This is a genomic window from Agrobacterium sp. a22-2 (assembly GCF_012276985.1).
GTDB lineage: Bacteria > Pseudomonadota > Alphaproteobacteria > Rhizobiales > Rhizobiaceae > Allorhizobium.
In genome coordinates this window covers 1-54,322 of the sequence record NZ_JAAXMM010000020.1, presented here as the reverse complement: position 1 = coordinate 54,322, position 54,322 = coordinate 1, and the positions used below count along the sequence as shown (strand labels likewise).

At 62.1% G+C, this 54,322-nt stretch carries 59 protein-coding genes (1 of these 59 cut by a window edge); 28 read left to right on the top strand and 31 right to left on the bottom strand.

Going from position 1 to position 54,322, the window contains the following annotated elements:
- The 5 genes from HFC70_RS24185 to HFC70_RS24165 form a co-directional block, all read right to left on the bottom strand.
- A protein-coding gene (locus HFC70_RS24185; protein ID WP_168475869.1) for a flagellin crosses the window boundary here: on the bottom strand, positions 1–97 show its start. Its footprint begins 860 nt before the window's first position; 97 of the gene's 957 nt are visible here — the first part of the coding sequence; its start codon is at positions 95–97; the stop codon falls past the left edge of the window.
- A gap of 164 nt (positions 98–261) precedes the next feature.
- Positions 262–768, bottom strand: a complete 507-nt coding sequence (locus HFC70_RS24180) for a DUF1993 family protein (protein ID WP_168475868.1) — start codon at positions 766–768, stop codon at positions 262–264.
- A gap of 129 nt (positions 769–897) precedes the next feature.
- A complete protein-coding gene (ribB, locus tag HFC70_RS24175) occupies positions 898–1,998 on the bottom strand; it encodes a 3,4-dihydroxy-2-butanone-4-phosphate synthase (protein ID WP_168475867.1) in 1,101 nt (366 codons plus the stop codon).
- Positions 1,999–2,010: 12 nt separating this feature from the next.
- Positions 2,011–3,105, bottom strand: a complete 1,095-nt coding sequence (aroC, locus tag HFC70_RS24170) for a chorismate synthase (RefSeq protein WP_168475866.1) — start codon at positions 3,103–3,105, stop codon at positions 2,011–2,013.
- Positions 3,106–3,277: 172 nt separating this feature from the next.
- Positions 3,278–6,376: an EAL domain-containing protein gene (locus HFC70_RS24165; RefSeq protein WP_246735935.1), complete on the bottom strand. Its 3,099-nt coding sequence runs from the start codon at positions 6,374–6,376 to the stop codon at positions 3,278–3,280.
- A gap of 335 nt (positions 6,377–6,711) precedes the next feature.
- Here HFC70_RS24165 and HFC70_RS24160 point away from each other — a divergent pair, with 335 nt between their 5' ends.
- Complete coding sequence (locus tag HFC70_RS24160; RefSeq protein WP_168475864.1) at positions 6,712–6,972, top strand: DUF1344 domain-containing protein; 261 nt, start codon at positions 6,712–6,714, stop codon at positions 6,970–6,972.
- Positions 6,973–6,990: 18 nt separating this feature from the next.
- Here the strand turns inward: HFC70_RS24160 and HFC70_RS24155 are convergent, their stop codons facing one another.
- From HFC70_RS24155 to HFC70_RS24140, 4 genes are all read right to left on the bottom strand, one after another.
- Positions 6,991–7,581, bottom strand: a complete 591-nt coding sequence (locus tag HFC70_RS24155; protein WP_368669806.1) for a histidine phosphatase family protein — start codon at positions 7,579–7,581, stop codon at positions 6,991–6,993.
- Between the two features lie 16 nt (positions 7,582–7,597).
- Entirely contained in the window at positions 7,598–8,416 is an 819-nt protein-coding gene (gene fabI, locus HFC70_RS24150) for an enoyl-ACP reductase FabI (RefSeq protein ID WP_168475863.1), read from the bottom strand.
- A 122-nt stretch (positions 8,417–8,538) separates the two neighbouring features.
- Positions 8,539–9,795: a DnaJ domain-containing protein gene (locus HFC70_RS24145; protein WP_168475862.1), complete on the bottom strand. Its 1,257-nt coding sequence runs from the start codon at positions 9,793–9,795 to the stop codon at positions 8,539–8,541.
- A 272-nt stretch (positions 9,796–10,067) separates the two neighbouring features.
- Positions 10,068–10,523: an RT0821/Lpp0805 family surface protein gene (locus HFC70_RS24140; protein ID WP_246735934.1), complete on the bottom strand. Its 456-nt coding sequence runs from the start codon at positions 10,521–10,523 to the stop codon at positions 10,068–10,070.
- A 65-nt stretch (positions 10,524–10,588) separates the two neighbouring features.
- On the opposite strand from HFC70_RS24140, the gene pdxH reads away from it, so the two are divergent.
- Positions 10,589–11,209: a pyridoxamine 5'-phosphate oxidase gene (gene pdxH / locus HFC70_RS24135; protein ID WP_168475861.1), complete on the top strand. Its 621-nt coding sequence runs from the start codon at positions 10,589–10,591 to the stop codon at positions 11,207–11,209.
- Positions 11,210–11,215: 6 nt separating this feature from the next.
- Here the strand turns inward: pdxH and HFC70_RS24130 are convergent, their stop codons facing one another.
- The 3 genes from HFC70_RS24130 to HFC70_RS24120 form a co-directional block, all read right to left on the bottom strand.
- Positions 11,216–12,253 (bottom strand): polysaccharide deacetylase family protein, encoded by a 1,038-nt coding sequence (locus HFC70_RS24130; protein WP_168475860.1) that lies wholly within the window; start codon positions 12,251–12,253, stop codon positions 11,216–11,218.
- 105 nt (positions 12,254–12,358) lie between these two features.
- Entirely contained in the window at positions 12,359–13,150 is a 792-nt protein-coding gene (locus HFC70_RS24125; protein ID WP_168475859.1) for a sulfite exporter TauE/SafE family protein, read from the bottom strand.
- 85 nt (positions 13,151–13,235) lie between these two features.
- The gene (locus HFC70_RS24120) at positions 13,236–14,702 is read right to left on the bottom strand and encodes an MFS transporter (RefSeq protein WP_168475882.1); all 1,467 of its coding nucleotides are present in this window, start codon (positions 14,700–14,702) and stop codon (positions 13,236–13,238) included.
- Positions 14,703–15,038: 336 nt separating this feature from the next.
- Between HFC70_RS24120 and HFC70_RS24115 the strand changes: the two genes are divergently transcribed.
- Positions 15,039–16,361, top strand: coding sequence for a D-alanyl-D-alanine carboxypeptidase (locus HFC70_RS24115; RefSeq protein ID WP_168475858.1), 1,323 nt, complete (start codon positions 15,039–15,041; stop codon positions 16,359–16,361).
- Positions 16,362–16,424: 63 nt separating this feature from the next.
- Positions 16,425–16,727: a MazG nucleotide pyrophosphohydrolase domain-containing protein gene (locus HFC70_RS24110; RefSeq protein WP_168475857.1), complete on the top strand. Its 303-nt coding sequence runs from the start codon at positions 16,425–16,427 to the stop codon at positions 16,725–16,727.
- A gap of 385 nt (positions 16,728–17,112) precedes the next feature.
- Here the strand turns inward: HFC70_RS24110 and HFC70_RS24105 are convergent, their stop codons facing one another.
- Positions 17,113–17,721, bottom strand: a complete 609-nt coding sequence (locus HFC70_RS24105; RefSeq protein WP_168475856.1) for a TetR/AcrR family transcriptional regulator — start codon at positions 17,719–17,721, stop codon at positions 17,113–17,115.
- 152 nt (positions 17,722–17,873) lie between these two features.
- Here HFC70_RS24105 and HFC70_RS24100 point away from each other — a divergent pair, with 152 nt between their 5' ends.
- The gene (locus HFC70_RS24100; RefSeq protein ID WP_168475855.1) at positions 17,874–18,635 is read left to right on the top strand and encodes an SDR family NAD(P)-dependent oxidoreductase; all 762 of its coding nucleotides are present in this window, start codon (positions 17,874–17,876) and stop codon (positions 18,633–18,635) included.
- Positions 18,636–18,770: 135 nt separating this feature from the next.
- Here HFC70_RS24100 and HFC70_RS24095 read toward each other — a convergent pair whose 3' ends face one another.
- The 3 genes from HFC70_RS24095 to HFC70_RS24085 form a co-directional block, all read right to left on the bottom strand.
- Positions 18,771–19,112 carry a YciI family protein gene (locus tag HFC70_RS24095; protein WP_168475854.1) on the bottom strand — a complete coding sequence of 114 codons (342 nt, stop codon included), beginning with the start codon at positions 19,110–19,112 and terminating at the stop codon, positions 18,771–18,773.
- A gap of 1,177 nt (positions 19,113–20,289) precedes the next feature.
- On the bottom strand, positions 20,290–21,705 hold the full coding sequence (gene tldD, locus HFC70_RS24090) for a metalloprotease TldD (protein ID WP_168475853.1): 1,416 nt from the start codon (positions 21,703–21,705) through the stop codon (positions 20,290–20,292).
- 108 nt (positions 21,706–21,813) lie between these two features.
- Positions 21,814–22,338: an invasion associated locus B family protein gene (locus tag HFC70_RS24085; RefSeq protein ID WP_168475852.1), complete on the bottom strand. Its 525-nt coding sequence runs from the start codon at positions 22,336–22,338 to the stop codon at positions 21,814–21,816.
- 326 nt (positions 22,339–22,664) lie between these two features.
- Here HFC70_RS24085 and coxB point away from each other — a divergent pair, with 326 nt between their 5' ends.
- The 6 genes from coxB (at position 22,665) to HFC70_RS24055 (ending at position 27,986) form a co-directional block, all read left to right on the top strand.
- Entirely contained in the window at positions 22,665–23,552 is an 888-nt protein-coding gene (gene coxB / locus HFC70_RS24080) for a cytochrome c oxidase subunit II (RefSeq protein ID WP_168475851.1), read from the top strand.
- Positions 23,553–23,569: 17 nt separating this feature from the next.
- The gene (gene ctaD, locus HFC70_RS24075; protein ID WP_168475850.1) at positions 23,570–25,258 is read left to right on the top strand and encodes a cytochrome c oxidase subunit I; all 1,689 of its coding nucleotides are present in this window, start codon (positions 23,570–23,572) and stop codon (positions 25,256–25,258) included.
- A gap of 87 nt (positions 25,259–25,345) precedes the next feature.
- Entirely contained in the window at positions 25,346–26,302 is a 957-nt protein-coding gene (locus tag HFC70_RS24070; protein WP_168475849.1) for a heme o synthase, read from the top strand.
- Positions 26,302–26,439 (top strand): hypothetical protein, encoded by a 138-nt coding sequence (locus HFC70_RS24065; RefSeq protein WP_168475848.1) that lies wholly within the window; start codon positions 26,302–26,304, stop codon positions 26,437–26,439. The genes HFC70_RS24070 and HFC70_RS24065 overlap by 1 nt, the downstream gene beginning before the upstream one ends.
- Positions 26,440–26,449: 10 nt before the next feature.
- The gene (locus HFC70_RS24060) at positions 26,450–27,052 is read left to right on the top strand and encodes a cytochrome c oxidase assembly protein (RefSeq protein ID WP_168475847.1); all 603 of its coding nucleotides are present in this window, start codon (positions 26,450–26,452) and stop codon (positions 27,050–27,052) included.
- Positions 27,053–27,110: 58 nt separating this feature from the next.
- Positions 27,111–27,986, top strand: coding sequence for a cytochrome c oxidase subunit 3 (locus HFC70_RS24055; protein ID WP_168475846.1), 876 nt, complete (start codon positions 27,111–27,113; stop codon positions 27,984–27,986).
- A gap of 92 nt (positions 27,987–28,078) precedes the next feature.
- Here HFC70_RS24055 and HFC70_RS24050 read toward each other — a convergent pair whose 3' ends face one another.
- Entirely contained in the window at positions 28,079–28,684 is a 606-nt protein-coding gene (locus tag HFC70_RS24050) for a chloramphenicol phosphotransferase (RefSeq protein ID WP_168475845.1), read from the bottom strand.
- A gap of 104 nt (positions 28,685–28,788) precedes the next feature.
- On the opposite strand from HFC70_RS24050, the gene HFC70_RS24045 reads away from it, so the two are divergent.
- From HFC70_RS24045 to HFC70_RS24020, 6 genes are all read left to right on the top strand, one after another.
- Positions 28,789–29,172 (top strand): DUF983 domain-containing protein, encoded by a 384-nt coding sequence (locus tag HFC70_RS24045; protein WP_168475844.1) that lies wholly within the window; start codon positions 28,789–28,791, stop codon positions 29,170–29,172.
- A 22-nt stretch (positions 29,173–29,194) separates the two neighbouring features.
- The gene (locus HFC70_RS24040; RefSeq protein ID WP_246735937.1) at positions 29,195–29,911 is read left to right on the top strand and encodes an SURF1 family protein; all 717 of its coding nucleotides are present in this window, start codon (positions 29,195–29,197) and stop codon (positions 29,909–29,911) included.
- A 57-nt stretch (positions 29,912–29,968) separates the two neighbouring features.
- Positions 29,969–30,334 (top strand): DUF1304 domain-containing protein, encoded by a 366-nt coding sequence (locus tag HFC70_RS24035; protein ID WP_168475842.1) that lies wholly within the window; start codon positions 29,969–29,971, stop codon positions 30,332–30,334.
- A 5-nt stretch (positions 30,335–30,339) separates the two neighbouring features.
- Positions 30,340–31,344, top strand: coding sequence for a 4-hydroxy-3-methylbut-2-enyl diphosphate reductase (gene ispH, locus HFC70_RS24030; protein WP_168475841.1), 1,005 nt, complete (start codon positions 30,340–30,342; stop codon positions 31,342–31,344).
- 27 nt (positions 31,345–31,371) lie between these two features.
- Positions 31,372–31,704: a hypothetical protein gene (locus HFC70_RS24025; protein ID WP_168475840.1), complete on the top strand. Its 333-nt coding sequence runs from the start codon at positions 31,372–31,374 to the stop codon at positions 31,702–31,704.
- A gap of 193 nt (positions 31,705–31,897) precedes the next feature.
- Positions 31,898–32,596 carry a L,D-transpeptidase gene (locus HFC70_RS24020; protein WP_168475839.1) on the top strand — a complete coding sequence of 233 codons (699 nt, stop codon included), beginning with the start codon at positions 31,898–31,900 and terminating at the stop codon, positions 32,594–32,596.
- Between the two features lie 125 nt (positions 32,597–32,721).
- Here HFC70_RS24020 and HFC70_RS24015 read toward each other — a convergent pair whose 3' ends face one another.
- Positions 32,722–33,153: an OsmC family protein gene (locus tag HFC70_RS24015; protein WP_168475838.1), complete on the bottom strand. Its 432-nt coding sequence runs from the start codon at positions 33,151–33,153 to the stop codon at positions 32,722–32,724.
- Between the two features lie 219 nt (positions 33,154–33,372).
- On the opposite strand from HFC70_RS24015, the gene HFC70_RS24010 reads away from it, so the two are divergent.
- The 4 genes from HFC70_RS24010 to HFC70_RS23995 all read left to right on the top strand — a co-directional run bounded on the left by HFC70_RS24010 (position 33,373) and on the right by HFC70_RS23995 (position 36,419).
- A complete protein-coding gene (locus HFC70_RS24010) occupies positions 33,373–34,341 on the top strand; it encodes a homoserine kinase (RefSeq protein WP_168475837.1) in 969 nt (322 codons plus the stop codon).
- The gene (gene rnhA / locus HFC70_RS24005) at positions 34,338–34,805 is read left to right on the top strand and encodes a ribonuclease HI (RefSeq protein ID WP_168475836.1); all 468 of its coding nucleotides are present in this window, start codon (positions 34,338–34,340) and stop codon (positions 34,803–34,805) included. Before HFC70_RS24010 ends, rnhA begins: the two co-directional genes overlap by 4 nt.
- A 225-nt stretch (positions 34,806–35,030) precedes the next feature.
- On the top strand, positions 35,031–35,339 hold the full coding sequence (locus HFC70_RS24000; RefSeq protein ID WP_168475835.1) for a Dabb family protein: 309 nt from the start codon (positions 35,031–35,033) through the stop codon (positions 35,337–35,339).
- Positions 35,340–35,486: 147 nt separating this feature from the next.
- Complete coding sequence (locus HFC70_RS23995; RefSeq protein ID WP_210259421.1) at positions 35,487–36,419, top strand: alpha/beta hydrolase; 933 nt, start codon at positions 35,487–35,489, stop codon at positions 36,417–36,419.
- Positions 36,420–36,589: 170 nt separating this feature from the next.
- On the opposite strand, the gene HFC70_RS23990 is transcribed toward HFC70_RS23995, so the two are convergent.
- The 3 genes from HFC70_RS23990 to HFC70_RS23980 all read right to left on the bottom strand — a co-directional run bounded on the left by HFC70_RS23990 (position 36,590) and on the right by HFC70_RS23980 (position 38,678).
- A complete protein-coding gene (locus tag HFC70_RS23990; protein WP_168475834.1) occupies positions 36,590–37,159 on the bottom strand; it encodes an AAA family ATPase in 570 nt (189 codons plus the stop codon).
- Positions 37,160–37,267: 108 nt separating this feature from the next.
- Complete coding sequence (locus HFC70_RS23985; RefSeq protein WP_168475833.1) at positions 37,268–37,753, bottom strand: peroxiredoxin; 486 nt, start codon at positions 37,751–37,753, stop codon at positions 37,268–37,270.
- Positions 37,754–37,832: 79 nt separating this feature from the next.
- On the bottom strand, positions 37,833–38,678 hold the full coding sequence (locus HFC70_RS23980) for a protein-disulfide reductase DsbD domain-containing protein (RefSeq protein ID WP_168475832.1): 846 nt from the start codon (positions 38,676–38,678) through the stop codon (positions 37,833–37,835).
- Between the two features lie 166 nt (positions 38,679–38,844).
- Between HFC70_RS23980 and HFC70_RS23975 the strand changes: the two genes are divergently transcribed.
- Both HFC70_RS23975 and HFC70_RS23970 read left to right on the top strand, forming a co-directional pair.
- Positions 38,845–39,450 (top strand): YqgE/AlgH family protein, encoded by a 606-nt coding sequence (locus tag HFC70_RS23975; RefSeq protein WP_168475831.1) that lies wholly within the window; start codon positions 38,845–38,847, stop codon positions 39,448–39,450.
- 154 nt (positions 39,451–39,604) lie between these two features.
- On the top strand, positions 39,605–40,240 hold the full coding sequence (locus HFC70_RS23970) for a LysE family translocator (protein WP_168475830.1): 636 nt from the start codon (positions 39,605–39,607) through the stop codon (positions 40,238–40,240).
- Positions 40,241–40,579: 339 nt separating this feature from the next.
- Here HFC70_RS23970 and HFC70_RS23965 read toward each other — a convergent pair whose 3' ends face one another.
- From HFC70_RS23965 to thrC, 5 genes are all read right to left on the bottom strand, one after another.
- Positions 40,580–41,005 (bottom strand): hypothetical protein, encoded by a 426-nt coding sequence (locus HFC70_RS23965; protein WP_168475815.1) that lies wholly within the window; start codon positions 41,003–41,005, stop codon positions 40,580–40,582.
- Between the two features lie 64 nt (positions 41,006–41,069).
- Positions 41,070–43,982, bottom strand: a complete 2,913-nt coding sequence (locus tag HFC70_RS23960) for an EAL domain-containing protein (RefSeq protein WP_168475829.1) — start codon at positions 43,980–43,982, stop codon at positions 41,070–41,072.
- Positions 43,979–44,593, bottom strand: a complete 615-nt coding sequence (locus tag HFC70_RS23955) for a GNAT family N-acetyltransferase (protein WP_168475828.1) — start codon at positions 44,591–44,593, stop codon at positions 43,979–43,981. The genes HFC70_RS23960 and HFC70_RS23955 overlap by 4 nt, the downstream gene beginning before the upstream one ends.
- Positions 44,594–44,764: 171 nt before the next feature.
- Positions 44,765–46,063 (bottom strand): pitrilysin family protein, encoded by a 1,299-nt coding sequence (locus tag HFC70_RS23950; protein WP_168475827.1) that lies wholly within the window; start codon positions 46,061–46,063, stop codon positions 44,765–44,767.
- 20 nt (positions 46,064–46,083) lie between these two features.
- Complete coding sequence (gene thrC, locus HFC70_RS23945; protein ID WP_210259420.1) at positions 46,084–47,490, bottom strand: threonine synthase; 1,407 nt, start codon at positions 47,488–47,490, stop codon at positions 46,084–46,086.
- A 303-nt stretch (positions 47,491–47,793) separates the two neighbouring features.
- Here thrC and HFC70_RS23940 point away from each other — a divergent pair, with 303 nt between their 5' ends.
- Positions 47,794–48,369, top strand: coding sequence for a hypothetical protein (locus HFC70_RS23940; protein WP_168475825.1), 576 nt, complete (start codon positions 47,794–47,796; stop codon positions 48,367–48,369).
- Between the two features lie 76 nt (positions 48,370–48,445).
- Entirely contained in the window at positions 48,446–49,399 is a 954-nt protein-coding gene (locus HFC70_RS23935; RefSeq protein WP_168475824.1) for a diacylglycerol kinase family protein, read from the top strand.
- A gap of 39 nt (positions 49,400–49,438) precedes the next feature.
- Here the strand turns inward: HFC70_RS23935 and HFC70_RS23930 are convergent, their stop codons facing one another.
- From HFC70_RS23930 to HFC70_RS23915, 4 genes are all read right to left on the bottom strand, one after another.
- The gene (locus HFC70_RS23930; RefSeq protein WP_168475823.1) at positions 49,439–50,128 is read right to left on the bottom strand and encodes an HAD family hydrolase; all 690 of its coding nucleotides are present in this window, start codon (positions 50,126–50,128) and stop codon (positions 49,439–49,441) included.
- A gap of 114 nt (positions 50,129–50,242) precedes the next feature.
- Entirely contained in the window at positions 50,243–50,677 is a 435-nt protein-coding gene (locus HFC70_RS23925; protein ID WP_168475822.1) for a type II toxin-antitoxin system HicB family antitoxin, read from the bottom strand.
- A 115-nt stretch (positions 50,678–50,792) separates the two neighbouring features.
- Complete coding sequence (locus HFC70_RS23920) at positions 50,793–51,374, bottom strand: TetR/AcrR family transcriptional regulator (protein WP_168475821.1); 582 nt, start codon at positions 51,372–51,374, stop codon at positions 50,793–50,795.
- Position 51,375: 1 nt separating this feature from the next.
- Positions 51,376–51,720, bottom strand: coding sequence for a multidrug efflux SMR transporter (locus HFC70_RS23915; protein WP_168475820.1), 345 nt, complete (start codon positions 51,718–51,720; stop codon positions 51,376–51,378).
- Between the two features lie 231 nt (positions 51,721–51,951).
- Here HFC70_RS23915 and HFC70_RS23910 point away from each other — a divergent pair, with 231 nt between their 5' ends.
- Positions 51,952–52,695: a carbonic anhydrase gene (locus HFC70_RS23910; RefSeq protein WP_168475819.1), complete on the top strand. Its 744-nt coding sequence runs from the start codon at positions 51,952–51,954 to the stop codon at positions 52,693–52,695.
- A gap of 63 nt (positions 52,696–52,758) precedes the next feature.
- Here the strand turns inward: HFC70_RS23910 and HFC70_RS23905 are convergent, their stop codons facing one another.
- Positions 52,759–53,445, bottom strand: a complete 687-nt coding sequence (locus tag HFC70_RS23905; RefSeq protein WP_168475818.1) for a helix-turn-helix transcriptional regulator — start codon at positions 53,443–53,445, stop codon at positions 52,759–52,761.
- 75 nt (positions 53,446–53,520) lie between these two features.
- On the opposite strand from HFC70_RS23905, the gene HFC70_RS23900 reads away from it, so the two are divergent.
- Together HFC70_RS23900 and HFC70_RS23895 are read left to right on the top strand one after the other, a co-directional pair.
- The gene (locus tag HFC70_RS23900; RefSeq protein WP_168475817.1) at positions 53,521–53,865 is read left to right on the top strand and encodes an NIPSNAP family protein; all 345 of its coding nucleotides are present in this window, start codon (positions 53,521–53,523) and stop codon (positions 53,863–53,865) included.
- On the top strand, positions 53,862–54,212 hold the full coding sequence (locus HFC70_RS23895) for an antibiotic biosynthesis monooxygenase (RefSeq protein WP_168475816.1): 351 nt from the start codon (positions 53,862–53,864) through the stop codon (positions 54,210–54,212). Before HFC70_RS23900 ends, HFC70_RS23895 begins: the two co-directional genes overlap by 4 nt.
- Positions 54,213–54,322 lie beyond the last annotated feature (110 nt).

The window sequence follows — 54,322 nt, the reverse complement described above, 5'->3', positions numbered from 1 at the left end:
ACGAGACCTGATCCTGTGCGTCGCCGAGATTGCTGGCAATCGATCGCATCACGTCGAGCGAAGCAATCGCGCCGTGATTGGTATTGAGGCTGATCATGGGAGCAATATTACCTGTAATGAAAATCGAAGCGTTTCTAATTTGCCTGTGAAAATAACACTTTATTTGGTTAACGAGACGTAAATGGCAAACCGTAAATGTCGTACTCTGCCTTTCGCGACCCAAAAAATGACAGCGAAAGGCAGACCGAAAATGAAGAGGAATTACGCCCGCCCGAGATAATCGAGCTTGCCGATCGGCACGCCCTTGTGGCGCAGCAGGGCGTAGGCGGTGGTGATGTGGAAGTAGAAGTTCGGGATGGCAAAGCCCAGCACATAGTCGCGGGCGGTGAAGCTGCGCACGCTTTTGCCGGTCTTCAGCTCGACGGTGGCCTGGTCGCGGCCGTCCATGGTGTCAGGCGAAACCGACTTCAGGAAAGCAACGGTGTCGGCGATGCGCTTCAGAAGATCATCGAAGGAGGTTTCTTCGTCCTTCATCGACACGTTTGCGACGTCGCCGACCCGCACCGGCACGAATTTCGCGGTGTCGCTGGCCCGCTGGATCTGGGCGATCAGGTTGCCCATGTCGGGATAAAGCCGCGCTTCCAGCAGTTCCTGCTCGCTGATGCCCTGTTCGGCGGCAAAGCTGCGGCCTTTTTCGAGGATCTCGGTGAGATTGGCAAAGGCCCGCAGGAAAAGCGGGACGCTGACGTCGTAGAGGGACAAGGACATGGAAAACCCCGGATAAAAGCACTGGCCGGATCGCGCCGGCCTCGCGTCCCGCCCGGTCATGCCAGGCTTGAATGGAACGCGATGCAGGTAGGTCCGCGCCACCGGGCGATCAAGGGCTGGCCGTTGCGATCAGCCGATTTCCGTCGAGGCGATCTTGATGCCGAAACCTTCGAGACCGACATAGTGGCGCTCGCGGGTGGTCAGCAGCCGGATCGAGGTGATGCCGAGATCCTTGATGATCTGTGCGCCGAGGCCGATTTCCAGCCATTCGCTGTCGCGGGCCTGCGCTTCCTGATGGGTCTCGCGGTCATGTTTGCCGCTGCGGGCCGTGGTCGAGGCGCCGACGCCGACCGAGCCTTCGCGCAGATAGACGATGACGCCGCGGCCGTGCTCGGCGATCTTGCTCATGTAATGGCTGACCGGCTGGCGCTTGGAAAACACATCGTCGCCGACATTTTCCGGATGCAGGCGCACCGGAATGTCGACGCCGTCGCGGATATCGCCGAACACCACGGCCAGATGCTGCATCGGATCCCAGGGCAGCGAATAGCTATGCGCCTTGGCCGGGCCGTACGGCGTGTCGATATCGAAGCTCGAATGCAGCTGGATCAGCGTTTCCTTGCGCTGGCGATAGGCGATCAGGTCGGCGACGGAAACGCGCTTCAGCCCGTGTTCCTCGGCAAAGGAAAATACTTCCGGGCCGTGCTTGACGGTGCCGTTGTCGTTCACCAGTTCGCCGATCACGCCGATCGGCGGCAGGCCGGCCAGCTTGCAGAGGTCTACGGCGGCTTCCGTATGGCCCGAGCGCATCAGCACGCCGCCTTCGCGGGCGATCAGCGGGAAGATATGGCCGGGACGCACGAAATCGGACGCGCCGACATTGGGATTGGCCAGATTGCGCACCGTCAGGGTGCGGTCCTCGGCCGAAATGCCGGTGGTGGTACCATGCTTGAAATCGACGGTCACGGTGAAGGCCGTGGTATGGGCGCTGTCATTGTCGGCGACCATGGCATTGAGGTTCAGGCGCTTGGCCTCTTCCTTCGGCATGGGCGCGCAGACGATGCCGGAGGTGTGGCGTACGATAAAGGCCATCTTCTCAGGCGTACAGTGCACGGCCGCGACGATCAGGTCGCCTTCGTTCTCGCGGTCGTCGTCATCGGTGACGACGACGATTTCGCCGGCCTCGAAGGCGCGGATGGCGTCGACGACGCGGCTCTGGTCATAGCTCATGGAAAATCCTCGTCACTTCAGCCGGCCGGTCTGGCCGCGGTCTCGCAAATAATGATCGGCAATCGTGCAGGCCAGCATCGCCTCGCCGACAGGAACTGCCCGGATTCCGACGCAAGGGTCGTGGCGGCCCTTGGTGCGCACATCCACCTCGTTGCCGTCGGCATCGATCGAGCGGCGCTCGGTAAGGATCGACGAGGTCGGCTTGATGGCAAAGCGCGCCACAACGGGCTCGCCGGTCGAGATGCCGCCCAGCACGCCGCCGGCATGGTTGGACAGGAAGACCGGCTTGCCGTCCGGGCCGATGCGCATCTCGTCGGCATTTTCCTCGCCGGTGATGGAAGCCGCCTCGAAACCATTGCCGATCTCGACGCCCTTGACGGCATTGATCGACATCAGGTTGGCGGCGATGTCCTGGTCGAGCTTGCCATAGACCGGCGCGCCGATGCCGGCGGGAACGCCGTCTGCCACCACTTCCACGACCGCGCCGACGGACGAGCCGGATTTGCGGATCTCGTCGAGATAGGCTTCCCAGACCGGAACGATTTCCGGATCGGGGGCGAAGAACGGGTTTTCGCCGACCTGTGCCCAGTCCCAGTTGGCCCGATTGATCTTGTGTTTGCCGATCTGCACCAGTGCACCGCGCACGGTGACGCCGGGCACGACGAGGCGGGCAATGCCGCCGGCGGCGACCCTGGCTGCTGTCTCGCGCGCCGAGGATCGTCCGCCGCCGCGATAGTCGCGAATGCCGTATTTGACGTCATAGGTGAAATCGGCATGGCCGGGACGGTAGCGCTTGGCGATATCGCCATAGTCCTTGGAGCGCTGGTCGGTGTTTTCGATCAAAAGCGAGATCGGTGTGCCGGTGGTGATCATCGAACCGTCGTCCTGCGGCATCACGCCGGACAGCACCTTGACGAGATCGTCCTCGCGGCGCTGCGTCACGAAGCGCGACTGGCCGGGTTTGCGCTTGTCGAGCCAGGTCTGCAGATCTTCCAGCGTGAAGCGCAGGCCGGGCGGGCAGCCGTCGACCACGCAGCCAAGGGCCGGACCATGGCTTTCGCCCCAGGTGGTAACGCGGAACAGGTGACCGAAGGTATTGTGCGACATGTCTCTGCAAACCGGTTTTTCGCGCGGCACTTTGTTCCGCTGAGCGTTTTTCTTGGGCCAGAGCTATAGGCGAAAACGCCGGAAAGGGAAAAGCCTTTCTTTTGGTCAAAACCGCGACGCAGTGTTCGTAAACGCTGCGCCGCTCGGCTCTCGATCACGGAAAAACCTCTCGTCAGGAGGCCTTCTGCCAGACGGCGCGCGAAGCCAGCCGCGAGAATTCGTCAAACGGCAGGGGCTTGGCAAAGGCATAGCCCTGCAGCAGGTCGCAGCCGAGTTGCCGCAGCAGGTCGGCATGTTCTGCGGTTTCCACGCCCTCGGCCACGGTCTCGACGCCGAGCGAGCGGGCGATGTCGATGATCGAGCGCACCAGCGACCGCTCCTGCGGCGAGGTGACGATCGGCATGACCAGCTGGCGGTCGATCTTAAGACGCTTGGGCTTCAGCTTCAGCAGGCTGACGATCGAGGTGTGGCCGGTGCCGAAATCGTCGATCTCGATATCGATGCCGAGGTCCTTGATCCGGTCGATATTATGGGCGGCAATGTCGTCGCTCTCGTCGAGGAAGATCGATTCCACCAGTTCGAAGGAGATCTCTCCGGGGGTGATATTCAGCCCTTTCAGGCTTTCGATCAGTGCCGCATCATGCAACCGCTTGGACGACACGTTGACCGAAACCTTGGGAACCCTGATGCCCATGGCCGCCCAGCGCATCTTGTCGCTGAGGGATTTTTCCAGCACCAGCTGGTCGATGCGCGCCATCACGTTCAGCTCCTCGGCGATCTTCAGGAAGACATTGGAGGCGAGAATGCCGCGTTCGGGATGCTGCCAGCGCACCAGCGCTTCGGCGCCCGTCAGCTGCATGGTGTTGGCGCAGAATTGCGGCTGGTACCAGACGGTGAATTCGTCGTGGTCGAGCCCGGCCAGGATCTCGTCGGCCATGCGCTTGGTCTTGACGATATTGGCCTGCAGGTTCTGGGTGAAGAATTCATAACAGTTCCGCCCGGTCGCCTTGGCCTGGTAGAGGGCGATATCGGCATTGATCAGCACCTTGCGGGCGTCGATGCCGATCCCTTGCGCCTGGGCAATGCCGATCGAAACGCCGCAGCGGCAGGAAAAGCCCTCGAAATCGATCGGCACGCTCATCTCCTCGATGATGCGGGCCGACAGCGTCGAGAGATGCTCGGCATTGGTATTGTTGCGCGACAGGATGACGAATTCGTCGCCGCCGATGCGTGCCACGATGTCATCGGAGCGCACGTTGCGGGTCAGGATCTTCGAGGCATTGACCAGCATGGCGTCGCCGGCCGCGTGGCCGAGCGTGTCGTTGATCTCCTTGAAGCGATCGAGATCGAGATGCAGGATCGAGAACTTGTGGCGCAGGCCCTGGCCGTTGCGGGTCAATGCGTCGAGTTCCATGTCCAGCTTGCGGCGGTTGGCAAGGCCGGTCAGCGGATCGTGCAGCGAGTTGAACTCGATGCGGTTCTTGACGATCTCCAGCTCGACATTGCGGGCGTCGGCCTCTTCCTTGGCAACCTTCAGTTCCTCGGTCAGCAGCATGTCGGTCGTCACGTCGAAGGCGATGCCGATGATTTTCTGCTTGCCTTCGCGAGTCGTGTGCAATTGGCCGACCGAGCGCACGAAACGGAAGCTGCCGTCCGGCAGCACGACATGCTGCACGCTCTGCAAGGTTGTGCCCCTGGCAATCGCCTTATGGGTGTCGTCCAGCACCTGCTGGCGATTTTCAGGCTCCAGGCAATCGAGCCATTGCGCTTCGGTAACAAAACCGGACGCATAGGGCATGCCATAGAGCTGGTTCATCCGCTCGTCCCACATGGCACCGCCATCGACCGGATCGGCTTCCCATATCCCGCAATTGTAAGAGGCAAGGGCGAGGTCGAAGCGGCGCGACAGCTCTTCCAGCTGTTGCTCGCGGCTCGAAAGCTCGTCAAGCGCCAGTTCCAGCTCGGCATTCTTGATGTCGCTGGTTTCCTTGGCATTCTGCAGGGTATGTGTCACCAGTATGTCGGCGGTCACGTCCCAGACGATACCGGTAATGCGGCTTTCGCCGGTCGATTCCGATTGCGCACCGACCGAGCGAAGATAGCGAATCGAGCCATCCTTCATCTGGATCCGGTAGACCTCCTCGCAGGTCTTGCCGCTCTGGGCACAGGAACATTGGAAGAAATGGGCCTCGGCGATCACCCTGTCCTCGGGGTGGACGGCATCCATCCAGTCGGACAGCCGGTCGTCGTTCTCGGTTTCGCTCGCCGGCAGTCCGTGCAGGGCGGCGGCGCGGTCGTCCCAGTAGAGCCGATGGCCGTCTTCCTTGACCTCCCAGATGCCGATATTGGAGGATTCCATCGCCAGGTTGAAGCGCTCGGACAGTTCGAGCAGCTTCTGTTCGCGCAGTTTCAACTTGGCAATGTTGCGGTTGCGCTCGCCGATCAGCAGCGTGGCGATGAAGATCGGGATGATGATCGCACAGCCGGCGACGATGATGACGAGGCGGAACGGGATCTGGTTTTCCGGCGGCTGGTCCCAGCCGTCATGGGGAACGGCCCTGATTTCCCAGATGCCGCCCGGATGCTGGATACGGCCGATCGTCGGCTGGCGGTCGCTGACCGCCGATACGCCGAAGATCGGCTCGGCCCCGGCCGAGGCGCCGATATCATGGATGGCGATGTCGAGATGGTCGAGGCCCAGATATCGTTTCTGGTTGCCCTCGGCGTTCGACCGTAGCAGGCCAGTACGCTCGAAGAAGGCCGTTTCGTCCAGAACGATCTCGATCACGCCCCAATAGGAATTGACGCCCTTTTTGCTCAGCGTGACCGGCAGGTGCAGGAGGAAATTGCCATCTTCGGTCTGTTGGAAGGTCGGCGTCCGGCGGTCCGTGTCGATCACGGCGCCGATGCGCTTGCGCCCGGCGGTCGCCGGCCACACGGTCCGGATCACCTGGTCGGGCGCCAGGCCGACGCTGACGAAATGCGGATTGCGCTGCAAAATGCCGGTCGACAGATCCCGCAGTTCTTCGATCGTCAGGTTCTCGTGCGAATCCATGACGACGGCGAGGTGTTCGACCACCGAGAAATCGGCCAGCAGCCGCGAGGTCAGGCTGGCCTGGATGAGTTGGACATCCTGCTGGGTTCGTTCCTGCAGGGCAATACGCTTGGTGGCCCGATTCTGGCTGTCCAGCGCGAAGCCGGCGACGACGATGCCCAGGGCCACGGCGACAGCCCCGATGAACGTGAGGCGGGCACTTCCGGAAAGACCCATGTCACGTCGATTGAATAAGGCCCCGATCGCCAATACCCGCATTCCCCACTGATTACTTCGCAGAGTATAGGCAGCCCAAGTTAATTTAAAATTGCGCAGGTACAGTTGGTTCATCCGACAGGGACCATTTTTGGGTCACCAGGGCGCATTCGGCCGTTATCGTCCCTCTGTAAGGCGACGGCGTGGGGATAACTGTAACAGATCTTGATTAGTGGTCGGTTTCCGTTCAACAATCGTACGGAAAATGACATTGTTCCGGGCAATTTTTGCCACATTCGGGAGGCTTATCTTTGATCCGTATCGTTCGTATGTTTCATCCGGCAAAGGTAACTGCCATGCGCTTCCTGATCGCTGCATTGCTCATGACGGCCGGTATGCTGTCGCCGCTGAAATCCTTTGCGGCCAGCGATGACGTCGAGGCAACCATCAAGGCGGTGAACCTCGAATCGATGAGCCTGACGCTCGACGATGGAAAGACCTATTCGGTTCCGGAGGAGTTCAATTTCGAAGGTCTGCAAGCCGGCGTCCGGGTGATTGTCTATTTCACCCTGGTCGACGGCAAGCGGGTGGTCGACGATCTGGAGGTCATCCAGTAACGACCGAACTCGGCGGCATCAGAGCCAGCCGATGGCGCCGGTCGCGGTGTCCATCTTCAAGATGCGGTCCTGCGGAATGTTGATGTCGCAGGCTTCTTCCTTGCCCATGTCGCCTACGAGGCGGAAGCAAGTGCGGATGACGCCGCCATGGCTGACGCAGACGGTCGGGCGCTCGACCGAGGCCAGCCAGGCGCCGATCCGCCAGGAGAGGATTTCGTAGCTTTCGGCGTCCGGGCCAGGCGGGATGAAATCCCACTTGTGCCGTGCCCGTTCTTCGACTCGCTCGGGCACGACCCTGGCGATTTCCGGCAGGGTAAATCCCTCCCAATCCCCGAAGGACACTTCCTTGAGCCGCTCATCGATCCGGTAGGCGAGGGGATCGAGATGCATTTCCGCGCGGATGCGTTCCATGGTTTCGCGCGTGCGCCGGAGCGGCGAGGCGACGTAGTCGAACGCACCGGCCGTGTCGCCCAGGACATGCGCCAGCGTCTCGCCATTGCGCATCGCCTGGCCGCGGCCGGTTGCATTGAGGTCGATATCTTTCTGCCCCTGCATCCGGCCTTCGACGTTCCAGTCGGTCTGGCCGTGGCGGATCATATAGATGAGCACGGCTGAAAACCTCTGATCAGTCCTTGACGACGGAGATGTCCGGCGCGTCGACGGCCTTCATGCCGATCGTATGATAGCCCGAATCGACGTGGTGCACCTCGCCGGTAACCCCGGTCGAAAGATCCGACAGCAGATACATGCCCGACTTGCCGACTTCGTCGGTCGAGACATTGCGCTTCAGCGGCGCATTGTATTCGTTCCACTTGAGAATATAGCGGAAGTCGCCGATGCCGGAGGCGGCCAGCGTCTTGATCGGGCCAGCCGAAATCGCATTGACGCGGATGCCGCGGCCACCGAGATCGACGGCCAGATAACGCACGCTGGCTTCCAGCGCCGCCTTGGCCACGCCCATGACATTATAGTTCGGCATGACCTTTTCGGCACCGTAATAGGTCAGCGTCAGGATCGAGCCGCCGTCGTTCATGATCCGATCGGCGCGCTTGGCGACGGCTGCCAGCGAATAGACCGAGATATCCATGGTCTTGGCGAAATTCTCGCGGCTGGTGTCGACATAGCGGCCGGTCAATTCGTCCTTGTCGGAAAAGGCGATGGCATGCACGACGAAGTCTATTCTGCCCCACTTTTCCTCGAGGTTCTTGAACACGGTGTCGATCGTTGCCATGTCAGTGACGTCGCAATGGCCTGCCATGAAGGCATCCAGTTCCTGCGCCAGCGGTTCGACCCGCTTTTTCAGGGCATCGCCCTGCCACGTCAGCGCGATTTCCGCGCCGGCGTCGTGACATGCCTTGGCAATGCCCCACGCAATGGAACGGTTGTTGGCGACGCCCATAATCACGCCGCGCTTGCCTGCCATGAGGCCTGATGCTTGAGCCATACGCTGCTCCCTAGGTCTTTCGATTGGACCTGCCTATGACATAGCCGGAACCGGGGTTCAAGCTTGCGGCAGATCATCAACTGTTAGGCAGCGTAATAAAGGGTGTGTGTGTCATTGAAATTTCATAAAAAAAGACCCTCGCGCATGACACGCATCAAGTCCGTGACCTTGTCGTCGGGCTTCTCCCACAGCACCACGCGCAGCTCGATCACCAGATCGCCCTGGGTGCCTTCGCTGCCCGGCAAACCAAGGCCCTCGAGCCGGATCACCTGATCGGAACCGGACCATGCTGGCACCTTGACATCGACCGTGCCCCTTGGCCCGTCGATCGTCGTGTCGCAGCCGAGCACGGCGTTCTCCAGCGTGATCGGCAATACGGTGTGGATATCCAGTCCGTCGACGCTGAACTTGTCCGTCTTCAGCACCCGCAGCGTCACGGCCACATCGCCGCGCTGCATGCCCTGAAGGCGCAGGCCCTGACCCTTCAGCCGCACGACATGGCCGTCGGTATGGCCGCCTTCCAGTGCAAAGCGCACATCGCGACCGTCCGGCAGGTGTGCGGTGATCGAATTCTGGTTCAGCAGGTCGTCGATGGCAATGACGGATTCAACGACGATATCCGGTGCCTTTTCCAGCACAGGCTGGGTGCCGCGGATGCGCCGCACCAGCGAACTGATGATTTCAATCGGCGCGAAGATACGCGGTGCCGCGGGCTTTAACGGAGCGCCCGTCTCGTCCGTGGCGGTGTCGCCGGTTGTCCCCGCCTTCTCGGCTTTGGCCTCTGCCTCGCGGCGCAGGCTTTCCGCCGCAGCGCTTGCCTGGGCGGACGAGCCGAAAATGCGGGAGATCAGGTCTTCGGGATTTTCCGGGGCAGATCCCGGCGGCGGGGTCTGGCTCTGTTGCGACTGCTGCTGTTGTTCGCCGGCCGGCGTGGGTCCCGGTTGGGCCTGCTGCTGCTGTGGCTGCGGCTTGGGCTGACCCGATTGCGCCTTGGCATAGGCTTGGGCGGCCTGGGCCGTCTTGTCGGCTCTTGCCTTCTGGGCTTCGGCCAGCGCCAGTTCGGCCAGAATGCGCTCGGCATTGGCCTTGGCCACCTTGGCGCGTTCGGCGGCTTCGCGGGCCGCCTCGCGCTGCTGCATGATGGTCTGCTCGCGCTGCTTGGCCTCGGCCTTGAAGCGCTGCTCGTCGTAGCGGGTCCGCTTCTGCGGGTCCTTCAGGACCTCATAGGCCTGGCCCACCTCGGCGAAACGCTGGGTGGCGTTGGGGTCGTCGTGATTATGGTCGGGGTGAGACGATTTCGCCTTGTTCCGCCACGCCGCTTTGATTTCGTCGGCGCCTGCATCCCGCTTTACACCAAGTACTGAATAGGGATCGCGCATATGATGCCACCGGTTAACAATTGATCGACATGTTTGTCCTGTTGAGGACCTACCGCCCTCTCAATAACCTTACGCCTCCGCAGAAATTATCGCGGACGCGGTCTACCTTTGCTCGACTATGGCAAAAAGAAGCTAATCAGTGGTTACGCGGCTGTCGGGATGATTTCGGGCCGCCAAGAACATCCGAAGTATTTGCAGCGATGCGGCCGAAATCCGTCTTGAAACGGCACGACGACACCGCTGTGCGCATCGCGCCGCGCTCTGAAAAATGGTCAGGATTGTTTGTCGAAGCTGAGCAATTGCCACTGGCTCTGGCCGATCAGGCAGGTGCGGCCCGAGAAATTGGCGATACCGTCATAGGCGTGGCGGGTCGTTGAGAAATACCGGCAGACCAGGCCGTCCTGCCGTTCCTCGCGGATCGCCGAGACGACGCCGGCGCTGCCCGTCGAGCTATTGGCCCAGGGCAGGGGATTGGCGCCGAGCTTTTCGAGATCGGCCGAGGACACGGCGTTGCGCACGGTCGCCTCGTCGGAGCGGCCGTCGAGCGACTTGGTTTGGGAGATGGTGGCCGTGGAAATCGATTTGTCGACCGAAGCGCTGCCGGCAAAGTCGAAAGCCGAGCCGACACAGCCGCAAAGGGGCAGGCACAGCACGAGCATTGCAACAAAACTGCCGCGTCGGGTGGCTATGCCCTTTTGGCGGTGATGTGGCTTTGCTATGTCTTCCAAGTTACGTCCTGTCCGGCAGTGAGGGCATGGGCGATCATCAAGCATTTCGGAGCATTTGAACCAATATGTCAGAAAACGGGTTAACAAGCGGTGACTTCACCGAGGAACAGGAGCCTTTCTCGCTGTTTGCGTCCTGGTTGAAGGATGCCGAAGCCTCCGAAATCAACGATCCCAACGCCGTAGCGCTGGCGACCGTCGATGAGAACGGCCTGCCCAATGTGCGCATGGTTCTGCTAAAGGGCTTCGATACGGGTGGTTTCGTCTTCTACACCAATTTCGAGAGCCAGAAGGGTAGCGAAATTCTCGGCCAGAAGAAGGCGGCCATGTGTTTTCACTGGAAGTCCCTGCGTCGCCAGGTGCGTCTGCGCGGCGAGGTGGAGGTGGTCACCGACGAGGAGGCCGATGCCTATTACCGCACCCGGCCGATCGGCAGCCGCATCGGCGCTTGGGCGTCGAAACAGTCGCGTCCGCTGGAAGGCCGCTTCGCGCTCGAAAAGGCCGTGGCCGAATATACCGCCCGCTACGCGATCGGCGACATTCCCCGTCCGCCGTACTGGTCTGGCTTCCGCATCAAGCCGCTGACCATCGAGTTCTGGCACGACCGCAAGTTCCGCCTGCATGACCGCATCGAGTTTCGCCGCGACCATGCCGAGGGCGATTGGTCCAAGGTGCGCATGTATCCCTGATCGGCTCTAGCGACCCATCAGCCGGAACGGAATGCCGGAGGCCAGCGCCGAGACATAGCGGGTCTTCTGGTAAAAACCGTTCAGCGATATGCGCGGCAGGCTCGACAAAGCCTGCCGATGCTGCGGCATCAATGTTCCGGCCGTGGTTGTCACCGCGATCGGCAGGCCGGCGGCTTCTGCCAGGGCGATGGTCTTGGCCGTGACGCTGCGGCCGTCGCCATAGGGATAGGCGAAAGTCGACGGACGCTTGCCGGCAATCGCCCCGACATAATCGGCAGAGTCCTTCAATTCGGTGAGGACATCGTCGTCGCCCAGCAGGCCCAGCGCCCGATGGCTCACCGTATGCGCCCCGAGGCTCGCCAGCGGATGGGCAGCCAGCACGCGCAACTCGTCCGCCGTCATGACAAGTTGATCGACGATCGCCAAGTCATCGATGCCATGCCGGGCCGCTACGGCGTTCAACCGGGCGATGGCGCAGGCTTCGTCCGTTGTGTTGATGGATGCGGCAACGGTTGCGAAAACAGCGGATTTTTCAGCGATCGTCCGCGTCTCGAAGGTCTGCGTTTCGCCATCGATCCCATACTCGAAACCGTCGGCCCGCCGCACCAGCTCGGCCAGCACCTCCCACCACATGCCATGGCTGCGTTCCGAAAATCCCTTGCAGACGAAAACGGTAAAGGGCGCCCCATGCCGCTCGAACACCGGCAGCGCCAGCGCCGCATTGTTGCGGTAACCGTCGTCGAGCGTGAAGGCGGCAAAGGGTTTTCCGCCGGCGGGTTCCTCCAGCAGCGCCGGTATGTCGTCCAGCGCCACGAAGCGATAGCCGTCGGCCTTCAACTGACCAAGTGCCGCATCGAGGAAGTCAGGCGAGATTTCCAGATGCCGGTTCGGGTCGGGCAAACGCGGCGTATAAGGCCGCACGTGATGCAGGGTGAAGATCGCGCCGCGGCCCCGCGATGCCGCCATCAGGCCGGCACGGGAAAGCGCAGCCGAGGCCTCGAGCCCCGCTGAAATCACCGCCTTCTTGATCAGCGCCTTGTCCATGCTGCGTGCCTCTTCTGCGGTTCGTCCCGTCGTTGACATAGCAACCGGACGTTATCGGCTCGCGGTTAAACCTTGTTGAACACGGTTGAACCGAATGGAACGGCGTTAGCGCAGTAGCGGATCGAGAACCGGCAGGCCGATCACCGCCGCAACGGCAATCAGCCCGAAGCAGATGCGCCGAAAGGTGACGTCGTTGGCGAGCCCAAACAGCCGCGAGCCGCTGACAAGTCCGATGCCGAAGGCCGGAGCGACCAGCAGCGCCAGGAAGAAGGCTTCCCTCACCAGAATGCCGGCCAACAGGTAATTGATCGCGGTGATGGCGGTCGTCGCGCCGAAATAAAGCACGATATTGGCCCGCACCACCACGGCCGGGATCACGCCGCCCAGCCAATAGGCCACCACCGGCGGCCCGCCGATCTGCGCCGCGCCGCCGAACAGGCCCGACACGGCGCCGACGCCGATGGTGAGCGGTGCCGAGGGCGTGCCGCGGAAGCGCCAGCCGGAGATCAGCAGCGCCAGCATGGCCACCACAACGCTGACGATGAACCAGCGCAGAACCAGGGGGTCGGTGCGGGTCAGCAGGAGCGTGCCGATCGGAATGCCGATCAGCGCGCCGGCGGTCATCAGGGCGACCGCCTTTTTGTCGGCCCTTCGGAAGGCGTGAGGAATCATTGGCGCTGTCATGGCCGCATCGATGATGAACAGCACGGCGGCGGCAAGCGTCGGGTCGATGACGGAACTGGCCGCCGGCATGAAGATCAGCGCGCCGCCGAATCCGGAAAAGCCGCGCGCCAGCCCGGCCACCAGCGCTGCAAGGATAAGGAACAACACGGAACCCGCCGACTGCTGGGCGACAAGCGACTGGAAGGCCGCCAGTTCGGCTGAAAGCAATGCCATGCGGGTATGGGAATCCTTGCGAGGGCTGAAAGGGTTGGGCTGTTGGATACCAAAGCCCCAACCCTTTCGAAAGCTCAACGCGCGATTATTCCGCCCTGGTCCGGTCGATTGCGGCGCTGTGGACCAGGGCGACCGCACGTCTTGCCGCCAGAAAGGCCGGCGCCGACCACAAGACGGCGATGAAGAAGGCCACGGCCAGCGCCAGACGCAGGGCGTCCACCGGCAGGCCGGCGGCAAGGCCGGCGCCATTCGCCGCAAGGCCCGCCAGTCCCGCACCGAGCGCATAGCCCGCCGATTGCAGGGTGGGCAGCAGGGCAGACGTCTTGTCGCGCTCATCGGCCGGCGTCACGTCCATCAGCAATTGGCTGAGATAACCCCAGGTCAAACCGAAGGCGCAGCCGATCAGCACCTGCCCGATAACCAGCAGGGTGATGGTGCCCGAGGCGATGGCGGAAAACAGGCAGGCCATGCCCAGCACCTGCAGCAGCGGACCGAGCCAGATCGCCCGGCGCTGCAGGCTCTGCGATTTCAGGTTGGCGATCGCAATGGCCGACAGGCTCCAGAAGATCGCCATCAGCGCCCCGAGCGCCCCGGCATGGGTCGGCCCGAAACCCCAGAGATGCTGCAGGCTGTAGACCAGGTAGACGCCGCTGGTCGATTGCGCCAGCGGCATCAGCAGGATGACCCAGAGGCCAAGACCGAGCGTCGAGCCGAGCGAGAAGGCGCCGGTTGGCAGGATGCGGCTTGCCGCCCTGCGGTCGAGCCGGATGAAGACAACCAGCATGACGGCACAGAAGGCCACCAGCACGGCGGAGATCAGCACGCTCGGGGCCAGGCCGGCAAACAGCACGGCGACAAAGCCGCAGCACAGCAGCGCCAGCCGCAGGCCAGGCAGGGCGAGCCCGCCCCCCGTTGAGACCGTGCGCGGCACGATGGTGAAAGCCAGCACCATGAAGACGGCGATGATCGGGATATTGATCAGGAAGGCAGCCCGCCAGGAGATCATCTCCGTCAGGTAGCCGGCCAGGACAGGTCCGCCGAAGGCGGCAATCGCCCAGACGCTGGCCTCGGCGCCGAATACTTTCGGCACCAGGCGCGAGGGAAACATCTCCGGGATCAGCGCATAGCAGATCGCCGCCACCACGCCTTCGCCAAGCCCCTGCAACACGCGGCCGACCAGGATGGTCTCCATGCTGGTGGCTGCGGCGGCAAGCATGGTGCCCGCCAGAAACACAAGGGCCGCCCCGATCAGCGACAGCCGCGCTCCGAATCGCGCCTTCAAAAGCGCCGCACTGGCGCCGGCCACGATCGAAGCGGCCAGGAACAGCGTCAGCGACCACGATAGCAGCGCCTCGCCGCCCAGCTCCACGACCGCCGTCGGCAGCGCCGTGGTCACCAGGAATCCGTTGAAGGCATAGAGCGCCACGCCGATGCACAGCATCACGGTGGTGACCAGATAGCGGGGGGCAAGCAGTTCCGCCCAGCGCCCGCTGGTCGGGTTGTGCGGGGTGTCGATCAAAGCGGACGGTTCGGCTGATGTGGCCTTCGGCATGGGCATTCCATTCTCTTGATTTCAAGGCAGGGTGGTTGATGCGCCGCACGCTACGACCTCAACCAAACTTGAGGTAAAGAGTGTTTTTTCGATTTTCCCATGACGCTATTTTGTTGGCCTCCTTGCGAAGAAAGGCTGAGTTCGCCGCCGCTAACGGTTGGAAGTCGTTAATTCGACCGCGTGGGTTTCAATGGTCTCGTAAGCATGACCAAAAAAGTCTTCTTCATTGCGCCATTGTTGCCCCATTCTTCGGGCAAGGAGGTGGCGCCGCGCGCTCGCGCTCTGCCGATTTGCGGCTCACGGGACAGTCTTTAAATAATCCGCCTTGGAGTGAAAATGCACAAGCTATTGATCGCTTTCACGTTTTTTGTCGCGATCGCTTGCCTTCCCCAAGGTGTTTCTGCCGGCCAGGCCAATTTCCTGCTCGATGCCCGCACCGGCCGCGTGCTGGCATCGGAAAATGCCGACACCGCCAATCACCCGGCCTCGCTCACCAAGATGATGACGCTCTACATGACCTTCGACGCGATCCGCCGCGGCAAATTGTCGTGGGATACGCCGGTGCGCTTCTCGAAGCTCGCCTCCAGCCGCCCGCCGACCAAGCTCTGGGTCAAGGCCGGCGACAGTATCACCGTGCGCGACGCGGTGATGGGCATGATCGTCGTCTCCGCCAATGACGCGGCCACCGCCATCGCCGAAAAACTCGGCGGTACGGAGAGCGAATTCGGCGCGATGATGACCGCCAAGGCCCGTTCGCTTGGCATGACCCGCACGGTCTTGGTCAATGCCTCAGGCCTGCCGGACAAGCGCCAGATCACCACGGCGCGCGATATGGCGACGCTCGGCGTCGTGCTGCTGCGCGACTTCCCCGAGGAATACAAGCTGTTCTCGGCCGAGAGCTTTACCTTCCGCGGCAGGAAGATCCGCGGCCACAACAATCTGATGTATGGCTACAAGGGCATGGACGGCATCAAGACCGGCTATACCGACTGGTCCGGCTTCAATCTGGTCAGCGCCGTGCGCGACGGCGACCGCCGCGTCATCGGCGTCGTGCTGGGCGGCCGCACCGCCGCCAGCCGCGACAAGACCATGAAGACCCTGCTCGACCGCAACATCGCCAATGCCTCGGGCGGCCGGCAATTGGTCGCCAGCCTGTCATCGGGCGCGCAGGTGGCAGCCCTTGGCGATGACGTTCCCGTGCCGCTCGCGGCCCCCCGGCCCGGCGAGGCGCTGGCCGCCGTGACCAGCATGGCCAAGGGCACGCCAATTCCCAATTCACGCTATGAAAATGCCTTTGCCGAGAGCGTCTCCGTGCCAGAGGTCGAACTGGCGCCGGCCGCAGGTCGCGTAGAGGCTCCGGTGCCGCCACGGGCAATGGCTGTCGCCGCCGCACCCGCCGCCCGCACCGAAGGCTGGCAGATCCAGATTGCCGCCGCCCAGAGCCGGCAGGCCGCCATCGACATGCTGGCCCGCGCGAAGCAGCAGATCGGCGGGCCGCTGGCCGGCCGCGACACCTACACGCAAGAGGTGACACGCGACGGCCAGACCCTCTACCGCGCCCGCTTCGTCGGCTTCTCCAGCAAAACCGACGCCCGCGCCGCCTGCGACCGCCTGGTCAAGAAATCCTACGACTGCCTGCTGATGCCCTCGCAGGGGTGAGCGGGGCTCGACTCCCGGTCGGGAATCGGCCAGTGTTCTCCTGAACATATAGGGAACATGGCGATGCGTGAACTGATGGCCCAATTCGAGGCTGCGTCACAAAATTATGCGCAAGTGCATGGCGTAAGCCGCGATTCCGACTGGTTTCTGCTGAAACTGCTGGAGGAGGTCGGGGAACTGGCCCAAGTCAGCAACCGAATCAGCGGCCGCAGCCGCCGGAAGGGCCTGAGCGATGCCGATCTGCGCCAGGCCATGGAGGACGAGACAGCCGACCTGCTCGGCCACGTCCTGCTCTTCGCACACCATCACGGCTTGAACATTGAAGACGCGATCGAACGAAAATGGCGTTTTCGGCCGGGTCGGTGAAGCGGGTTGATTTGGCGCCGGTGATTTGCGTCGTTTGGCACCCCAACCGATCAACTGTCAGGCGGATCGTAGGAGCTATAGAGGCTCGGGTCCTTGTCGAAGACATCATGGTGGTCGGCTGAGTTGGGCAACACTTTCTTCGAGGTTCTGACTCTGAGCGAAAACAGAACCACCACCGCCAAGATAACCAAACCACAGGCTATGCCAACAATCGTGAGAAAGAAGACTGCCATCGTGGAACCCTCTTAAGGACTGGGTAGAGATAGATCGTCTTGACGTCAGTCGGCGTTTTCGGTGTCCAGACTAACCTAATGGGCATGAGGGGCGGGCAGACGTCAATTCCTGTTGCTCGAGTTTGTTAATCTCGTCATCACCCACCGCCTCACTACACCCCTTCCGCCACACCCGACTGCCCCGCCGGCCAACTCGCCAGCGCCTGCTCGGCGACATCCTCCAGCGTGTCGCGGCTGAAGCCGGCCTTGGCTTGCACCGCCATGCCGTGCAGCACCGCCATCAGGAAGGCTGCAAGGGCGTGCGGTTTGGCCGTTTCGGGCAGGTCGCCCTCGGCCTTTGCTTTCTCGAAACGTTCCCGAAGCTGGGTCTCGGCGAGCGCCCGCGCCTCGATCAGGATCTGCCGGACAGGCTCCGCGTCGTCCGACCCGGCCAGAACGCCGTTGATGACGAGACATCCCGTATGGTCTGGAAAGCGCGTGTTGAGGTCGATCGCATGGTGGAGAATGTGGGCTGCCACCTGCCGCGATGTGGGAAGCGCCAGCGCTGCCGGAATATAGTCCAGGAAGCGCACGTAGTAGCGGTCGAGCGCCTGGCGGAACAGCGCCTCCTTGTTGCCGAAGGCCGAATAGAGGGCAGGTCGCTCGACCCCAGCCGCTGCCGTCAGGTCGGCATAGGAGGCGCCCTCATAGCCCTTGCGCCAGAACACGCACAACGCGGCGTCGAGGACTTTCTCCACGTCAAACTCGCGATGGCGTCCCATCAGGTGGTCTCCAATGATTTCATAACGACCATTATTAAACCGCTTGACGTCATTCGTCAAATTTCATACCAATCGTTATAGTAACGGTCGTTACGAAAAATATCCACCTGTTGGGTGGATGAAACCAAATCGAACATCGAAGGAATTTCGTTATGTCGGACACATTCAAAGGCAAGGTCGTGCTGATTACCGGCGGATCCCGCGGGCTCGGAGCGGCCACGGCGGAAGCATTCGCCGATCATGGCGCAGACGTGGCGATCAGCTATGCGGCATCCGCCGACAAGGCCGACGCCGTCGTGGCAAAGCTGAAGGCCAAGGGTGTTCGCGCCATCGCGGTCAAGAGCGACCAGGCTGACCTTAGCTCTGCCAAACCGCTGATCGATCGTGTAATGGCCGAGTTCGGGCGGCTCGACATCCTCGTCAACAATGCCGGTATCGCCATTCAGGGCCAGATGGTCGACGATCCGGATCTCGACGGCGACAAATATAACCGCCAGTGGCAGGTCAATGTCATGGGCACGATCGCCAACACCCGCGCCGCAGCGCCGAAGCTTTCCGATGGCGGCCGCATCATCTTCGTCGGCTCTCTGCTCGGCGCTGCTGTGCCCTTTGCCGGCGTCGCCGATTACGCCGGAACGAAATGGGCGCTGGCCGGCTATGCCAAGGGCATCGCCCGCGACCTTGGACCGCGCAATATCACCGTGAACGTGGTTCAGCCGGGCATCATGCCCACCGACATGGCCGCAGATGTGGCCGGCGAACTTCCCAACCGCGACGCCATCCTGGACATGCACCCGATCCGCCGCATCGCAACCCTTGAGGAAGTGGCCGAAACCATCTGCTTCCTCGCCGGCCCACACGCCGGCTACATCAACGGCGAAACCATCAACATCGCCGGCGGCCTGGCAATCTGACGCTTCGATGACCGAAGCTCCGGCCCATCAATCCGGACCGGATCACCAAATGACTGAGATCCTGAGCTTCATCCGAAGTTCAGGATCCGGCTGCCATTGCGCCTTTCTCCACGGCCGGCCGCAGGCGCTCCACCCTCAGTGAAACGGCCGCACCTCGACCGGCGCGCGGCAGGCGATGGCCGCCTTGCGGCCCCAGGTGAGCGCTTCGTCCATGTCGGCAACGTCAAGCACCCAGAAACCGCTGACATGCTCCTGGCTCTTCAGGTAAGGCCCGGCCGCGATCAGCACCTCGCCATCGGGTAAGGCCCTAAGCGAAATCGCGTTTGCGACCGGCCGCAGCCCGCCCACGAAAACCCTGACGCCCGCCGCCACCATCTCGTCGTTGAGCCCGTCGATATCACGCCCCATCGCCTCATCCTCCGCGATGGACGGATCGTAATCGTCAGGGCGATGAATGGCCACCAGATACCGGGTCATGCTGCCTCCTGTGGCGGGATTTCAGTCCGTTCGGAACATTTCCGAAGCAAAGCCGTCAAGATAACGTGCCATATCACGATGCCTCATTCGGCTGTAAGCGGCGGAACCATCGCCCACTCCCAATTCGCAGTCCACTTGCGTGGCGTGCCGTTCGCGGGGCATATTGCCGACGGATAATTGCGCTCCAGACCGTCGCGTGCTCCCTCGGGCCTCGCCCAAGAGGACGTATGCCAACGTAAAATAATGGCGCCAGCGTGGTCGCATCGCAGGTTGATTTACGAATATCAGATCATCTGAGGAACATCATCGTTCAGGTCTTCTTGAATAAATGCATTGGGAGAATCATTTGAAGGAAGAAATCAAACTTCTCGCTCGATACACTACGGTATCCGATAAGTTCTCTATCCTATATGTCATCATCGCTCCAATAATGCTGCTGCTAGATAGCTACACAAGCTATCCAAGAGAAAAACACAATGTCTTGTTCTTTATTCTGTATCCCGTAGTACCGTCGCTTTCTATATTTATAATATGGCTAATAATTAGGGATGCCAGAAGGAAAAGGGAAATCGAAAGGCAAGACGAAAAATGAGGAAGGCCAATCGATTAAGGTAAACTTAGATCTGAAAGGGATCCGGCCGAGAGCGTTGCGATGCAATGAGTTAAATAAAAAATGCCTGATGAAGATTGTTGCAGGCAGCAAAAATATTATTTGGATAGACGATGATAGAAAAAATATTAAGTGTAATATTAAAAATTGTACGACAGTACTTATATTTACTTTTATGCGGCCGTTGGTCCCTTATGTTTTATTGTGGATTGACCGGAATATTAGCCTCAATTATCTCGCCGCTGATTCCTGTGGCACCTATATATGTGGTGATAGCCTCGATTATCTTGGTGATTATTATTAATCCAGGAAGAGTAATCCGCAAAAAAATCAAAAGTGACAATGGTAAAGGCGAATAATAGGTAGCGACAGCCAGCTATCTAAAACGTGTCGCATCTATTCCGCCTCATAGCCTGCCGCTTTGAAGCACTTTCAGCGTTCGGAGAATAGAAGAGGCCGGAGATATCGCCGAGCGCCTGTGTGATGGTGTCGAAGCTCCATAGATCACATTGCCGAAGCTTCGGCCGGTGGTCGACAATGGTCAAAGGCTCTGGACGTTATCAGCCCTTACGCCCTGGTCCCCCCGACCGTCACCTGGTCCATCCTCAGATGCGGCTGGCCGACGCCGACCGGTACCCATTGGCCGGCCTTGCCGCAATTGCCGATGCCGGTGTCGAGCTTCATGTCGTTACCGATCATCGAGATGCGCCGCATGGCGTCCGGACCGTTGCCGATCAGCATGGCGCCCTTGACCGGCGCGGTCACCTTGCCGTCCTCGATCAGGTAGGCCTCGGTGCAGCCGAACACGAACTTGCCGGAGGTGATGTCCACCTGGCCGCCGCCGAACGACACGGCATAGAGGCCCTTCTTCACCGAAGAGATGATCTCTTCCGGCGTCTTGTCGCCGGACAGCATGTAGGTATTGGTCATGCGCGGCATCGGCTGGTGCGAATAGCCCTGCCGGCGGCCGTTGCCGGTCGCCTTCATGCCCATCAGCCGGGCATTCTGGCGGTCCTGCATGTAGCCGACCAGCCGGCCGTTCTCGATCAGCACGTTATAGGCCGACGGCGTGCCTTCATCGTCGACGGTGATCGAGCCGCGGCGGTTGTCGATCGTGCCGTCGTCGACGACGGTCACACCGGGCGATGCCACCATTTCGCCCATCAGGCCGGCAAAGGCCGAGGTCTTCTTGCGGTTGAAATCGCCTTCCAGCCCGTGGCCGACCGCCTCGTGCAGCATGACACCCGGCCAGCCATTGCCCAGGACCACGTCCAGCGTGCCGGCCGGCGCCTCGATCGCCTCAAGATTGACCAGCGCCTGGCGCAGCGCCTCGTCGGCGCCATCGTGCCAGCTCTCTTCGGTCAGGAAGTCGGCAAAGCCGACGCGGCCGCCGACGCCGAACGAGCCGCTTTCCTGCCGGTCGCCGCTGCCGGCCACCACGGAAATGTTGAGCCGCGTCATCGGCCTTATATCGCGCACCAGATGGCCGTCGGCGCGCAGGATCTCGACGACCTGCCAGCTGGCGGCAACCGACGCGGTGACCTGGCGGACCTTGGGGTCCTTGGCGCGCAGATAGCCGTCGATCTCCGACAGCAGCTTGACCTTTTCTTCAAAGGACGGGCTGCCGATCGGATTGTCCTCGCCGTAGAATTTCGCATTGGTGCGCTGCGGGGCCGCGGCATAGGAGCCGGCATGGCCGTGGGTCACGGCGCCAACCGCATCGGCAGCCCGGGTCAGCGCCGAAAGCGACAGTTCGCCGGCATGGGCGTAGCCGACCGCTTCGCCGGCCACCGCGCGCAGGCCAAAGCCCTGGTCAGTGTTGAAGCTGCCACCCTTCAGCCGGCCATTGTCGAAGCTCAGCGATTCGGACTGCGCATGCTCGATATAGAGTTCGCCGTCATCGGCGCCGGACAGCGCCTTGGCCACGGCGGCGCGCAGCGCGGTCTCGTCGCAGTCGAACAAAGAAATGAGATCGGTGGTCATGGTTATCTCCAATACCGGATCAACCCATGTAGTCGCGCGCAACCGGCGCGGCAAGGGCGACCGGGCGTTCCTCAATGCATCTCGCCCAAAAGCCTTTGGAAGTCTGGCTCAGGGCAGGGCGTCATAGCCGGCGGCAAAGCCGGCCAGTTCGATCGGAATGCCGACGCGGTCCTGGTCGGCCGATTCGCGCAGCGCGAACACGGCATTCTTGCCGGCCCGCAGGATCTTCATCAGCTCCTCGTCGATTTCGACCTCGACATAACAGCCCTCGGCGAAGCAGCGGGTGAAATAGGCCCGGCCGATATTGTTGGCGTCGACATAGAGTTCCATGCCGTCCTTCAGCAGCACGCCGAGCGGCGCCAGGATGCGCAGGATCTTGGCCTTGCGGTCGGCGGTCTTCAGCACCACCACGGAAAGCCCCACCTCGGGGCGGTCCTCGGCAATCACGTTTTGCATCAGCGCGCATTGTTCGACCGATGTCCCGGCCGGCGTATCGCAGATCACCGACCATGCGCCATGGTTGGAACGGATCGTGCCCGGCTGCGGCTGTTGGCCATGCGCAGGGACGCCGGCCATGGCCAAGGCGATGCCGGTGGCGAATAGACCTATCCGCGCAAGACTGTTGAAACCCATGGGTACCTCTGGAAATCGAATCATCGCGACCATTCTTGTCGGGCGGGCCGGCATTGAAAAGCCCTGCCGTGTCTTTTCCAGCCGAGTGAGGCATAATTGGGACCGAACCGAAAGGCTTTCGGCGCCGTGTCGGGGCTTTTCGATGGTGGGGTAAGCACTTGAGAAGGCGCGGCCCTCAAGCCAAATTGACGATGGACAAAAATGCCGCACAGCCTTTTCCGCGCAGATATTGCGAATGTGGGCAAACTGTGATTTTAAACGCAAAGAATAGCATGCATTAGGCGTTTTGGTTTGACCTGGATCAAACGCATGAGGGAGACACCATCGTGATTAACAGAGCTTGCGCAGTTTTGGCCGCCATGGCCTGTCTGCTTTTTGCCACCGGCAGTTTTGCAGACCAGCCGGTCGACTGGCAGATCGATCTGCAGCCCGCCGCGACGGCGATCATGGAGCAGATCCGCTGGTTTGAGGACTATACCCTTTGGTTCATCATTCCGATCACGATCTTCGTTCTGATCCTGCTGATCGTTGTCGCGGTCAAGTTCCGCGCCGGCGCCAATCCAGTGCCTTCCAAGACCAGCCATAACACGGCCATCGAAATCGTCTGGACCCTCGGTCCGGTTCTGGTTCTTTTGTTCCTGGCCATCCCGTCCTTCAACCTGCTGACGGCTCAGCTGAGCATCCCGAAGGATCCCGACATCACCCTGAAGGCCACCGCCACCCAATGGCAGTGGAACTACGAATATCAGGGCGAGACACCGCTTGCCTTCGATTCCTATCTGCTGAAGGACGAAGAACGCGCCGCTGCCGGCAAGGAAGACCGTTCGATCTATCCGCGCCTGCTCGCCGTCGACAACGAGGTCGTGCTGCCGGTCGGCAAGACCGTGCGCCTGCTGGTCACCGCGGCGCCGACCGACGTCATCCATGCCTTCGCCATGCCGTCTTTCGGCGTGAAGATCGATGCTGTGCCGGGCCGCCTCAATGAAACCTGGTTCAAGGCCGACCGTGAAGGCCTGTTTTACGGTCAGTGTTCGGAGCTCTGCGGCAAGGACCACGCGTTCATGCCGATCGCCATCCGCGTCGTCTCGGAAGAGAAGTACACCACCTGGCTGGCGGCTGCCGCCACCAATCTGGGCGATGCCAACAAGGCCTTGATGGCCTCGGTCGACGGTGCGGCATCTGCCGTGCAGCTCGCCGAAAACGTTTCGAAGTAAGAGAGGGAGTGAGCACAATGGCTGGACCTATTGCCCACGACGAACACGCTCACGGTCAGGGCGCGCACCACCACGATGATCATCACGACCACAAGCCGGGCTTCTTTACCCGTTGGTTCCTGTCGACCAACCACAAGGACATCGGTACCCTCTATCTGATCTTCGCCATCATCGCCGGCATCATCGGCGGCTCCATGTCGGTTGTCATGCGCTGGGAACTGGCCGAGCCTGGTATCCAGATCTTCCACGGCCTGGCCTCCATGGTCTACGGTTTCGAAGGCGACGCGGCCATCGACGGCGGCAAGCACATGTACAACGTGTTCACCACCGGCCACGCCCTGATCATGATCTTCTTCATGGTCATGCCGGCGCTGATCGGCGGCTTTGCCAACTGGATGATCCCGATCATGATCGGTGCGCCTGACATGGCGTTTCCGCGTCTCAACAACATCTCCTTCTGGCTGATCGTCCCGGCCTTCCTGCTGCTCCTGCTCTCGATGTTCGTCGAAGGACCGGCGGGCGCCTTTGGCGTCGGCGGCGGCTGGACCATGTATCCGCCTCTGTCGACTTCGGGCATGCCCGGACCGGCGGTCGATCTGGCGATCTTCTCGCTGCATATCGCAGGCGCATCCTCGATCCTCGGTGCGATCAACTTCATCACCACCATCCTCAACATGCGCGCTCCGGGCATGACGCTGCACAAGATGCCGCTGTTTGCCTGGGCCGTGCTGGTCACCGCCTTCCTGCTGCTGCTCTCCTTGCCGGTTCTGGCAGGAGGCATCACCATGCTTCTGACCGACCGCAATTTCGGCACGACCTTCTTCGCGCCCGAAGGCGGCGGCGACCCGATTCTCTACCAGCACCTGTTCTGGTTCTTCGGTCACCCGGAAGTGTACATCCTGATCCTGCCCGGCTTCGGCATCATCAGCCACATCATCTCGACCTTCTCGAGAAAGCCTGTCTTCGGCTATCTCGGCATGGCCTATGCCATGGTCGCCATCGGCGCGGTCGGCTTCGTCGTGTGGGCCCACCACATGTACACGGTCGGCCTGTCGCTCTCCGCGCAGCGCTACTTCCTGTTCGCCACCATGGTCATCGCAGTGCCGACCGGCATCAAGATCTTCTCGTGGATCGCAACGATGTGGGGCGGTTCGCTGTCCTTCCGCACGCCCATGGTCTGGGCGATCGGCTTCATCTTCCTGTTCACCGTTGGCGGCGTCACCGGCGTTCAGCTGGCCAATGCCGGCCTCGACCGCTCGATGCACGACACTTATTACGTCGTGGCCCATTTCCACTACGTTCTGTCGCTCGGCGCCGTGTTCGCGATCTTTGCGGCCTGGTACTACTGGTTCCCGAAGATGACCGGCTACATGTATTCGGAATTCCTCGGCAAGCTGCATTTCTGGGTCATGTTCATCGGTGTGAACATGGTGTTCTTCCCGCAGCATTTCTTAGGCCTCGCCGGCATGCCGCGCCGTTACATCGACTATCCCGATGCCTTTGCCGGCTGGAACTACGTCTCCTCGATCGGCTCCTACATCTCGGCCGTCGGCGTGCTGATCTTCCTGGTCTGCGTGTTTGAAGCCTTCGCCCGCAAGCGGGTGGCTGGCGACAATCCCTGGGGCGAGGGTGCGACCACGCTTGAATGGCAGCTGTCGTCGCCGCCGCCGTTCCACCAGTGGGAACAGCTGCCGCGCATCAAGTAAGCGGCCAAGACCCAAGATTGCCTGGCGCCGCGGGATTGAAAGAGATCCCCCGGCGCCGGGCACAAACGGCAGGATCGGAACCATAGAATGGCAGTCATCGACACGATTGAAGGTCTCGGCGGAGAAGGCGAACTGCGCCTCTCGGAAGCCGGTGCCAGCGACTTCTTCGCGCTGTTGAAGCCGCGGGTCATGTCGCTGGTCGTCTTCACGGCCTTTGCCGGTCTCGTTCTGGCGCCGGGCCATATTCATCCGGTGCTGGGCGCCATCGCCATTCTCTGCATCGCGGTCGGTGCCGGCGCCTCCGGCGCGCTCAACATGTGGTACGACGCCGATATCGACGCCGTGATGACCCGCACCGCCAATCGCCCCATTCCCGCCGGCCGCATCGCGCCTGAGGAGGCTCTGGCCTTCGGTCTGGTGCTCTCGGCTTTCTCGGTCACCATCCTCGGCCTGACGGTCAACTGGCTGTCGGCCGGCCTGCTGGCCTTCACCATTTTCTTCTATGCCGTGGTCTATACGATGTGGCTGAAGCGCTCGACGCCGCAGAACATCGTCATCGGCGGCGCCTCCGGCGCCTTCCCGCCGATGATCGGCTGGGCCTGCGTCACCGGCGGCGTGTCGCTCGACAGCATCGTCCTGTTCCTGATCATCTTCTTCTGGACGCCGGCCCATTTCTGGGCGCTCGCTTTGTTCAAGATGCGCGACTACGGCTCGGTCGGCGTGCCGATGCTGCCGAACGTCTCCGGCGAGGCCGTGACCAAGCGCCAGATCGCGCTTTACGCCGTGCTGACGGCCGTCTGCGGCGTCGTTCCGACGCTGACGGGCCTGGCATCGCTCGGCTATGGCATCGTCGCCGCCATGCTCGGCCTTGTCTTCGTTCTCTGTTCCATCGCCGTCTGGCGCATGCCCGACGGCGATGTGAAGATGCTGCCGGCCAAGAAGCTCTTCGCCTTTTCGATCGTCTACCTCTTTGCCATCTTCTCGGCGCTTCTGGTCGATCATTATGCCTTGACGATCATGAGTCTGTTTGGAGGCGCTGTCTGATGGAAACCATCAAGCTCAACGAGGCCCAGAAGAAGTCCCGTCGCGGTCGCAACATCGCCCTTGGCCTGGTTCTGGCCGGCCTTGTCGTTCTGTTCTACGTCATGACGCTGATCAAGATCAGCAATGTCGGACAATAGGGGAGGCGGCATGACGAGCAGTTCCGCCACCCATCAGTCGCGCAACAACGTTGTGGTACTGCTGGCCTGTCTCGCCTTTGTCGGCGGCATGGTCGGGGTAAGCTTCGCTGCCGTGCCGCTCTATCGCATGTTCTGCCAGGTCACCGGCTATAACGGCACGACGCAGCGCGTCGAGCAGATGTCCGATACCGTGCTCGACCAGTCCATGAAGGTGACCTTCGACGCCAATGTATCGTCGGGCCTCAACTGGGATTTCAAGCCGGTCCAGAAATCCATCGAGTTGAAGATCGGCGAGACGGTCAAGATCGACTATCTGGCGACCAACCGGTCGCCGCGTGCCACCAGCGGCCAGGCGGTGTTCAATGTGACGCCGATGGAGGCTGCGGCCTATTTCAACAAGGTCGAGTGCTTCTGCTTCACCGAAACGAAGCTGGAGCCCGGCCAAAGCCTGGAAATGCCCGTGGTATTCTTCATTGATCCGGCAATTGTCGATCAGGAGGAGACCAAGGATATCGGAACGATTACCCTGTCCTATACTTTCTATCCGCATGAGGGGGATAAGCCGGTGGCACAATTGCCGGCGGAAGGTGTGGACGGAAATCCAAAACTGTAAGAGGACGGGTCCGGTCAAGCCGGGCCTGGACAGAATTTGACATTCGGGGATTGCTGACATGGCCGAAGCGCATCAGAAGAATCACGACTACCACATCATCGATCCGAGCCCGTGGCCGCTGCTGGCCTCGATCGGCGCTTTCGTAATGGCCTTCGGCGGCGTGGCTTATATGCGCTATCTGAACGCCGGTTCGTTCAAGCTGTTCGGTCTGGAACTGGCCTCTCCGTGGCTGTTCTTCATCGGCCTTGCCCTCGTGCTCTACACGATGGTCGGCTGGTGGGCGGACACCATCAAGGAAGCCCACGAGGGACACCATACCCGCGTCGTGTCGCTGCATCTGCGCTACGGCATGATCATGTTCATCGCTTCGGAAGTGATGTTCTTCGTCGCCTGGTTCTGGGCCTTCTTCGATGCCAGCCTGTTTGCCAACGAAGCGATCCAGGCAAGCCGCGTCGAGTTCACCGGCGGTCAGTGGCCGCCGAAGGGCACCGAGGTTCTCGATCCCTGGCACCTGCCGATCTACAACACCGTCATCCTGCTTCTGTCGGGCACCTGTGTCACCTGGGCGCACCATGCCCTGCTGCACGGCGACCGCAAGGGCCTGATCAGCGGCCTGACGCTGACCGTTCTCCTCGGCGCGCTGTTCTCCTTCGTGCAGGGCTATGAATATGCCCACGCGCCGTTCGGCTTCAAGGACAGCATCTACGGTGCCACCTTCTTCATGGCCACCGGCTTCCACGGCTTCCACGTCCTGGTCGGCACCATATTCCTGCTGGTCTGCCTGCTGCGGGCGCTGAAGGGCGATTTTACCCCGAAGCAGCATTTCGGCTTCGAAGCCGCCGCCTGGTACTGGCACTTCGTCGACGTGGTCTGGCTGTTCCTGTTCTTCGCCATCTACATCTGGGGCGACTGGGGCGCACCGCTGGCGCACTGACCGACAACAATTGAACTGAATAAAAGAGGCGGGGCCGGGATATCGGCCCCGCCTTTTGTTTGCTTGCCAGTTCGTCTGCCGGAAATCGCGCCTCAGGCGCGCCCGGCCACCCGCTCCAGCGCCGTCGGGCGGGGAATGCCGCGGTCGAGACGCTCCAGAATGGCGTCGGCGCATTCGGTCGGCGTCAGCACATCCGTGTCGAGTTCCATGTCGTAGAGACCGGGCCGCTGCCAGGGGGCCGGCAGCAAGGGCATGGCCTCATCGGCGCGGCGAAACAGCGCTTGCCCTGCCGTGCCGTCGCGGCGACGGGATCTGGCCAGGTCCGATGACAGGTTGCGCATGCCGACCAGCAGCACCGGATAGGTCGAAAGCCGGCGGGCGCAGTGGGAAAGCAGTCCGGGCGGGCGGATCGGTCGGCCGTTGACGCCGAAATCGGCCACCACGTTCAGCCCCATGCGGCTATAGAGCGCGATCGCCTCGTAGAGTGCGGCATGAACGGCCGATATCGGCGGCTCGCCGGCCATGCCCGCGTCTACTGCGCCTCGCTCCACCTTTGGCTCCGAACGCGGCACGCCGGCGCAAAGGCTGATCCACAGGCCCGGAAAACGGCTCTGGATGGCGCTGGCGATCGTGGTTTTCCCGGATCGCGGCATGCCGTTCAGAATGACGACCTGCCCGCAGTTCTGCATGGTGCTCATGACACGGCAACTCCTCCGCTTCGGCGAAAGCATGCCCTTTAAGGTTTGCCTCTGCAATCGGGATAATCTAATGAAAGGGCGCAGGGCATGCAAAGGGAATGACCATGGACGAAGACACCGCACGTTATGCTCCGGTCACGCCGCAGAAGGCGGCCCTTGGCGCCTGCTGCCCGCGTTGCGGTCAGGGCAAGCTGTTCGACGGCCTGACCAAGCTCAAGCCGCGCTGTTCCAACTGCGGGCTGGATTATTCCTTCGCCGATACCGGCGATGGCGCCTCGATCTTCGTCATCCTGATTGCCGATTTTCTGGTGGTCGGCCTCGCCGTCTGGTCCGAGATCACCTATTCGCCGCCGGTCTGGCTGCATATCCTGCTCTGGGGACCGCTGGCCATCGGCCTTTCGCTCTGGCTGCTGCGCACCATCAAGGCCCTGCTGATCTTCCAAGTCTATCACCACAGCGCAAAGCCCGGCACGATCGACCATGAATAAGGTCGCAGCGAGGGCCGCGACTATGGGCCGCGGCAAGTTTCTGGCAAGCCTCGTGATCGTCCTGCTGGCGCTCGCCCTCTTGCTGGCGCTCGGCACCTGGCAGGTCCAGCGCCTCTATTGGAAGGAAGCCCTGGTCGCCGATATCGAGGAGCGCCGCGCCGCAGCGCCTGCGCCACTGTCCGAGATCGAGGCGCTCGCCGCCGCCGGCACCGATATCGACTATCGCCACGCCACCGCCACGGGCCGCTATCTGAACGACAAGGAACGGCATTTCTTCGCGACCTTCCAGGGCATGACGGGTTTCTACGTCTATACGCCGCTGGAACTGGCCGATGGGCGTACCCTCTTCGTCAATCGCGGCTTCGTCGCCTACGAGGACAAGGCGCCCGAGGCCCGCGCAGCAGGCCAGTTGCAGGGCGAGCAGACGGTTGTCGGACTTGCACGAGCCAGGCTTGCCGAAAAGCCGTCCTTCATGGTGCCGGAAAACGATCCGGCCAAGAACATCTTCTACTGGAAGGACCTCGACCAGATGGCGGTAACGACAGGCCTGCCGGCCGATCGCGTTCTGCCCTTCTTCCTTGATGCCGATGCGACGCCCAATCCGGGCGGCGTGCCGATCGGCGGGGTGACGCTGATCGATTTGCCCAACAGCCATCTGCAATATGCCATGACCTGGTATGGCCTGGCCGCCGTCCTGGCCGTGGTCAGCGCCATCGCGCTGTTTCGCCGCAAAACCTGAATTTTCGACGGCCGCGCCGGGCGGCATTGGAATAGATGAAACGCTCTGGAGTCCTGCATGGGTTTGCTTGCCAATTTTCTCGTCGCGCTGGTGGCGCTGGAGCATGTCTACATTCTCGTGCTGGAAATGTTTCTCTGGACCACGCCGCGCGGCCTCAAGGCCTTCCGAATGACGCCGGCGCAGGCCGAGGCCACCAAGGTTCTGGCGGCCAATCAGGGCCTCTACAACGGCTTCCTGGCCGCCGGGCTGTTCTGGTCGCTGATCCATCCCGATCCGGGCTTCGCTTGGCAGCTCAAGCTGTTTTTCCTTGGCGCGGTCACCCTTGCTGCCCTATATGGGGCCTATAGCGTGTCGCGGCGCATCCTGCTCATCCAGGGCTTGCCGGCGATCGTCGCCCTTGTTGTCGTAATTCTGGCTGGCTGATCTTGATGGACATACCGATTGCAAAACCGCCGCTGACGATCAGGCTTTGCGGCCCGCGTGGCTTTTGCGCCGGCGTCGACCGGGCCATCCAGATCGTCGTGCTGGCGCTCAAAGGCTATGGCGCCCCGGTCTATGTGCGCCACGAGATCGTCCACAATCGTTATGTCGTGGAAGGCCTGGAGGCCAAGGGCGCCATTTTCGTCGAGGAACTCGACGAGATCCCGCCGGAGCATCGCCAGCAGCCGGTGGTGTTTTCCGCCCATGGCGTGCCGAAATCCGTGCCGGAAGATGCTACCGCCCGCAATCTGTTCTTTCTCGATGCCACATGCCCGCTGGTTTCCAAGGTGCACAAGCAGGCCATGCGCCACCAACGCCTCGGCCGTCATGTCATCCTGATCGGCCATGCCGGCCACCCCGAAGTGATCGGCACCATGGGCCAATTGCCCGAAGGAACGGTCTCGCTGGTTGAGACCATCGAGGATGCCGATGTCTATGAACCAGCGGATCCCGACAATCTCGGCTTCGTCACGCAGACCACGCTTTCGGTCGACGACACCGCCGGCGTCATCAAGCGGCTGCAGGAGCGTTTCCCCAACCTGACGGCACCGTCGGCCGACAGCATCTGCTATGCCACCACCAACCGCCAGGAAGCGGTGAAACAGGCAGCCCCCGGCTGCGACCTGTTCATCGTCGTCGGCGCGCCGAATTCCTCCAATTCCAAGCGTCTGGTCGAAGTGGCCCTGCGCGCCGGCGCCCAAAAATCCATGCTGGTGCAGCGCGCCAGCGAGATCGACTGGGCCGATATCGGCGACATCGCCACCCTGGGACTTTCCGCCGGCGCCTCCGCCCCGGAAGTCATCGTCAACGAGATCATCGAAGCCTTCAAGGCCCGCTTTGCCACCAGCCTGGAACTCGCCGAATTCTCGATCGAAAACGAACACTTCCTCGTCAACCGCGAACTGCGCCCCATTGAACTCACCACCGAGGACATGGCCTGGGTGAATGGGTAATAGCTCGAGCAGTGGGGGAATGAGCACTTGGACAAGGCAGCCGACCCGACGATCTGGGAAATTCTGTTCTTCATCGTCAATTGTGCTGTCATCCTTGTGATGACGCTCGGTTTCATCGCCTTCGCCGGAGGCAATTTTTGGCTTTTCAACGTGTCGATCTTTAGAGCACTTTTCGCGGGTCGGTCCGGCGCCACCATGGGTGAAGACGCTGCCGTCCGGCTTGAGGCTGGTGCGAGTGTGCTCACTGACGACGTCCATGCAAAGACGCGCCGCCGCGTGTGGCGGGGACTTGCCATATTTCTCATGGGCTTCCTTTATTTTGTTATTGTGACAATCGTCTCAGTCCTGCTTGAACAGTAAGAATCTATCCAATTGCGAAGAGTTGGTTGATCGGCGAACTCTGCCCCATTGAGTTCACCACCGAGGACATGGCCTGGGTGAATGGGTGAGGCAATGACGCATTCGTGACGGGCTTTCGCCTTGCCAAGCGGCGCGAGGCATCGTTAGAACACGACCTATATTCGGTCCCCCCTTTTGTTTGAGAGATTACGCCATGCCGTCGGAAATTTTGCTGTCCCGGAGAGGCTTCGTGCTGGCCGGGGCGCTGGCCGCCTTGTCCGGCTGCGCCAGCACCCTGCCGGGTGGGCGCAACGCTCCCGTGCCCGCCATGGCCCGCCGGCCCATCGTGCCGCCATCGCCGGAAGAGCTGGCGCTCAATTACGGTCCGGTCGAGGATGGCGGCTTCGCCCTGCCGCCCATTCCCTATGAGAAGATCGATCCGCAGTTCTACCGCCAGCGTGTGGTCGATCCGACCGGCGAGAGACCGGGCACCGTGGTGGTCGATACGCCGTCGCGTTTCCTCTATGTGGTCGAGCCGGGCGGCACGGCGATGCGCTACGGCGTCGGCATCGGCCGCGATGGGTTCGCCTGGCAGGGCGAGGGCGTCATCCACTGGCGCCAGACCTGGCCGCGCTGGAAGCCGCCGAACGAGATGGTGGCCCGCCAGCCCGAACTGGAGAAATACTCGATCGCCAATGGCGGCATGGAGCCTGGCCTGCGCAATCCCCTCGGCGCCCGCGCGCTCTACATCTTCCAGAATAACGAGGATACGCTCTACCGCCTGCATGGCTCGCCGGACTGGGCCTCGATCGGCAAGGCGACCTCGTCGGGCTGCGTGCGGCTGATCAACCAGGACGTCATCGACCTCTACGCCCGCGTGCCCTTCAAGGCGCGCATCGTCGTCCGGCAGTAGCAGTAGATGCCGAAACGCTGCGGGTGCCCGCGGCGCTTCCACCATCCTCCATCATCCCGGCTCAAGGCCAGGATGACGAGTGGGGAGGTGTCGCTGACTGCTAACGGCCGCCGCCCTGTCGTCCTTTACCCGAAGCTGACATTCAACGTGATCGGCACGGCGGCAAGCGCCTTGGACACCGGGCAACCCTGCTTGGCCTTGTTGGCAATCTCGGTAAAGGTCGCCTCGTCCGTGCCGGGCACCACGCCCTTCAGGTTGAGCTCGATGGCCGTGATGGCGAACCCGTCGGCCAGCTTCTCCAGCGTCACGACGGCCTTGGTGTCGAGGCTGTCGGCCTTGAAACCGGCGTCGCCGAGCATCAGGGACAAAGCCATGGTGAAGCAGGCGGCGTGCGCAGCACCAATCAGTTCTTCCGGATTGGTGCCGGCAACCCCTTCGAAGCGCGTGTTGAAGCCATAGGGATGGTCGCTCAAAGCGCCGCTCTCGGTGGAGATTTGTCCCTTGCCGTCTTTCAGGCCACCCGTCCAATGCGCCGAGCCGTTTTTCTGAATTTTCATCTACTCTCTCCATCCGTTTGGGACACTGTAATTCGTATTGACGACAGTTAACCCGTGGCTCCGGCAACTGTTCCTCTTTTTCTGGCATGCCGGGCAACGGCGAAAGCGTCAGCGCATGGGCGACCATTTCCTGTGCCTGATGTCGCGCCGGGGGTAGCACTGCCGCGCCCCTCACTGTATGCGTTTGAAACACCTTGAAGCAGCGCAGGACCCTCAACTGTGGCAGTCTATACCGATACCAACGAAGTCGATCTGAAGGCGTTTCTGGCCGAATACGAGGCCGGCGAACTGCTGTCCTACAAGGGCATTGCCGAGGGCGTCGAAAATTCCAATTTCCTGCTGCATACCAGCACCGGGCCGCTGATCCTGACGCTCTATGAGAAGCGCACCGATCGCAACGACCTGCCGTTTTTCCTCGGGCTGATGCACCATCTGGCCGCCCGCGGCCTGTCCTGCCCGCTGCCGCTGCCGCGCAAGGATGGCGCGCTGCTGGGCGAACTGTCGGGCCGCCCGGCCGCGCTCATCAGCTTTCTCGAAGGCATGTGGCTGCGCAAGCCCGAGGCGCGCCATTGCCGCGAGGTCGGCGTGGCGCTGGCGCAGATGCATGTGGCGGGCGAGGGGTTCGAGCTGACGCGCCCGAATGCGCTGTCGCTCGATGGCTGGCAGTCGCTGTGGCACAAGTCGAAGGACCGGGCAGACGAGGTGGAAGCGGGCCTCGAAGAGGAAATCGGCGCGGAACTCGAATTCCTCGCCGCCCATTGGCCCAAAGACCTGCCGGCCGGCGTCATCCATGCCGATCTCTTCCCCGACAATGTCTTCTTCCTGGGCGATAGCCTGTCGGGCCTGATCGACTTCTATTTCGCCTGCAACGACTTCCTGGTCTATGACCTGTCGGTCTGCCTCAATGCCTGGTGCTTCGAAAAGGACGGCAGCTACAACATCACCAAGGGCATGGCCATGCTGGAGGGCTACCAGTCGGTGCGCCCGCTCTCGGCAGACGAGATCGACGCCCTGCCGGTGTTGTCGCGCGGCTCGGCGCTGCGCTTCTTCCTGACGCGGCTCTATGACTGGCTGACGACGCCGGAAGGCGCGCTGGTGGTCAAGAAGGATCCGCTCGAATATCTGAAAAAGCTGCGCTTCCACCGCCAGGTGGTGAAAAGCGCCGAATATGGACTGCAAATCCGATGAAACATGTCGATATCTTCACCGATGGCGCCTGCTCGGGCAATCCCGGACCCGGCGGCTGGGGCGCCGTGCTGCGCCATGGCGATACGGAAAAGGACCTGTGCGGCGGCGAGGCCGACACCACCAACAACCGCATGGAACTCTTGGCCGCCATCTCGGCGCTCAATGCGCTGAAAAGCCCCTGCGAGGTCGATCTGCACACCGACAGCAAATATGTCATGGACGGCATTTCGAAATGGATTTTCGGCTGGAAGAAGAACGGCTGGAAAACCGCCGACAAGAAGCCGGTCAAGAATGGCGAACTCTGGCAGGCGCTGGACGCCGCCAACCAGCGCCACAAGGTCACCTGGCACTGGGTCAAGGGCCATGCCGGCCACCCGGAAAACGAACGCGCCGACGAACTGGCCCGCAAGGGCATGGAGCCCTTCAAGAAGGGCGGCGCCCACAAGGCGCTGATGGGCGGCTAAAGCATGTTGCCCGAAAGTGGGTACCGGTTTCGGGACGACGACATGCGGCAAAACAAAGAGATAAAGCGTGAAGAGCGAATCTGAAAGATCGCGACACGCTTTAGAGCTTTCGCACTCCGGCCAGCGCGGGTGCGACACCGGATCCGCGCCTGGGCGACAATTGCCGTCTTGCCAAAGCCCGGCCAGCCCCTATGCTCCCGTCAAAACAAGGCAAGGGAGACACTCATGATCAGACATTGCGTATTCCTGCGGTTCAAGGCCGCCATGCAAGACGCCGAGAAGCAAGCGATCTACGAGGCGATCGCCGCGCTGAAAGAGGTCGTCCCCGGCATGGTGGATGTGACCTTTGGCCCCAATGTCTCGCCGGAAGGCCTGAACGGCGGCTATCTCGACGGCTTCATCGTCACCTTCGAGGACGCCGTGGTCCGCGACTACTATCTCAAACACCCAGACCACCTCGCCGTCGGCGAACGCATCGTCAAAGCCACCGATGGCGGCCTGTCGGGCATTCTGGTGTTTGATATGGAGGGGTGAGCGGGCTTGCATCGAGAAATGCCTGGGGCGCTCGCGCCTGCCGGGCATTCTCGATCCGTGTTTCCGGCAGCTTGGTGGAATCGCGATCAGCCTCTGGGCTCGAACCAGATAGAATCGATTCCGAAGAAAAGAGAAAGCCAAGGGAGAATGGCACGGATATTTTTCTTCATAATATGTGGTCTGATCGGCGTGTTTGCGGTGAGTTGGCAAGCTGAGGCCGAAAACGATCAGGTTTGGCAGCCGCCGGGCGGCGTGCAGCAAATTCCGATCTGGCCGCATGAGGCGCCAGACATGGAGGATGTGTCACTCCCGCCGGAAAGTTTGAAGCCGGGAACACAGACGATTCTGAATGTCACCAATCCGACAATGACGGTCTATGCGCCCAAGGGTAAGAACACCGGCGCTGCAATGGTGGTGTTTCCCGGCGGTGGGTTCCGTGTACTGGCAATGGACATAGAGGGCACCGAGATCTGCGATTGGATAACGGCCAATGGCATAACCTGTGTTCTTCTAAAATATCGAGTACCGGGAAGCGATGATTATTGGGACACCAAATGCCATTGCCGGATTACACCCAAGATACGCCGTGCCCTTCAAGACGCCCAACGCACAGTGCGGCTTGTCAGAGCACGCTCGCAGGCGTTGAATGTTGATCCGCACAAAATTGGCGTGATTGGGTTTTCCGCTGGCGGGTTTCTGGTGGCGGAAACAAGCAATATTCTGAAGCCCAATTATTCACCCGTGGATGAGGCAGACACGTTGAGTAGTCGACCGGACTTTGCTATCGCCGCCTTCCCAGGGCATATGTGTTTTGACTCCGGACAACCGCGGCGTACGAATTTTGAGGTTACGAAGGCAGCGCCGCCAACATTCCTCGTTCACGCGCGCGACGACGACGTCGATCATGTGTGCAATAGTCAAGTTTATGCGGAGAGGCTCAAGAAAGCTGGTGTGCCGACTGAACTCCATATCTTTGATGAGGGTGGTCATGCGTTTGCATTACGAAAGCCTGATTTACCAATCGGGCAGTGGCCCAATCTGGTAATCGTCTGGCTAAAGAAAATAGGCATGATGCCATAGGTGCGTAGCCGCAGATTTCGATGGCGTAAGATCGTGGAAAAATCCGGCATGATGATTTTCTTTTGAAATGAGCCGGAATTCCCCTCTATCACCGTCGCTTAAAATGGCAATGCCACCGACGGCGGCCTGTCGGGCATTCTGGTGTTTGATATATGGACGGATGAGGAGGGCTATCTGGCCTGGCCAGCCAGAGCGACGAGGCGATCCATTGCCGTGTGTGACGGTAAAATTGCCAGGGGAACGCCGGGGCCATAACGATCAATGTTACGCACGAAAAGCGGCGCATATTTCGTCTCGAAATTCCAGATATAGGACAGGAATTCCCGGTTGGGCAGTGGCTCGGGGCATCCTTCGGCCATGTCGGGGCGGACGGTGCCGAAATGGCGCAGGACCCGCTTTGCAAGGCCGAACAGGGCCATGCGCCTTGGAACCCGAACCCAGAGTACCAGGTCGGTGCGCGGCAGCCTGATGTCGAAGGTCGAGGCACCACTGCCGTCCATTACCCAGCGGTCGCGCGTTGCTAGATCCTGAATGATCGTCCGCTGCTCGTCCTTGGCGCGTTCTGTCCATCCGGGCAGCCAGCGGACATCGCGATCAAGCGATTGGAACTCCATCGCGAAGCTCGCCGCAATACGGCGCGAAAGGGTCGTCTTGCCGCCGCCTGAACAGCCGATGACCAGCACTCGCTGGCATTTCGCAAGAACCTCTGCCGCTTCATCGATCGATACATAGTTGGGCAATAGAGGCTCCTGCGCAGTCTAAGAGCTTGGTGTTTGGAGATGGTTCTACAAAGTCCCCTCTCTTCTCCCCGAGAAGAGAGGGGCGAACGCCCTGCCTATGAGCCGGGCCTAGAGCTGCTCGATCATCGCCGCAGCCGCCGAGACGGTTGCCTGGCCGGGGTTTTCCTCGATGTTCAGCGATTTGACCACACCATCTTCGACCAGCATGGAATAGCGCTTGGAGCGCACGCCGAGGCCGCCGGCCGAGAGGTCGGCGTCAAGGCCGAGCGCCTTGGTGAAGCTGGCATCCCAGTCGGCGAGGAAGTGGATCTTGCCGAGCCCGCCGGACTGCTGTGCCCAGGCGCCCATGACATGCCAGTCATTGACGGAAATGACGGCGATGTCGTCGACGCCGCGCGACAGGATCGCGTCGCGGTTTTCCAGGTATCCCGGCAGGTGGTTCAGCGTGCAGGTCGGCGTGAACGCGCCGGGCACGGCAAACACCACGACGCGCTTGCCCTTGAACAGCTGTTCGGTGGTCGTTTCCACCGGACCGTCCGCGGTCTTTTCCTTGAAGGTGGCAGGCGGCAGGCTTTCGCCGATGGCAATGGTCATGGGGCTCTCCTCAAAAAAACAAACGCTGATCGGCCGGCGGGGCTCCGCAGGCCTTGTCGCCAGCGACTATAGATTTGCCTTAGTCAAAGGCAAGCGGGCTTTCCATGGCTCGCTTGCCCGATATCACCAGCACCTGCCAGGTCTTGGCTGCGATGGAATAATGGCGCGGCAGCTTGGCGATCGGCAGGTCGACCGTCAGCCGGCCGTCGCCGGCGGACGCCGCGGCATACTCGGTAAAGACATAGCCGTTCGGCCCGGTTACCATGATTTGCGGGCGCTCCCCGGCGCCCTTGGGCAGCATCAGGTCCAGCCGCAACTGCTTCAAATCCTCGGCCATCGCAAAACTGGTCACGGCGAAATCCGCCGAGGGTGCCTCCGGAAGGCGGGCCAGCGCCGCGGTCTGGATCGCCGTTTCCTCGGCACTGGTTGTCGTCGCCGGCGACAGGGTGACGGTGAGCTCTGCCTGGAACGGAATGCAGATATTGCGGCACAGGCCGATGAAGACGGTTGCGTCCAGCGCCGGCGGCGCCTGGGAGATAGGCCCCGACAGCACCATCGGCAGGCTGACGGCCGCATCATAGCCGATGTCGCGTACCTCTCCGCTGTCGAGTCGTTTCGGCACGGGAAAGGACAGCGAGGCAAGGCCGAACGGGCTGCCCGGCGCAAAGGTAATGGACGGCGGAATGCCGCTGTCGCCGGGCTCGCGCCAATAGGTGGTCCAGCCGGGATTGGGCTCGATCTGCAGTACGGCCGGGCGGTTGCCCTTGGCATCGGCATCCAGCACGACCAGCCGCATCCGGCCGCCCTCGTTGCTCGCCCAGTCCGACACCGCGGCGCGGCTGCCGGTCGGCAGGATGAGCAGCACTGCAGCGACGAGCGGCAGGGCAAGGGCATGGCGGGACCAGAGCAGGGCGAGGCTTTTCATGGGGGCTGGATTTAACCCAAAGGCCGGCCGCCGGCCAGTCACGCTTTTGCGTTCTTTATCATTTTCAGTTGATTGATCGGCCACTATGCCCCATCTTTGAAGAGAGCAAACACGCCGGTGGCAAGGTGCTGCCAGGCCGTAGTCAAGGCTGAGAGCGGGAGGCACCATGGTTTTTTCGACCTTAACGGCAGACCGCGAACGGGGATTTCTCGACGGTCAGTTCCTGATCGCCATGCCCGGCATGGCCGACAGCAATTTTCATCGCACGGTGATCTATGTCTGCGCCCATTCGCCGGCCGGCGCCATGGGTTTCATCATCAACCGCTCGCAGCCGGTCTCCTTCGCCGATGTGCTGCAGCATCTGAAGCTGATCGACCGGCAGGACGCTATCATGCTGCCGGAGCGCGCCCGTGATTTCCCCATCCAGTGCGGCGGCCCGGTGGAAAGCGGCCGCGGCTTCGTGCTGCATTCCGACGATTACCTGAGCGACAGCAGCATACCGGTCAGCGACGACATTTCGCTGACCGCCACGCTCGATATCGTGCGCGCCATTTCCGCCGGCCGCGGCCCGCGCCGCGCCACTATGATGCTGGGTTATGCCGGCTGGGGGGCAGGGCAGCTGGAAGCGGAAATCGCCGGCAATGGCTGGCTCAATTGCCCGGCTTCCGAGGACCTGATCTTCGATCGCGGCCTCGACAGCAAATACGAGCGCGCCCTGGCGCGGATGGGCGTCAGCCCCGCCATGCTGTCGATGGATGCCGGCCACGCCTGACGGGGCGCACTTGACTGGACACGTCTGACTGGTCCCACCTTAACGGAACAGGTCGGCGGGTTCGGCGTCTCCACGCCCTCTGGCGTTTTTTCACGGGATCGCTAGGGTGGCAGGACCGTGCCGCGCAACCGTCCCCTGAAAGCCGAGAAACCCGATGCCCTCCACCGATCTGCTGCTCGCCTTTTTCCTGACCACGGCGGTGTTCGCCTTCATTCCGGGGCCGGCCATGCTTTATGTCGCGGCGCGCACGCTGGCGGCCGACCGTCGCGCCGGGCTGATGGCGACGCTCGGCATTCATCTCGGCTGCTATGCCCATGTCATTGCCGCCGCCGCCGGCCTGTCGATCCTGTTTCATCTGGTGCCGGTGCTCTATCTGGCGGTGAAACTGGCCGGCGCCGCCTATCTGATCTTCCTCGGCATCCGCATGTTCCGCAGCCGCGGTCAGCAGGAACCGGGGCAGGTGCCGGTCCTTTCGCCAAAATCCGCCAGCCGCGCTTTCCTGGAAAGTATCGCCGTCGAGGTGCTGAACCCCAAGACGGCGATCTTCTTTTTAGCCTTCCTGCCGCAATTCGTCGATGCCGGCGCCAGTTTTCCGGTCTGGCTGCAGTTCCTGATTCTCGGAACCGCCGTCAACCTGATGTTCTCTTTTGCCGACGTGGTCTGCGTGCTTGCCGCCGGCCTCATCACATCGCGCCTGTCGCGCATCTCCTCCCTGCAGCGCAACCTACAACGCGCCGGCGGCGCCATCCTCGTCGGCCTCGGCCTGCATGTGGCATTTCAGAGGACGTGAGGGGGACGAATGATCGGGTGGCGGTTAGCTAGCCTTGGTTAGCCAGCCTTGCCCCTCACCCTAACCCTCTCCCCGCAGGCGGGGCGAGGGGACGTGCCCCATTGGTATCGCCGAAGGATGTCGTAGGGTACGAGGCAAGTGGACGGCTGCGTCATAGTCCCTTCTCCCCGCCTGCGGGGAGAAGGTGCCGGCAGGTCAGGCGCAACGCGTTGCGCCGGGGATGAGGGGCTGACGCTCGAGAGCAAATCGATCGAATGTGTAGGTCGGCCCCACAAGCTCCGTCATCCCGGCTCGCTCAGCGACCTGAGGTCCGTTAGGTCAGATGCCACATTAGGTAGGTTACGCCTCTCGCGGTAGAGACTGCGAGGTTGAAAATACGGGTCGCATCCGAGAGGTTTGTGTATAGCCGGTGGCGCTAAAGGTGAGGTGCCCCACGTCAAGTTCGACGACGTAGTCCCAGATAGTCAGTTCTTTGTTCGAAGTTGGCCGACAGTTGTTGCGGGTAATGTTCTGGATTGTCGTGTCGCCCTGATCTTCCCACGACAGGGCGATTTTCAAGTCAAACACGTTTCTGAACTCAAGAGTGCATGGGGCAACATCCCACCCTCGTACCATTTCGCCCTCCCAATACCATTTGAAAATGTAGTCGATATCAAACGTCACCGATTGGTTGGCTTGTGGGAAGGACAAGGAGTAGACACATGCGTCATGCCAACCCATGTCGGGAAAGTCTGCATCTGTCCAGACATCGCGATAGTCCGACATATTTGCCTCCATCGAAGCTCTATTGCACCGGTATCCCTGATTGATTGGGCAACGTGAGCAGCCCTTACGCCCGCTTCACCTTCGGATAGCGTTCCTTCAACATCTTCTGCACGGTCTCGGTGCCGACGGGGGCGCCGAACAGGTAGCTTTGGCCGAGGCGGCAGCCCATTTTCAGGAGTTCGGCAGAATCCTCTTCCGTCTCTATCCCCTCGGCCACCACCTCCATGTCCATGTCGCGTGCCATGGAGATGATCGAGCGCAGCAGGATGGCGCGTTTGTCGCTGCGGTCGGCCACCAGCGCCCGGTCGAGCTTGATCGTGTCGAAGGGGAAGCGGGTGAGATAGGCCAGCGACGAATAGCCGGTGCCGAAATCGTCGAGCGCCAGGCTGATGCCGGTTTCTTTCAGCTTGCCCAGCACCAGTCGGGCCTGTTCCGGATTTTCCATGACCATGGTCTCGGTCAGTTCCAGCTTCAGCCGCTTCGGGTCGCACTGGGTTTTCGACAGCATGGCGCGCACGTCGTTGAACAGTTCGTTGTTGAGCAGCTGCGCACTCGACAGGTTGATCGACACGAAGATCGGCATCTCGGCGGTGTGCCGCTCCCAGTCCATCAGGTCGCTGGTGGCGCGTTCCAGCGCAAACATGCCAAGCGGCTCGATGAGATCGGACATTTCGGCGATCGGAATGAATTCCGACGGCGGAATGGTGCCGCGCTTGGGATGGTCCCAGCGCATCAGCGCCTCGAAGCCGGCAATCTCGCCGCCTTCGAGATTGACGATCGGCTGGTAGGCCATCGACAGTTCCTGCCGCTCGATGGCGCGGCGCAGATCCGTTTCCAGCTGCAGCCGGTCCGTGCCGGTGCCGCGGAAGGCCGGGCGGAACGGTTCGACGCGGTTGCCGCCGGCCCGTTTGGCCCGGTACATCGCCAGTTCCGCATCCGACAGAAGGCCGGCAGCGCTCTCCTGCTGGTCGACCCAGGACACCAGCCCGATCGAGGCGGTCAGGATGATCTCGCGATTGGCGAAATTGATCGGCACCATGATCGCCTTGCTGACCGCATCGGCGAAATCGGCCACCTTGGACGGGTCGCGCTCAGAAACCAGGATCAGGCCGAACTGGTCGCCCGACAGCCGCGCCAGCGTGTCCTGCGGCTTCAAAAGGCGGCGCAGCCGACGCGTCAGCGCGATCAGGATATTGTCGCCGGCCGAAATGCCGAGCGTGTCGTTGACCTGCTTGTAGCGGTCGATGTCGATCGCCATCACCGTCGGGCGCAGCGTGTCGCCGGCCGGCGCGAGCGCCAGCACCGATTGCAGCCGGTCGAGAAACACTTCCCGGTTCGGCAGGCCCGTCAGGTTGTCGGTCATCGCATCCTGCAGCAGCCGGTCGATGGTGTTCTTGTGTTCGGTCACGTCGATGATCGTGCCGACGCAGCGAATGACTTCGCCGTTCGAGCCCAGCACCGGCCGGGCGCGGATCTGCAGCCAGTGGAAATGGCCGTCTTCGGCGCGAATGCGGAATTCGTGGTTGAGGCGGCCCTTGCGGTGTTCGAGCAGCACGTCGAGCGTGGCGCGAAACCGGTCGCGGTCGTCGGGATGCAGACGCGGCAGCCAGTTGCGCACCGGCCCGTGCATCGTGCCCTGCGAGAGACCGAGGCGGATCGACATGTCGGGAATGGTGATCACCCGGTCGCGCGCCACGTCCCAGTCCCAGACGGTGTCGCCGGCTCCGGTCAGCGCCAGCGATTGGCGCTCCAGATCGGAGAACAGGCCCTGCTGGTAGGCGCCGCCGGCAAAGGCGTGCTGCATGACGGTGAAGCCGATCAGAAGCACGATCAGCACCAGACCGCCGCCATGGGCCGGCTGGATGATGTCGTTGTCGAGCTGGCCGGTCACCGTCAGCCAACCGCCGAACAGCCAGACGATGATCAGCGCCCAGGTCGGCACCAGCAGGATCGCCCGATCGTAGCGGTTGAAGCCGAGATAGATGATCAGCACGATGCCGGCGGTGGCCGTCAGGCCGAAGGACAGCCGGGCGATGCCCGACGCGATCGACGGATCGTAGATGGCGACGCCGAACAGCAAACCGAGGCCCAGAACCCAGGCAAAGGTGGCATAGCCCAGATGCGCATGCCAACGGTTGAGGTTGAGATAGGTGAAGAGGAAGATGACCAGGCTCGAGGCGAGCGCCACTTCCGCGCCAGCCCGCCATATGCGCGCGTCGCTGGAGGTGACGCTGATCAGCTTGCCGAGAAAGCCGAAGTCGACGCAGATGTAAGCGAGCACTGCCCAGGCAAGGGCCGCGGCCGCCGGCAGCATGGACGTGCCCTTGACCACGAACAGGATGGTCAGGAACACCGCCAGCAGGCCGGCAATGCCGAGCACGATGCCGCGATAGAGCGTGAAGGCGTTGACCGTATCCTTGTAGGCGTCAGGCTCCCAGAGATAGATCTGCGGCAGGGTGGGGGTGGCAAGCTCCGCCACGAAGGTGATCACCGAACCTGGATTGAGCGTGATGCGAAACACATCAGCCTCTTCGCTCGGCAGCCGATCGAGCGCGAACCCTTCGCTCGGCGTGATGGCGATGATGCGCTGCGAGCCGAGATCGGGCCAGAACATCTTGGAATTGGCCAGCCGGAAATGCGGCGCGACGATGACGCGCTCCAGCTGCTCTTCCGACACATTGGCGAGCGCAAACACCGCCCAGTCGCCCTGGTGGCGGTCCGAACTGGCACGAACCTCGATGCGGCGACGGATGCCGTCGGCGCCGGGCGCCGTCGAGACCTGGAAGGCCTCGCCCTGGTTGGAATAGATTTCCGTGGTGGCGGTGAGGTCCAGCGCCGTGTCGTCGCGGGCGATCTTCACCGGCTCGGCGGCAAAGGCCGGCGCTGCGGCCAGCAAGGCGAGGGCGCAAAGGGTGATGGCCAGCATCGCGGCCGCCAGGCGGCGCGATGCGCCGTGCAGTCTGTGAGCGTGCGTCATGGGGACGCTGGTTTCCCGCGGCCGGCCGTCGGTTCGGCCAACCGGGAAAAGATCGCGTGATCCCGCCACTGGCCGTTGATGTTCAGATAATCCCGCAAAAGACCTTCCCGCTGAAAACCGGCTCGCTCCAGCAGCCGTATGCTCTTTTCGTTGTCTGGAATACAGGCTGCTTCGATCCGGTGCAACTCAAGTTCCCGGAACATGTACGGAATTGCCAATTGAAGTGCGGCAAACATATGGCCCTGACCGGCAAAACGCTCGCCCATCCAATAGCCGATCATGCAGCATTGCGCCGCACCCCTGCGGATCAGCCCGATGGTCAGGCCGCCGAGCAGCGCCTCGTCCTCGCGACGGAAGAGCAGCAGAGGCACCGCCAGTCCACAGGAATATTCCTGGGCATTGCGGTTGACGCGGGTGCGGAAGGCGCTTTCGGTCAGTTCGTCGGCACGCCATGTCGGCTCCCACGGCTGCAGGAATTGCCGGCTCTCCGAGCGCAGCTTGTACCATTGACGATAGTCGGAGTTGCGCGGCAGCCGCAGAAAATGCCGGTCGTCGCCTATCTCCGGCTTGTCCGGATGTCGGGACAGAAACCCAAAAACCGATCGTGCCATCAGCCAACCCCTGGCAAAGTCCGGTCAGGCGCCGCGCTGCCGTTTGCTTTTTGAAATCCCCTTGGCCCACATTAGCGTAAAACCATGGCCGTACAAGCGGCAAAGCCTCCGCAATTCAAGGGGATAGGCGTGCCCATCGGATGCGGGCAGCACCGTATCGAGTGGAAAAACTCAGCCCGCCGCCTTCATTGCCTTGGCGGTCCCTGCCGTCAGCGCGCCGACAATATTGTGCATCGGCGCCAGCTGTTCGACCGGACCGATCGCCGAAAGCGTCGGCGCCGTGTCGAAGAACAGCCGGCCGGCAAGGTCGGTCAGGCGGTCGACGGTGATGCTTTCCAGCCGTTCCATCAGCTCCGGATTGGAGATCGGTCGGCCATAGAGCATCATCTGTCGGGCGATCTGGCCGGCACGCGCCGCCGGGCTTTCCTGGCCCATCAGCAATTGCGCGCGGATCTGGGCGCGCGAGCGCTCGATTTCCTGCTGCTCGATCTTGTCGGAGGATTTGCGCAACTCGTCAATGATCACCGGCAGCAGTTCGGGTAGGTTCTCTCCGCCGGTCGCGGCATGGATGCCGAAGATGCCGGTGTCGGAAAAACCCCAGTGGAAGGCATAGACTGAATAACAAAGGCCGCGAAACTCCCGCACTTCCTGGAACAGCCGCGAGGACATGCCGCCGCCGAGGATATTGGCGAGAATCTGCGAGCAGTAGAAGTCGCGCGCATGATAGGCGCGGCCCTCGAAGCCGATCAGCAATTGCGCATCCATCAGGTCGCGCTTCTCGCGGATATCGCCGCCGGTATAACGGGCGGCGGTGACCAGAGGCGAGGCTTCCGGCTTCTGGCGCAGCGTCGAAAAGCGCTGCTCGACCTGCTTGACGAAGCTGTCGTGGTCGACGGCACCGGCCGCCACCACGAACATCCGGTCCGTGGTGTAATTGCGGGCGAGATAGGCGCGGATCTCGTCGCTGGAAAAGGAATTCACCGTTTCCGGCGTGCCGAGGATCGAACGGCCGAGCGTCTGTCCGGCAAAGGCTGTCTCGGAAAACCGGTCGAACACCACGTCGTCGGGCGTGTCGTTGGCAGCGCCGATTTCCTGCAGGATGACATGCTTTTCGCGGACGAGCTCGTCCTCGTCGAATTCCGAATCCGTCAGGATATCGGCGAGGATATCGACGGACAGGCTGACATTTTCCTTGAGAACCCGGGCATAATAGGCCGTGGTCTCGGTGGAGGTGGCAGCGTTCAGTTCGCCGCCGACATTCTCGATTTCCTCGGCGATCTGGCGGGCCGTGCGCGAACGCGTCCCCTTGAAGGCCATGTGCTCGAGAAGGTGGGCAATGCCGTGTTCTGAGTCCGTTTCGTCCCGGGCGCCGGATTTGATCCAGGTTCCGAGCGCCACGCTTTCGAGATGCGGCATATGCTCGGTTACGACCGTCAGCCCGGAAGGCAACCGGGTGCACTCAACATTCATGTTCCGTCTTTCTGCGCGTCTCAATTACAGGCCCGGGCATGATCGCCGACAAAGGTTTCGACGGTTTTAAGCTCGGGTGCCAGAATTTCGAAGCGCTCCTCCCTGTCCATCAGATCAGCAAGCCACGTCGGAAGCGCCGGGTCAATACCGCAGGCGGATTTTACGGCCGCCGGGAATTTCGCCGGATGGGCTGTCGCGAGCGTGACCATCGGGCTTGCCGCCTTCTCGTGCTTTCCTGCAACGAAGACGCCAACCGCGCTGTGCGGATCGAGAAGGTAGCCGGTTTCGGCCAATGTGTCACGAATCGTCTTGGCCACCTGCTTCTCGCTGGCGCGGCCGGCGCGGAACAGCTTGCGGATCGCTTTCAGCGCATGCGGCTTGATTTCGAAGGAGCCGGATTGCCTCAGCCCTTCCATCGCGGCGCGGATATCGCCGGCGTCCCGGTCGCCGGCCTCAAACAGCAGCCGTTCGAAATTCGACGAGATCTGGATGTCCATCGACGGCGAGGTGGTGGCCTTGACGCCGCGCATCTCGTAGCGCCCGGTTTTCATGGTGCGGGCCAGAATGTCGTTCTCGTTGGTGGCGATCACCAGCTTGTCGATCGGCAGGCCCATCTGCCTGGCGACGTAGCCGGCGAAGATATCGCCGAAATTGCCGGTCGGCACGGTAAACGACACCTTGCGGTCCGGGCTGCCCAGCGACACGGCGGCGGTGAAATAATAGACCACCTGCGCCATGATGCGCGCCCAGTTGATCGAGTTGACGCCCGACAGCTTGACGCGGTCGCGAAACGCCTGGTCGTTGAACATCGCCTTCACCAGATCCTGGCAATCGTCGAAATTGCCCTCGATCGCCAGCGCGTGCACGTTGGGGGATTTCGACGAGGTCATCTGGCGTTGCTGCACCGGCGAGACCTTGCCATGTGGGAAGAGGATGAAGATGTCGACGCTTTCGCGCCCGGCAAAGGCGTCGATCGCCGCCCCGCCTGTGTCGCCGGAGGTGGCGCCGACGATCGTGGCGCGCTCGCCGCGCTTGGTCAGCACATGGTCCATCAGCCGCGCCAGCAATTGCATGGCGACATCCTTGAAGGCGAGTGTCGTGCCGTGGAACAGTTCCAGCACATAGGAATTCGGCCCGGTCTGCACGAGCGGCGCCACGGCCGGATGGCGGAAGGTGGCATAGGCCTCGTCGATCATGGCGCGCAGCGCCTCGTCCTCGATCTCGCCGTCGACGAAGGGTTGCAGCACCGCAAAGGCGATCTCCTGATAGGATTTGCCGCGCAGCGCCCGGATCTCCTTCTTCTTCATCTCCGGCCATTTGCGCGGCACGTAGAGGCCGCCGTCGCGGGCAAGGCCGGCCATCAGCGCGTCGCAGAAGCCGAGGTGAGGGGCTTCGCCCCGCGTCGAGATATAGTCCATGCCAATCATCCCTGATGGAAAATGCGAAAGCCGAGACGGCCAGGAAAATCTAATGCAAGTGCGCGGCAGCCGGTGGTCATATTGCGCCAGAATGTGAGGCCCGGCTTCGCAGTCGCGTTACTGGTCGATGAGACCAACGTCGGCGCCGCGCATCCTGTTCCTGGTATATCCGGTGAAAATTGAACCAAAACGGCGGCCGCCCAATCGATTTTTTGCTGCGCCGCTGGTATAGACCATCCGCAACGGTTATGAAAAGGCCTCAATCGGCTGGTTATGACCGGTGGGGGAGTGTAATGCGGAAGGTGCTGTCAGGTGTTTGAATACGTAACGCGCAGTGTGGTTGCCTTGTCTCTCGTGGCGGTTCTGGCCGGCTGCAATACCGACAATCCCAATGCGGCGCTGAGCCCCGGTGCCACGCCAACGACCGGTAATCCGGCCGCCGCCGATCCGGCCCAGCCGAGCCCGGCCGTCGTCCAGGCCAATTGCCCGGCTATCGTGCTGCGCGACGGCACGGCTTCCTATCGCACCTATGCCAAGGGCGCCAAGGACAAGCCGGACCAGGTCGTCTACCAGGCCGCGCTGGCCGATACGACACGCGCCTGCGTGCTGTCGCCGGATGGCAACCTGACGATCAAGGTCGTGGTGCAGGGACGCCTGATCGCCGGCCCGGCTGGCAAGGCCGGAACGGTCAGCCTGCCGATCCGCGTTGCCGTGACCGATGGCGACAAGGTACTCTATTCGGAGCTTACCAAGTTTGATGCGACGCTGGCCGATGTTGTCCAGCCGACCCAGTTCATCTTCACCAAGGACAATGTCACGGTTCCGTCCGCCCTTGGCAGCCTCGCCAAGGTCTATGTCGGCTTCGACGAAGGCCCGGCAAAGAAGTAAGCGCCGGTACCGCCATGTCTCTTTCCATTTTCGCCCCGGGGGGGCGGGCGCGCTTGTCGCTTCTTGGTGCGTGGGCGTGACAGTCGCGATCATCCGAAACCCTGCAGCCGGTGGCTGGAGAGGACGCCTCTCCTGGCCGGCCCTGCGCACGGCATTGCAGACCGTCTTTCCCGGCGCCGAGATTGTCGAGACGGCGGAAAGCGGCGACGGCGCTCGCCTGGCCGCCGAATTCTGTGCCCGCAATGTTTCGCTGGTGGTGGCCGTCGGCGGTGACGGCACGATCGGCGAAGTGGCCGACGGCATCATGCGGTCTGCCCGCCCGAAGACCGCCTTCTCCTTCGTCCCGGCCGGAACGGGATCCGATTTCGCGCGCAACTTCGCCTGGCCGTCCGATACCGTGGCCATGGCACAAGCGATCGCCGCGGCGGAGCCGCGCACCATCGACATCGGCCGGCTGACGCGTCCTGCTCCGGATGGCTCGACCTCGACCCGGCATTTCATCAATATCGCCAGTTTTGGCGTGTCGGGCGAGGTGGTTCGGGCGATCAACGAGGGCGGCTCCGGCGCCGTCCTGCCGGGCTCCTTGCGCTTTCACCTGACGTCGGTCCGGCAGATTTTGCGCTATAAGCCGCAGTCGGTGCGGGTCAGCGTCGACGGCGTGGAGATCCATCGCGGGCCGATCACCACCATCGCGGTGTCGAATGGCCGGTTCTTCGGCGGCGGCATGCAGGTCGCGCCGGCCGCCGATCTGGCCGACGGACTGTTCGACATCGTCGTCCTGGGCGGCGCAAGCCGCCTCAAGGTGCTCTCGATCCTGGCCTCGCTCTATCGCGCCGGCCATGTCGGCAATCCGCTGGTCGGCTCCTATCGTGGCCGCGTGGTCGAAGTCGAGCCTCTGGACGGTGAAGAGGGCCGCGCCCTGCTCGAGTGCGATGGCGAGATGTTCCGGCATGTGCCGGCCCGCTTCGATCTCCTGCCGGCCGCGCTGACCGTCAAGCTGCCGCCGGCTTTCGGCAGAGCAGTGGCTTAAAAGCAGACGCTCGCGCCGTTTGCCGTTCAGTAAAAAAGATCAGAAAGGGCCGCCCCATTCGGCCATCGCAGCGATGACGGCCGGCAGGTCCATCATGCGGGCGATGACGGTTTCCGCACCGGCATCGGTCAGCCGGTCGGCATGGGAGGGATAGGTGTGCGAGGCGCCGGTAAAGCCGACCACCCGCATGCCGGCGGCCCGTGCCGCATGCACGCCATGCACCGAATCCTCGATCACGATGCAGCGGTCCGGCTTGACGTTGAACTGCGCGGCGCCATGCAGGAAGATATCCGGCTTGGGCTTGACCCGGTCGGCGCCGAGCGCCTTGGCGGAATAGATATGCGGCGCGAAACTGTCCCGCAGGCCGACCTTGGTCAGCATCATGTCGAGACGGTCGGCGCCCGAATTCGAGCAGATGCAGCGCGGCCCCTTGAGGCGCGACAGGGCGAAGACGACGCCCTCGATGATCTTCACCTCGCGCGCCAGCCGCGCGTCGAGCAGCTTTTCGGATTTGTCGAGCAGGCTTGCCGACAGCGGAATGTCGACTTCCTTCTCGACCGTCAGAAGAATGTTCTTCCAGGTCATGCCGGCAAAGCGCTCGCCCATTTCCTCGACCGAAATCGGATAGCCGGCCTCATTCAAAAGCGCCGATTCCACCTCGGCGGCGATGATCTCGGAATCGACGAGCACGCCGTCGCAATCGAAAAGGGTAAGGTCGAAACCGCTCATGTCAGGGAAATCCGTTTGTCGCGTCTGGGAAGGCGGACTGAACTACACGATGGCGGACAAAAGAACAATCAGGCAGTTGCGGCGAACGGATATTCCTGGCGGGCGAAGGCGGCTTCAGATCGACCGGCCAGAACCCTTGTCACCGCTGGCCTTTCCAGCCGCCGCGATGTCCCGTTGCGCGGCCCGCGCCAGAAAGGCCGACCGCGACAGTCCGCTCGCCTTGGCAAAGGCGTCGATCTGCCGAAGAACGTCTTCCGGCAAGGTGATGTTGAGCCTCACGGCCTTGCGGCTGGCGGTTTTCAAGAGAACGAGAATGGCCACGGCATCCCGGTTGTCCGGATCGGTCATGACGGCTTCGAGGCTGGAAGGCTCCGGAATGGCATTGCCATCCTCGATCATGCCTTCGACATGAAAGGCGAGCGCCTCTTCGGCCATGCGACGCGCATCATCCAGATCGATGCCGGCCGTCACAACGCCTGGAAAATCGGGAAAGGAAACGCCGTAGTCGCTGTCGGCGTCCTTGTGAATCAGTCCGATAAAATTACGCATCCTGTCTACCTCAGTTTCAACCCGGCCTGTTTTTCGATGCTCTTCAGAGTGTGTATTGATACACATCTTTAGTGAAGGGCGGCAAGTCCGGCCGTCTGCAGGCATGGTGAAGGGATCACACCTGGCGAGGCGCCGGGGACAATCGCGTCAAGGCCAGCAGTTGCGGCTCCAGCGCTGCCACGTCGCGCCGCGACACGCTGTCCTTTTCCAGCAGATCGGACAGCCAGACGCCGTCGGCGGCAAGGCGGACCACCGCCAGTGTCGGCATGTCGTCGGTATCCCGGTGCCGCTTGAGCCGGGCATCGAGCCATTGCGACCACAATTGCCGCAGGGCCGGCTCGGTGATCAGCGAGACCGAAAGTGCTGCCCAGAGGCTGCATGCGCCAAGCGTCCGGTCGGCAAAGCAGGCCCGCACATAGGCGCGGGTAAACCGCCCGATGGGATCGGGATCGCTGTCCATCAGGCTCTCGATTTCGTGGTCCAGCTGGTCGAGCAGGTCGGCGAATACAGCTTCGATCAGCGCCTGCTTGCTGGCAAAGTGATGCAGCAGCCCGCCCTTCGTCACGCCGGCGGCATCGGCCACCGCCTGAATGGTGACGGCAGCCAGGCCCTGTTCGGCGGCAAGTTTTGCCACGCAGTCGAGCAAAGCGCGCCGCACCCGTTCGGGCTGTTTGCGGCGGTGATGGGCGGTTGCCATGTTAGTGCGACACGGAACTGGAGAAGGTGTTCATGAACACCACGCCGGCCACGATCATGCCGATGCCGACCAGCGCCGGCAGGTCGAGCGACTGCTTGAACACCACCACGCTGATGATCGCCGTCAGCACGATGCCGAGCCCGCCCCACATGGCATAGGCAATGCCGAGCGGCACGCCCTTCAGCGCCTGCGACAACAGGTAGAACGAGGCGACATAGAACACGACCATGGCCAGCGTCGGCCCCAGCCGGCTGAACTGCTCCGATTTCTGCAGGAAGGTCGTGCCGATGACTTCGAGCACGATGGCGCCGGCAAGCGAACTATAGGCGATGAGGGCGGGGTTCATGGCGGAAGCCTTCTGCAGCAGGGTCAGCCATAAAGATACCGTATGGTCGGTTTCTTCGCAAGCGGCCTTTGCGCGCTGGACTTCGCCCTCGACAGACGGGCCGCCGCGATACTCGGGACGGCCACCATGAATTCTCTGTAATGAATTTATCAAAACACAATTTTGCCTGCTTGTCGGAGCGAGTTTCGCCGCGGCCGTTCGGCCATCCAACCACTCTACAGGACATCCAGCATGTGCCAGGACTGCGAAACGCAAACCCTCAATCGCCGCAATCTCTTCAAGCTCGCAGGCGTCGGCCTGACGGCCGCCGCCCTGGTCGCCAGCGTGCCCGCGCACGCCGCCACCACGCCAGTCCTCCCCACAGGCACTTCACCGGTCACCTCGCCGAGCGAAGCCCTGGCCCGGCTGAAACAGGGCAATCAGCGCTTCGTTCAGGACGCGGAAGCCTGCGCCACCCATATGGCCGCGACGCGTGGCGAACTCGCTGGCAGCCAGCATCCCTGGGCCACCATCCTCACCTGTTCCGACAGCCGCGTTAGCCCTGAGCTGGTGTTCGGTGGCTCGACCCTCGGGGAACTCTTCGTCATCCGCAATGCCGGCAACGTGCTCGATACCGGCGCGCTCGGCACCATCGAATATGGCACCGAACACCTGAAGTCGCCGCTCGTCGTGGTCATGGGCCACAGCAAATGCGGCGCCATCACCGCGGCTTGCGACGAGGTGACGAAAGGGGCCGAGCTCGGTGGCTCGATCGGCAAGATGGTCCAGCCGATCCTGCCGATCGTGCTGTCGGCCAAGGACAAGGGCTCCGATCTCATCGCGCAAACCGTCCGTCTCAACGCTATCTCCGGTGCGCGCCGGATCGCCGAGGAAAGCCGCATCGTCAGCGATCTCGTGGCCGCAGGACGCGTCAAGATCGTCGCCGCCGTCTACGATATCACCAGCGGCGAGGTCGAGTTCATCGAGGATATTTGAGCGGCTCTGAAAGCATAGGGCGGGCGGCGGCCAAGACCCGCCGCCTGCCGTGCAAGCCCGGCCTCAGGCCTGCGCAGGAAACATCGCCTGGAACCGCCGGTCGCCATCCGGGGAAAAGGCCATGACACGGCTGCCCGGCTCGCGACGCGCCAGGCCTGTTTCGACAAAATGCTCCAGCAGCGCCTTGCCGAGCGAGCCGGCCATATGGGCCCGCCTCTCGCTCCAGTCGAGGCAGGAGCGGCAGAGCGGCCGGCGCAGCGCTTTGAGCGGCGCCACGTCGATGCCGAATCCAGCCAGCAGGCTTTCGCCCGCAGCAGTCAGCGCCAGCGCCTCGCCATCCACCTCGATCGCGCCGCGCGCCACCAGGCTGTCGAGCATGCGCACGCCATAGTCGCCGGCCAGATGGTCGTAGCAGATCCGCGCCTTGCGCAACTCCGGTTCCTTCGGCCCCAGCCGGTGGCGCAGATGGCCGCGGCTGGCGGCAAAACCCATCAGCCCCTCGATCAGCCCGCCGACGGTCTCGTCGGCAAACGAGAAATAGCGATGCCGACCCTGCTTCTGCTGGCGGATCAGCCCGCCATCCTCGAGCTTGGAGAGATGCGAGCTGGCGGTCTGCACGGTGACGCCAGCCGCCCCGGCAAGCTCGGTTGCCGTCAGCGCCCGACCGCCGAGCAGCGCCACCAGGATATTGGCGCGGGCCGGATCTCCAACCAGCGAGCCGATGCGGGCAATGTCAGGACCTTCAATCATGCTTCGATGGTAATCGAAGCATCTGCGTTGCGCAATATGCCAAACAGACGGGGCATCGCAAAAAGGAGTGCCTCGATGATCACCTGTTTCATCCGCTACGAGATCGATCCGTTCGCCAGGCAAGACTTTGCCCAATATGCCGCGGCCTGGGGCCAGGCGATCCCGCGCTGCGGTGCCGACCTGATCGGCTATTTCGGTCCGCATGAGGGGTCTGCGACCACGGCCTATGGCGTCTACACCATCGACAGCCTGGCGGCCTACGAGGTCTACCGGACGAAGCTTGCCGCCGATCCGCTCGGGCGCGAGAATTACGAGTTCGCCAAGCGCAAGCGCTTCATCCTGAAGGAAGACCGGATTTTCCTGAAGAACATGTCGCTGCCCCATGGCCCGGCCGGCACCGATCCAGAGGTGTTGCCATGATCGCGGTGATCTTCGAGGTCACGCCCTATCTCGGCAGCCGCAGCGCCTATCTGGACATCGCCGCGGACCTGAAACCCCGGCTCGAGCGCATCGACGGATTCCTGTCGATCGAACGCTTCGAAAGCATGAGCCTGCCCGGCAAGATCCTGTCGCTGTCCTTCTGGCGCGACGAGGCGGCAGTCAAGCGCTGGCGCAATACCGAGGCGCACCGACTGGCCCAGCACTCCGGCCGCAACGGTATCTTCGCCACCTACCGCCTGCGCGTGGCAAGCGTCTCGCGCGACTACGGCATGACGGAACGCGACGAGGCGCCGGACGACAGCCGGGCGGTGCATGATGGGGGATGAGGGGGCTAGAAAAGACCCTCTCTGGCCTGCCGGCCATCTCCCCGGATGCGTCTCGACCCGCTCCGCAACGATACGGACGACGGTATAACAACAGATCCCCTCCCCACCCT

Excerpts from the sequence above, each read along its gene's own strand:
- HFC70_RS24180 (WP_168475868.1), bottom strand. The coding sequence starts at position 768 with ATGTCCTTGTCCCTCTACGACGTCAGCGTCCCGCTTTTCCTGCGGGCC.
- ribB (WP_168475867.1), bottom strand. The coding sequence starts at position 1,998 with ATGAGCTATGACCAGAGCCGCGTCGTCGACGCCATCCGCGCCTTCGAG.
- aroC (WP_168475866.1), bottom strand. The coding sequence starts at position 3,105 with ATGTCGCACAATACCTTCGGTCACCTGTTCCGCGTTACCACCTGGGGC.
- HFC70_RS24165 (WP_246735935.1), bottom strand. The coding sequence starts at position 6,376 with ATGGGTCTTTCCGGAAGTGCCCGCCTCACGTTCATCGGGGCTGTCGCC.
- HFC70_RS24160 (WP_168475864.1), top strand. The coding sequence starts at position 6,712 with ATGCGCTTCCTGATCGCTGCATTGCTCATGACGGCCGGTATGCTGTCG.
- fabI (WP_168475863.1), bottom strand. The coding sequence starts at position 8,416 with ATGGCTCAAGCATCAGGCCTCATGGCAGGCAAGCGCGGCGTGATTATG.
- HFC70_RS24145 (WP_168475862.1), bottom strand. The coding sequence starts at position 9,795 with ATGCGCGATCCCTATTCAGTACTTGGTGTAAAGCGGGATGCAGGCGCC.
- pdxH (WP_168475861.1), top strand. The coding sequence starts at position 10,589 with ATGTCAGAAAACGGGTTAACAAGCGGTGACTTCACCGAGGAACAGGAG.
- HFC70_RS24130 (WP_168475860.1), bottom strand. The coding sequence starts at position 12,253 with ATGGACAAGGCGCTGATCAAGAAGGCGGTGATTTCAGCGGGGCTCGAG.
- HFC70_RS24125 (WP_168475859.1), bottom strand. The coding sequence starts at position 13,150 with ATGGCATTGCTTTCAGCCGAACTGGCGGCCTTCCAGTCGCTTGTCGCC.
- HFC70_RS24120 (WP_168475882.1), bottom strand. The coding sequence starts at position 14,702 with ATGCCGAAGGCCACATCAGCCGAACCGTCCGCTTTGATCGACACCCCG.
- HFC70_RS24115 (WP_168475858.1), top strand. The coding sequence starts at position 15,039 with ATGCACAAGCTATTGATCGCTTTCACGTTTTTTGTCGCGATCGCTTGC.
- HFC70_RS24110 (WP_168475857.1), top strand. The coding sequence starts at position 16,425 with ATGCGTGAACTGATGGCCCAATTCGAGGCTGCGTCACAAAATTATGCG.
- HFC70_RS24105 (WP_168475856.1), bottom strand. The coding sequence starts at position 17,721 with ATGGGACGCCATCGCGAGTTTGACGTGGAGAAAGTCCTCGACGCCGCG.
- HFC70_RS24100 (WP_168475855.1), top strand. The coding sequence starts at position 17,874 with ATGTCGGACACATTCAAAGGCAAGGTCGTGCTGATTACCGGCGGATCC.
- HFC70_RS24095 (WP_168475854.1), bottom strand. The coding sequence starts at position 19,112 with ATGACCCGGTATCTGGTGGCCATTCATCGCCCTGACGATTACGATCCG.
- tldD (WP_168475853.1), bottom strand. The coding sequence starts at position 21,705 with ATGACCACCGATCTCATTTCTTTGTTCGACTGCGACGAGACCGCGCTG.
- HFC70_RS24085 (WP_168475852.1), bottom strand. The coding sequence starts at position 22,338 with ATGGGTTTCAACAGTCTTGCGCGGATAGGTCTATTCGCCACCGGCATC.
- ctaD (WP_168475850.1), top strand. The coding sequence starts at position 23,570 with ATGGCTGGACCTATTGCCCACGACGAACACGCTCACGGTCAGGGCGCG.
- HFC70_RS24070 (WP_168475849.1), top strand. The coding sequence starts at position 25,346 with ATGGCAGTCATCGACACGATTGAAGGTCTCGGCGGAGAAGGCGAACTG.
- HFC70_RS24065 (WP_168475848.1), top strand. The coding sequence starts at position 26,302 with ATGGAAACCATCAAGCTCAACGAGGCCCAGAAGAAGTCCCGTCGCGGT.
- HFC70_RS24060 (WP_168475847.1), top strand. The coding sequence starts at position 26,450 with ATGACGAGCAGTTCCGCCACCCATCAGTCGCGCAACAACGTTGTGGTA.
- HFC70_RS24055 (WP_168475846.1), top strand. The coding sequence starts at position 27,111 with ATGGCCGAAGCGCATCAGAAGAATCACGACTACCACATCATCGATCCG.
- HFC70_RS24050 (WP_168475845.1), bottom strand. The coding sequence starts at position 28,684 with ATGAGCACCATGCAGAACTGCGGGCAGGTCGTCATTCTGAACGGCATG.
- HFC70_RS24045 (WP_168475844.1), top strand. The coding sequence starts at position 28,789 with ATGGACGAAGACACCGCACGTTATGCTCCGGTCACGCCGCAGAAGGCG.
- HFC70_RS24040 (WP_246735937.1), top strand. The coding sequence starts at position 29,195 with ATGGGCCGCGGCAAGTTTCTGGCAAGCCTCGTGATCGTCCTGCTGGCG.
- HFC70_RS24035 (WP_168475842.1), top strand. The coding sequence starts at position 29,969 with ATGGGTTTGCTTGCCAATTTTCTCGTCGCGCTGGTGGCGCTGGAGCAT.
- ispH (WP_168475841.1), top strand. The coding sequence starts at position 30,340 with ATGGACATACCGATTGCAAAACCGCCGCTGACGATCAGGCTTTGCGGC.
- HFC70_RS24020 (WP_168475839.1), top strand. The coding sequence starts at position 31,898 with ATGCCGTCGGAAATTTTGCTGTCCCGGAGAGGCTTCGTGCTGGCCGGG.
- HFC70_RS24015 (WP_168475838.1), bottom strand. The coding sequence starts at position 33,153 with ATGAAAATTCAGAAAAACGGCTCGGCGCATTGGACGGGTGGCCTGAAA.
- rnhA (WP_168475836.1), top strand. The coding sequence starts at position 34,338 with ATGAAACATGTCGATATCTTCACCGATGGCGCCTGCTCGGGCAATCCC.
- HFC70_RS24000 (WP_168475835.1), top strand. The coding sequence starts at position 35,031 with ATGATCAGACATTGCGTATTCCTGCGGTTCAAGGCCGCCATGCAAGAC.
- HFC70_RS23995 (WP_210259421.1), top strand. The coding sequence starts at position 35,487 with ATGGCACGGATATTTTTCTTCATAATATGTGGTCTGATCGGCGTGTTT.
- HFC70_RS23985 (WP_168475833.1), bottom strand. The coding sequence starts at position 37,753 with ATGACCATTGCCATCGGCGAAAGCCTGCCGCCTGCCACCTTCAAGGAA.
- HFC70_RS23980 (WP_168475832.1), bottom strand. The coding sequence starts at position 38,678 with ATGAAAAGCCTCGCCCTGCTCTGGTCCCGCCATGCCCTTGCCCTGCCG.
- HFC70_RS23975 (WP_168475831.1), top strand. The coding sequence starts at position 38,845 with ATGGTTTTTTCGACCTTAACGGCAGACCGCGAACGGGGATTTCTCGAC.
- HFC70_RS23970 (WP_168475830.1), top strand. The coding sequence starts at position 39,605 with ATGCCCTCCACCGATCTGCTGCTCGCCTTTTTCCTGACCACGGCGGTG.
- HFC70_RS23965 (WP_168475815.1), bottom strand. The coding sequence starts at position 41,005 with ATGTCGGACTATCGCGATGTCTGGACAGATGCAGACTTTCCCGACATG.
- HFC70_RS23960 (WP_168475829.1), bottom strand. The coding sequence starts at position 43,982 with ATGACGCACGCTCACAGACTGCACGGCGCATCGCGCCGCCTGGCGGCC.
- HFC70_RS23955 (WP_168475828.1), bottom strand. The coding sequence starts at position 44,593 with ATGGCACGATCGGTTTTTGGGTTTCTGTCCCGACATCCGGACAAGCCG.
- HFC70_RS23950 (WP_168475827.1), bottom strand. The coding sequence starts at position 46,063 with ATGAATGTTGAGTGCACCCGGTTGCCTTCCGGGCTGACGGTCGTAACC.
- thrC (WP_210259420.1), bottom strand. The coding sequence starts at position 47,490 with ATGATTGGCATGGACTATATCTCGACGCGGGGCGAAGCCCCTCACCTC.
- HFC70_RS23930 (WP_168475823.1), bottom strand. The coding sequence starts at position 50,128 with ATGAGCGGTTTCGACCTTACCCTTTTCGATTGCGACGGCGTGCTCGTC.
- HFC70_RS23925 (WP_168475822.1), bottom strand. The coding sequence starts at position 50,677 with ATGCGTAATTTTATCGGACTGATTCACAAGGACGCCGACAGCGACTAC.
- HFC70_RS23920 (WP_168475821.1), bottom strand. The coding sequence starts at position 51,374 with ATGGCAACCGCCCATCACCGCCGCAAACAGCCCGAACGGGTGCGGCGC.
- HFC70_RS23915 (WP_168475820.1), bottom strand. The coding sequence starts at position 51,720 with ATGAACCCCGCCCTCATCGCCTATAGTTCGCTTGCCGGCGCCATCGTG.
- HFC70_RS23910 (WP_168475819.1), top strand. The coding sequence starts at position 51,952 with ATGTGCCAGGACTGCGAAACGCAAACCCTCAATCGCCGCAATCTCTTC.
- HFC70_RS23905 (WP_168475818.1), bottom strand. The coding sequence starts at position 53,445 with ATGATTGAAGGTCCTGACATTGCCCGCATCGGCTCGCTGGTTGGAGAT.
- HFC70_RS23900 (WP_168475817.1), top strand. The coding sequence starts at position 53,521 with ATGATCACCTGTTTCATCCGCTACGAGATCGATCCGTTCGCCAGGCAA.
- HFC70_RS23895 (WP_168475816.1), top strand. The coding sequence starts at position 53,862 with ATGATCGCGGTGATCTTCGAGGTCACGCCCTATCTCGGCAGCCGCAGC.